General features: G+C 38.4%; 50 protein-coding genes (2 of these 50 running past the window's edge). 27 read left to right on the forward strand and 23 right to left on the reverse strand.

The window, feature by feature from the left end; genetic code table 11:
- The 3 genes from ACM40_RS15335 to ACM40_RS15345 form a co-directional block, all read left to right on the forward strand.
- Positions 1 to 294, forward strand: partial view of a hypothetical protein gene (locus tag ACM40_RS15335; protein ID WP_048503612.1) — the 3' portion only. It extends 150 nt beyond the left edge of the window; 294 of the gene's 444 nt are visible here — the last part of the coding sequence; its start codon lies off the left edge, out of view; the stop codon is at positions 292 to 294.
- Positions 295 to 304: 10 nt separating this feature from the next.
- Positions 305 to 1,324 (forward strand): UDP-glucose 4-epimerase GalE, encoded by a 1,020-nt coding sequence (galE, locus tag ACM40_RS15340; protein WP_048503613.1) that lies wholly within the window; start codon positions 305 to 307, stop codon positions 1,322 to 1,324.
- A gap of 103 nt (positions 1,325 to 1,427) precedes the next feature.
- On the forward strand, positions 1,428 to 1,880 hold the full coding sequence (locus tag ACM40_RS15345) for an adenylyltransferase/cytidyltransferase family protein (RefSeq protein WP_048503614.1): 453 nt from the start codon (positions 1,428 to 1,430) through the stop codon (positions 1,878 to 1,880).
- A 38-nt stretch (positions 1,881 to 1,918) separates the two neighbouring features.
- Here the strand turns inward: ACM40_RS15345 and ACM40_RS15350 are convergent, their stop codons facing one another.
- From ACM40_RS15350 to pnuC, 5 genes are all read right to left on the reverse strand, one after another.
- On the reverse strand, positions 1,919 to 4,474 hold the full coding sequence (locus ACM40_RS15350) for a TonB-dependent receptor domain-containing protein (RefSeq protein WP_048503615.1): 2,556 nt from the start codon (positions 4,472 to 4,474) through the stop codon (positions 1,919 to 1,921).
- Between the two features lie 168 nt (positions 4,475 to 4,642).
- Positions 4,643 to 5,668 carry an endolytic transglycosylase MltG gene (mltG, locus tag ACM40_RS15355; protein ID WP_048503616.1) on the reverse strand — a complete coding sequence of 342 codons (1,026 nt, stop codon included), beginning with the start codon at positions 5,666 to 5,668 and terminating at the stop codon, positions 4,643 to 4,645.
- A gap of 29 nt (positions 5,669 to 5,697) precedes the next feature.
- Positions 5,698 to 6,465 (reverse strand): diaminopimelate epimerase, encoded by a 768-nt coding sequence (gene dapF, locus ACM40_RS15360; protein WP_048503617.1) that lies wholly within the window; start codon positions 6,463 to 6,465, stop codon positions 5,698 to 5,700.
- A 90-nt stretch (positions 6,466 to 6,555) separates the two neighbouring features.
- On the reverse strand, positions 6,556 to 7,242 hold the full coding sequence (locus ACM40_RS15365) for a hypothetical protein (RefSeq protein ID WP_048503793.1): 687 nt from the start codon (positions 7,240 to 7,242) through the stop codon (positions 6,556 to 6,558).
- Positions 7,239 to 7,916, reverse strand: coding sequence for a nicotinamide riboside transporter PnuC (gene pnuC / locus ACM40_RS15370; RefSeq protein ID WP_048503618.1), 678 nt, complete (start codon positions 7,914 to 7,916; stop codon positions 7,239 to 7,241). The genes ACM40_RS15365 and pnuC overlap by 4 nt, the downstream gene beginning before the upstream one ends.
- A 166-nt stretch (positions 7,917 to 8,082) precedes the next feature.
- Here pnuC and ACM40_RS15375 point away from each other — a divergent pair, with 166 nt between their 5' ends.
- From ACM40_RS15375 to hemN, 3 genes are all read left to right on the forward strand, one after another.
- A complete protein-coding gene (locus ACM40_RS15375) occupies positions 8,083 to 9,624 on the forward strand; it encodes an APC family permease (RefSeq protein WP_048503619.1) in 1,542 nt (513 codons plus the stop codon).
- Between the two features lie 55 nt (positions 9,625 to 9,679).
- Positions 9,680 to 10,693, forward strand: a complete 1,014-nt coding sequence (locus tag ACM40_RS15380) for a WD40/YVTN/BNR-like repeat-containing protein (protein ID WP_048503620.1) — start codon at positions 9,680 to 9,682, stop codon at positions 10,691 to 10,693.
- 171 nt (positions 10,694 to 10,864) lie between these two features.
- The gene (gene hemN, locus ACM40_RS15385; protein ID WP_048503621.1) at positions 10,865 to 12,223 is read left to right on the forward strand and encodes an oxygen-independent coproporphyrinogen III oxidase; all 1,359 of its coding nucleotides are present in this window, start codon (positions 10,865 to 10,867) and stop codon (positions 12,221 to 12,223) included.
- A 71-nt stretch (positions 12,224 to 12,294) separates the two neighbouring features.
- Here hemN and ACM40_RS15390 read toward each other — a convergent pair whose 3' ends face one another.
- On the reverse strand, positions 12,295 to 13,668 hold the full coding sequence (locus tag ACM40_RS15390) for a PQQ-dependent sugar dehydrogenase (RefSeq protein ID WP_048503622.1): 1,374 nt from the start codon (positions 13,666 to 13,668) through the stop codon (positions 12,295 to 12,297).
- A 218-nt stretch (positions 13,669 to 13,886) separates the two neighbouring features.
- Between ACM40_RS15390 and ACM40_RS15395 the strand changes: the two genes are divergently transcribed.
- The 5 genes from ACM40_RS15395 to ACM40_RS15415 all read left to right on the forward strand — a co-directional run bounded on the left by ACM40_RS15395 (position 13,887) and on the right by ACM40_RS15415 (position 20,467).
- Complete coding sequence (locus ACM40_RS15395) at positions 13,887 to 16,796, forward strand: protein translocase subunit SecDF (protein ID WP_048503623.1); 2,910 nt, start codon at positions 13,887 to 13,889, stop codon at positions 16,794 to 16,796.
- A 278-nt stretch (positions 16,797 to 17,074) separates the two neighbouring features.
- The gene (locus ACM40_RS15400; RefSeq protein WP_048503624.1) at positions 17,075 to 18,307 is read left to right on the forward strand and encodes a TCR/Tet family MFS transporter; all 1,233 of its coding nucleotides are present in this window, start codon (positions 17,075 to 17,077) and stop codon (positions 18,305 to 18,307) included.
- Positions 18,308 to 18,354: 47 nt separating this feature from the next.
- On the forward strand, positions 18,355 to 19,254 hold the full coding sequence (locus ACM40_RS15405) for a helix-turn-helix domain-containing protein (RefSeq protein WP_048503625.1): 900 nt from the start codon (positions 18,355 to 18,357) through the stop codon (positions 19,252 to 19,254).
- 75 nt (positions 19,255 to 19,329) lie between these two features.
- Positions 19,330 to 19,986, forward strand: a complete 657-nt coding sequence (locus ACM40_RS15410) for a hypothetical protein (RefSeq protein WP_048503626.1) — start codon at positions 19,330 to 19,332, stop codon at positions 19,984 to 19,986.
- Positions 19,987 to 20,005: 19 nt separating this feature from the next.
- The gene (locus ACM40_RS15415) at positions 20,006 to 20,467 is read left to right on the forward strand and encodes a DoxX family protein (RefSeq protein WP_048503627.1); all 462 of its coding nucleotides are present in this window, start codon (positions 20,006 to 20,008) and stop codon (positions 20,465 to 20,467) included.
- Positions 20,468 to 20,573: 106 nt separating this feature from the next.
- Here ACM40_RS15415 and ACM40_RS15420 read toward each other — a convergent pair whose 3' ends face one another.
- Positions 20,574 to 21,518 carry a hypothetical protein gene (locus tag ACM40_RS15420; RefSeq protein WP_048503628.1) on the reverse strand — a complete coding sequence of 315 codons (945 nt, stop codon included), beginning with the start codon at positions 21,516 to 21,518 and terminating at the stop codon, positions 20,574 to 20,576.
- Positions 21,519 to 21,892: 374 nt separating this feature from the next.
- Here ACM40_RS15420 and ACM40_RS15425 point away from each other — a divergent pair, with 374 nt between their 5' ends.
- From ACM40_RS15425 to ACM40_RS15440, 4 genes are all read left to right on the forward strand, one after another.
- Positions 21,893 to 22,228 (forward strand): twin-arginine translocase TatA/TatE family subunit, encoded by a 336-nt coding sequence (locus ACM40_RS15425; protein WP_048503629.1) that lies wholly within the window; start codon positions 21,893 to 21,895, stop codon positions 22,226 to 22,228.
- A gap of 3 nt (positions 22,229 to 22,231) precedes the next feature.
- Complete coding sequence (locus tag ACM40_RS15430) at positions 22,232 to 22,798, forward strand: phosphatase PAP2 family protein (RefSeq protein ID WP_048503630.1); 567 nt, start codon at positions 22,232 to 22,234, stop codon at positions 22,796 to 22,798.
- On the forward strand, positions 22,795 to 23,607 hold the full coding sequence (locus tag ACM40_RS15435; RefSeq protein WP_048503631.1) for a tetratricopeptide repeat protein: 813 nt from the start codon (positions 22,795 to 22,797) through the stop codon (positions 23,605 to 23,607). The genes ACM40_RS15430 and ACM40_RS15435 overlap by 4 nt, the downstream gene beginning before the upstream one ends.
- A 137-nt stretch (positions 23,608 to 23,744) precedes the next feature.
- The gene (locus ACM40_RS15440; protein ID WP_048503632.1) at positions 23,745 to 24,203 is read left to right on the forward strand and encodes a tRNA (cytidine(34)-2'-O)-methyltransferase; all 459 of its coding nucleotides are present in this window, start codon (positions 23,745 to 23,747) and stop codon (positions 24,201 to 24,203) included.
- Between the two features lie 22 nt (positions 24,204 to 24,225).
- Here the strand turns inward: ACM40_RS15440 and ACM40_RS15445 are convergent, their stop codons facing one another.
- Positions 24,226 to 24,699 carry a 23S rRNA (pseudouridine(1915)-N(3))-methyltransferase RlmH gene (locus ACM40_RS15445; protein ID WP_048503633.1) on the reverse strand — a complete coding sequence of 158 codons (474 nt, stop codon included), beginning with the start codon at positions 24,697 to 24,699 and terminating at the stop codon, positions 24,226 to 24,228.
- Between the two features lie 344 nt (positions 24,700 to 25,043).
- Between ACM40_RS15445 and ACM40_RS15450 the strand changes: the two genes are divergently transcribed.
- Positions 25,044 to 26,051 (forward strand): YihY/virulence factor BrkB family protein, encoded by a 1,008-nt coding sequence (locus ACM40_RS15450; RefSeq protein ID WP_048503634.1) that lies wholly within the window; start codon positions 25,044 to 25,046, stop codon positions 26,049 to 26,051.
- Here the strand turns inward: ACM40_RS15450 and nhaA are convergent, their stop codons facing one another.
- The 12 genes from nhaA to ACM40_RS15510 all read right to left on the reverse strand — a co-directional run bounded on the left by nhaA (position 26,052) and on the right by ACM40_RS15510 (position 41,579).
- Positions 26,052 to 27,230 (reverse strand): Na+/H+ antiporter NhaA, encoded by a 1,179-nt coding sequence (nhaA, locus tag ACM40_RS15455; RefSeq protein ID WP_048503635.1) that lies wholly within the window; start codon positions 27,228 to 27,230, stop codon positions 26,052 to 26,054.
- Between the two features lies 1 nt (position 27,231).
- Entirely contained in the window at positions 27,232 to 29,442 is a 2,211-nt protein-coding gene (locus ACM40_RS15460; RefSeq protein WP_048503636.1) for a RelA/SpoT family protein, read from the reverse strand.
- A 111-nt stretch (positions 29,443 to 29,553) separates the two neighbouring features.
- Positions 29,554 to 29,919: a hypothetical protein gene (locus tag ACM40_RS15465; RefSeq protein ID WP_048503637.1), complete on the reverse strand. Its 366-nt coding sequence runs from the start codon at positions 29,917 to 29,919 to the stop codon at positions 29,554 to 29,556.
- Positions 29,920 to 30,170: 251 nt separating this feature from the next.
- A complete protein-coding gene (acs, locus tag ACM40_RS15470; protein ID WP_262483726.1) occupies positions 30,171 to 32,108 on the reverse strand; it encodes an acetate--CoA ligase in 1,938 nt (645 codons plus the stop codon).
- 29 nt (positions 32,109 to 32,137) lie between these two features.
- Positions 32,138 to 34,024, reverse strand: coding sequence for an AMP-binding protein (locus ACM40_RS15475; RefSeq protein ID WP_048503639.1), 1,887 nt, complete (start codon positions 34,022 to 34,024; stop codon positions 32,138 to 32,140).
- Positions 34,025 to 34,303: 279 nt separating this feature from the next.
- Positions 34,304 to 34,666 (reverse strand): response regulator transcription factor, encoded by a 363-nt coding sequence (locus ACM40_RS15480; protein ID WP_048503640.1) that lies wholly within the window; start codon positions 34,664 to 34,666, stop codon positions 34,304 to 34,306.
- A gap of 6 nt (positions 34,667 to 34,672) precedes the next feature.
- Complete coding sequence (locus ACM40_RS15485) at positions 34,673 to 37,378, reverse strand: ATP-binding protein (protein ID WP_048503641.1); 2,706 nt, start codon at positions 37,376 to 37,378, stop codon at positions 34,673 to 34,675.
- Positions 37,371 to 37,565 (reverse strand): hypothetical protein, encoded by a 195-nt coding sequence (locus ACM40_RS15490; RefSeq protein ID WP_048503642.1) that lies wholly within the window; start codon positions 37,563 to 37,565, stop codon positions 37,371 to 37,373. The genes ACM40_RS15485 and ACM40_RS15490 overlap by 8 nt, the downstream gene beginning before the upstream one ends.
- 68 nt (positions 37,566 to 37,633) lie before the next feature.
- Positions 37,634 to 37,861, reverse strand: coding sequence for a DUF6814 family protein (locus ACM40_RS15495; protein ID WP_048503643.1), 228 nt, complete (start codon positions 37,859 to 37,861; stop codon positions 37,634 to 37,636).
- A 43-nt stretch (positions 37,862 to 37,904) separates the two neighbouring features.
- On the reverse strand, positions 37,905 to 39,485 hold the full coding sequence (locus tag ACM40_RS15500) for an MFS transporter (RefSeq protein WP_048503644.1): 1,581 nt from the start codon (positions 39,483 to 39,485) through the stop codon (positions 37,905 to 37,907).
- Positions 39,486 to 39,535: 50 nt separating this feature from the next.
- A complete protein-coding gene (locus ACM40_RS15505) occupies positions 39,536 to 40,915 on the reverse strand; it encodes a hypothetical protein (RefSeq protein WP_048503645.1) in 1,380 nt (459 codons plus the stop codon).
- 247 nt (positions 40,916 to 41,162) lie between these two features.
- Positions 41,163 to 41,579 carry a terminase gpP N-terminus-related DNA-binding protein gene (locus tag ACM40_RS15510; protein ID WP_048503646.1) on the reverse strand — a complete coding sequence of 139 codons (417 nt, stop codon included), beginning with the start codon at positions 41,577 to 41,579 and terminating at the stop codon, positions 41,163 to 41,165.
- 160 nt (positions 41,580 to 41,739) lie between these two features.
- On the opposite strand from ACM40_RS15510, the gene ACM40_RS15515 reads away from it, so the two are divergent.
- The 8 genes from ACM40_RS15515 to argH all read left to right on the forward strand — a co-directional run bounded on the left by ACM40_RS15515 (position 41,740) and on the right by argH (position 50,515).
- On the forward strand, positions 41,740 to 42,342 hold the full coding sequence (locus ACM40_RS15515; RefSeq protein ID WP_083996875.1) for a GNAT family N-acetyltransferase: 603 nt from the start codon (positions 41,740 to 41,742) through the stop codon (positions 42,340 to 42,342).
- On the forward strand, positions 42,311 to 43,522 hold the full coding sequence (locus ACM40_RS15520) for an argininosuccinate synthase (RefSeq protein WP_048503647.1): 1,212 nt from the start codon (positions 42,311 to 42,313) through the stop codon (positions 43,520 to 43,522). Before ACM40_RS15515 ends, ACM40_RS15520 begins: the two co-directional genes overlap by 32 nt.
- Before the next feature lie 21 nt (positions 43,523 to 43,543).
- Positions 43,544 to 44,506, forward strand: coding sequence for an N-acetyl-gamma-glutamyl-phosphate reductase (argC, locus tag ACM40_RS15525; RefSeq protein ID WP_083996876.1), 963 nt, complete (start codon positions 43,544 to 43,546; stop codon positions 44,504 to 44,506).
- Positions 44,507 to 44,792: 286 nt separating this feature from the next.
- The gene (locus ACM40_RS15530; protein WP_048503795.1) at positions 44,793 to 45,932 is read left to right on the forward strand and encodes an aspartate aminotransferase family protein; all 1,140 of its coding nucleotides are present in this window, start codon (positions 44,793 to 44,795) and stop codon (positions 45,930 to 45,932) included.
- A 219-nt stretch (positions 45,933 to 46,151) separates the two neighbouring features.
- Positions 46,152 to 47,111, forward strand: a complete 960-nt coding sequence (locus ACM40_RS15535) for an N-acetylornithine carbamoyltransferase (protein ID WP_048503649.1) — start codon at positions 46,152 to 46,154, stop codon at positions 47,109 to 47,111.
- 5 nt (positions 47,112 to 47,116) lie between these two features.
- The gene (gene argB / locus ACM40_RS15540) at positions 47,117 to 47,911 is read left to right on the forward strand and encodes an acetylglutamate kinase (RefSeq protein WP_048503650.1); all 795 of its coding nucleotides are present in this window, start codon (positions 47,117 to 47,119) and stop codon (positions 47,909 to 47,911) included.
- Complete coding sequence (locus ACM40_RS15545; protein ID WP_048503651.1) at positions 47,883 to 48,965, forward strand: M20 family metallo-hydrolase; 1,083 nt, start codon at positions 47,883 to 47,885, stop codon at positions 48,963 to 48,965. The genes argB and ACM40_RS15545 overlap by 29 nt, the downstream gene beginning before the upstream one ends.
- Positions 48,966 to 49,210: 245 nt before the next feature.
- Positions 49,211 to 50,515, forward strand: coding sequence for an argininosuccinate lyase (gene argH, locus ACM40_RS15550; protein WP_048503652.1), 1,305 nt, complete (start codon positions 49,211 to 49,213; stop codon positions 50,513 to 50,515).
- Between the two features lie 158 nt (positions 50,516 to 50,673).
- Here the strand turns inward: argH and ACM40_RS15555 are convergent, their stop codons facing one another.
- Positions 50,674 to 51,135, reverse strand: coding sequence for an Lrp/AsnC family transcriptional regulator (locus ACM40_RS15555; protein ID WP_040996232.1), 462 nt, complete (start codon positions 51,133 to 51,135; stop codon positions 50,674 to 50,676).
- A gap of 243 nt (positions 51,136 to 51,378) precedes the next feature.
- On the opposite strand from ACM40_RS15555, the gene ACM40_RS15560 reads away from it, so the two are divergent.
- The 3 genes from ACM40_RS15560 (at position 51,379) to carB (ending at position 56,739) form a co-directional block, all read left to right on the forward strand.
- Positions 51,379 to 52,269, forward strand: a complete 891-nt coding sequence (locus ACM40_RS15560; RefSeq protein WP_048503653.1) for an aspartate carbamoyltransferase catalytic subunit — start codon at positions 51,379 to 51,381, stop codon at positions 52,267 to 52,269.
- A 137-nt stretch (positions 52,270 to 52,406) separates the two neighbouring features.
- Positions 52,407 to 53,480 carry a carbamoyl phosphate synthase small subunit gene (locus tag ACM40_RS15565; RefSeq protein ID WP_048503654.1) on the forward strand — a complete coding sequence of 358 codons (1,074 nt, stop codon included), beginning with the start codon at positions 52,407 to 52,409 and terminating at the stop codon, positions 53,478 to 53,480.
- Between the two features lie 76 nt (positions 53,481 to 53,556).
- On the forward strand, positions 53,557 to 56,739 hold the full coding sequence (gene carB, locus ACM40_RS15570; protein ID WP_048503655.1) for a carbamoyl-phosphate synthase large subunit: 3,183 nt from the start codon (positions 53,557 to 53,559) through the stop codon (positions 56,737 to 56,739).
- 108 nt (positions 56,740 to 56,847) lie between these two features.
- On the opposite strand, the gene ACM40_RS15575 is transcribed toward carB, so the two are convergent.
- A complete protein-coding gene (locus ACM40_RS15575; protein WP_048503656.1) occupies positions 56,848 to 57,261 on the reverse strand; it encodes a hypothetical protein in 414 nt (137 codons plus the stop codon).
- A protein-coding gene (locus tag ACM40_RS15580; RefSeq protein WP_048503657.1) for a DJ-1/PfpI family protein crosses the window boundary here: on the reverse strand, positions 57,258 to 57,671 show its 3' portion. 183 nt of this gene lie beyond the right edge of the window; the window shows 414 of its 597 coding nt (coding positions 184-597); its start codon lies off the right edge, out of view — the gene reads right to left on this strand; it ends in the stop codon at positions 57,258 to 57,260. The genes ACM40_RS15575 and ACM40_RS15580 overlap by 4 nt, the downstream gene beginning before the upstream one ends.

The following is a 57,671-nucleotide window of genomic DNA, read 5'->3' on the forward strand; positions in this document are numbered from 1 at the left end:
ATCCCTATTTATTTTTTAAATTTTATTGCATTTATATTATTGATTTTAACATTTGTACATGTTTTTAAGGAATCAAGAAAAATGTTTAAATATTTAAATAGTACATGTATTACGATTATAATTTTGGCTTCAGTGAGTTTTTATATTAATTATGATGGTAAATGGGGTGCATATATTTATTCTTTTTTATTTGGACTTACTTTATTTTTAATAGGACCGGTTTTACTTATAAATTATTTTAAACATATTCCGGCAAAAAGTGAAATAGAAAACATAGGAAAACACAACGATTAAAAAAAATAAAATGGCAATACTTGTTACAGGCGGACTTGGATATATTGGTTCTCATACAGTTGTAGAACTTTTGAATAATGACTTTGATGTTGTCATTGTAGATGATCTATCCAATTCTGAAAAATTTATTTTAAAAAATATTGAGGAGGTTGCAGGTAAGAAACCTGTTTTTTATCCTTTTGACCTGAAGAGAAAAGAGCTTCTTACCCAGGTTTTTGATGCCCATCAGATTGAAGGATGCATCAATTTTGCAGCTTCCAAAGCCGTTGGAGAAAGCCAGGTAAAGCCAATAGATTATTATGAAAATAATTTATTTACGCTGATCAATATTCTTCAGGAATTTAAGGAAAGAGGAATTTCAAATTTTATTTTCAGCTCTTCATGCACAGTGTACGGACAGGCAGAGAAAATGCCGATTGACGAGAATACACCACTGAAAATGCCTGAAAGTGTTTACGGTAAAACAAAACAGATGGGCGAAGAAATTTTGATTGATTTTGCAAAAGCCTACAACAGAAGAATTTCTCTTTTAAGATATTTTAATCCTATCGGAGCTCATCCGTCCGGGAAATTAGGCGAACTTCCATTGGGAGTTCCTAATAATTTAATTCCTTATGTTACCCAAACAGCTGCAGGAATTCGTGAGAAGCTGAATATCTGGGGCGATGATTATGATACGGAAGACGGAACGGCGGTTCGTGATTATATTTATGTCGTTGATTTGGCTAAAGCCCATGTAAGTGCACTTAAGCACTTGTTACATAGCAATGAAGAAACGGTGATTGATATATTTAACCTTGGAACAGGAAAGGGCTCATCCGTATTGGAAGTTGTAAAAGCTTTTGAAACGGCTAATGATGTGAAAGTTCCTTACCAAATTTGTGCGAGAAGAGAGGGAGATATTACCATTGCTTATGCTAATGCGGATAAGGCTGAAAAAGAGCTTCACTGGAAGTCTGAGACTTCATTGGAGGAATCTTTAAGAACAGTCTGGAAATGGCAGCAGTATCTTGGCTCAAGAGCTGTTTAAAAAAGAATTTAAAAAACTTATAATAACAAAATCTTTTCCTGCAATACGAGCTTTTTTATTGTTTTAAAATAGTTAATATGCCGGAATCTTAATTGACACTATTATGAAAACAGAAAAAATAGGTATTACATTTTCCTCATTCGATCTGCTGCATGCAGGACATATCAAAATGCTTGAAGAAGCTAAAACAGTATGTGATTATTTAATTGTCGGGCTTCAGGTTGATCCTTCACATGACCGTCCGAATAAAAATAAACCCAGCCAAAGTATTGTTGAGAGATACATTCAGTTAAAGGCAGTTAATGCTGTAGATGAGATCATCCCTTACTACACAGAAGAAGACCTTCTTGATATTTTGAAATCCTTTGTGATTGACGTAAGAATCATTGGGGACGATTATATGAACAGAGATTTTACAGGCAAACAGTACTGTGAGGAAAAAGGAATTGAGATCTTTTACAACAAAAGAGATCATAGATTTTCCACAAGTGACCTGAGAAGAAGAATCTATGAAGCTGAAAAAGAAAAATTAGAACGCGCTGAAGCTGCAAAATAAAAAAATCCCGAAAAATATTTTCGGGATTTTTTTGTGTATTACATTGGGGCTTGCTGGTCGTCGCCACTTGCGTTGGAGTTGATATCTTTTTTCTTTTTAGGCTGTTCTATCTTCTCACCCTGCTTGAATCTGTAAGTCAGGGAAACCGAGAACTGTCTTGGCTGCCATTGCATATAAGAATCTCTTATACTGTTTGCTGTATATGTTGTAGACCTCATTGCTCTGGTATTGAAAATATCCTGAATGTTAAATGCTAAAGTTCCGTCACCCTTCCAGATTGTTTTGGAAGCACCGAGACTGATGGCATACATATCTTTTCTATCCTGGTAAGCCGTTTTCTGGCCTCCTCTGTAGAACCCCTGCAGCTGGAAGCTGAATGTCTTATCCACTTTAATCGTTGAAGAAAGCCTTGCTCTAGTTGAAAAACCTTTCCCGTTAAAATCAGCAACCGCCTGGGTAGGATTTCCATCTTTATCAAAGGTATCATATAGAGTGCTGCCTTTTGTATTGTAACCAAACATATCTACATTCCCTAAGAATTTTAACCAGCTTGTTGCATCCCAGTTGAAGTTTAAATCTAAACCAAAGCGGTCATCTGTGCCCAGGTTAATTGGTTTTGTATGTGATTCTATACGCTTTGGATCAATAATAGCTCCATTTTCATCTGTAGCTAAAATATTATACACTAACATTTTTGTATCATCAGTCTGATGTCTGTAATACAGCGTAGGGTTGATCGTGAATTTCTTTTTTGAAATGCTGTATCCGAATTCAAAAGAGTCTACATATGATGGATTAAGATCAATATTTCCGTCAAAAATATTTTGGTTATCGTTATAACTCGGATTAGGAATCATAAAGAATGATCTTGGACGGTCTATTCTTCTTGTGTAGTTTAATAGCAACTGATTATCCTTAGCGAACTCATAACTTAAATAGACGCTTGGGAATAAGTTATTGTAATTTTTAGTAGTTGCAGGTACGTTTTTCTTGGGATCGAGGCTTAGGTAATTAATGTCTACATTCGACAATTCGTCCCTTACACCTACTTGGTAACCCAATTTTCCGATTTTACTTTTGAATTGTAAATAAAAGGCATTGAAAGTCTCCTTATAGGTCGCATCATAAGTGTACGGCTTTAGGAAATCCAATGGCTTTGTAGTGGTGCTCTCGCGAACATCATTACTATAATCATTGGTATTGATATCAATTCTGTATCCTGCTTCTAATTTTGAATATTCACCAATAGGCAATTCATAATCAGCTTTACCTATAACAGATCTGTTAATGGTATTCTGATTAATGATATCTTTCAAATTATCAATAGTATCATCAATATTGGTATCGTTGTATGAGCGGCTTCTCTGTAGACTTAAGGATAATGATAAATTCTGTCCTTTATCATCAAATTTATGATCTAATCCAAAATCACCCTGAAAGGCCAGGTTGTTGTTGGTTCCGAAGGTACTTCTGTTGGATGTATAAAAAGGATTATTAAGAGGAGTGTATCGATAATCAATATTCCCAAAATTTTCACTGTCAAAAGTTCTTACGGTTCCGGATGCGTTTACTGAGGTTTTTTCAGAAATGTCATAAACGATACCTGCAGAAGCGTTATAGTTGTTATTTTTACTTTTAGTTTCAGAGTCGGTATTTCTTTGTACCAAATCATCATCTAATTTAGCATTGTTAAAATAATCATCATTTCTACTGGTATTTTTTGATTCCCTGTAGCCTCCGCCACCATTTAGAAACCATGTAAAATTCCCTTTTCTCCAATTAAGATTCGCATTAAGGCTGGTTTGAGGAAGATACCCCAGAGCCCCTATAACACTACCGTTAAATCCGGTCTTCTTGCTTTTCTTTAAAATGATATTCAAAATACCTGCCGTACCACTTGCTTCGAATTTAGAAGAAGGATTGGTAATTACTTCAATTCTGTCGATCTGGTCTGCAGGAATACTCTGAAGGGCGTTGGCGCCATCATCTATTCCAAGCAGGGCAGAAGGTTTCCCGTTGATCAGGAACTTCACATTGGAGCTTCCTCTCATCGACACAGTACCGTCAGTATCTACAGAAACGGAAGGAACATTGGAAAGCACATCCTGAAGATTTCCTCCCTTGCTTACAATATCCTGGGAAGGATCATAAGTCCTTTTGTCAAGTTCCACTTTATAGGGTTTTGTTGCCGCTGCAGTGATCACCACACCTTGTATTTCCTGGGTTTTGCCATCAAGAGTTGTGGCTGCTTCAGGCTGTATGGATAAAGCACCAATATTTCCCGGGCCTGCAATGCTTTTATTGACCACACTTTTCTTGTAGTCGATTGCTTCTACTGTAATGTCGTAATTTCCTGGTGCCAGCTCCAGTTTGTACTGTCCTTTTTCATCGGTCAATACAGCGTCGCTTAAGGTCTTGTTTGCTTTATTGCTGAACGTCACAGAAGCATAAGGAACCGGTTGATTGTTCTTGTTGACGATCATTCCTGTAACGCCTGCTTTCTCCTGGGCAAACGCCATTGCTGCTGCCGAAAGAACAAAGGTAAGTGCTAGCGTTTTTTTTGTGAAAATGTTGACAATTTCCGTCTGATTCATAAGGTATTTTTTGTGTAAAATCGTAAAAGTATAAGTCTTAATATTGTGAAATCTTTAATTGGGTTTGATTTCAGATATTACGATTTATGTATTATTTATAGATGTATAAGTCGTATATAAGTGTTAAAAGTTAATTATCATATTGTTAATAAAAGTTAAATTTATCTTTTATTTTATATTTTTAGAATTCAGCCAGTCTTGGTAAGCTTTTGCATTAATAGCATGCTCTTCTGCACTTGCCGTAAATTTATGATAGCCAAATCTTGCAGGATCGGCACACATAAAAATATAATTATTGTTTTCTGCATTCAAAATCGCATCTACAGAATTTTTATCTACGATACAGATAGGGCCCGGAGGAATGCCTGCATTCGCATAGGTATTGTAGGGGGATGGTGTTGTCAAATGTTTGTACAATACTCTTTTAATAGGCTCCTTAAAATTAGTCTGCTTATTAATAGCATAAATCACTGTAGGATCCGACTGAAGTTTCATTCCTTTTCTGTAACGGTTCAGATATAACCCAGCAATTGTTTTCATTTCATCCTTCTTTCCGCCTGATTCTTTGTAGACAATAGATGCCAGAGCATAGATCTGATCTCTGGTAAGTCCGGATTGCTGCTCGCGGTTTTTTCTCTCGCTTGTCCAGAATTCATTGTACTGTTCATCAAACTTTTTAAAGAACTCTTTCGGGCTTACTGTCCAGAAAAAATTATAAGTGTCTATGAAAAAATACTTTTTTAAATCTTCCGCATTATTATAACCTTTTTCTACGGCCACTTTATTCAGGTCATTGACAAACTGTAGGGAATCCAGCTCCGTTTTTTTTGTAACCTTTCCTATCATTTGGTACATGTCCCCGAAATCGCCTATCCTGAAGGTGTTTTCAGACTGGTTTCCGGCTTTAATCATGTTCACAAGGTTGGTGTTTCCTGCCCCTGGTTGAAAATGATAGCGACCTGGCTTAAAAAACCTGTCCAGATTTTTATCCTTTGCTACTGCTTCAAAAGCTTCCTTATCTTTTACATATGGAGCCACGGAATCAAGAATCTGCTTGAAATCCGCTTTGTGCGGAATGAGAACATAGCCATCCTTTTCCACGTTGTTTCCATAATATTTATTATAAAATCTCAAACCAAAAAATCCTGCCGCCCCAACAATAATGAGAGCGATAATAAGAACAGTTTTTTTCATTATTAAAAAGTTGATTAAAAGTTTAGTTTTTAAATAAGATCTGTTTTACCTCTAAAAACTTGCTTTGCAGGACCTTCAAGCCAAATATTTTGAAAAGAATTTCCGTTTTTTTCAGCATGCACTTTAAGATTTCCCCCTAAAGTTTTAACTTTTACGGAAATTAGATTGTTTTTTTGTAAAAAAGTTAAAGCAGAAGCAGTAACTCCTGTTCCGCAGCTGTAAGTTTCGTCCTCAACGCCTCGTTCATAGGTTCTTACGAAAATTTCATCGTCCGTAATTTTTTCTACAAAATTCACATTAATGCCATTGTCCTTATAGTTTTCTGAATTTCTGATGCCGTGGCCTTCTGCAAAAACGTTGTAATTCACCAAATTTTCCACATATTTTACATAGTGAGGCGATCCCGTATTCATTACAGTATCTTCTCCGTCAACGGAAATAATATCCACATCAATCATTTTTAATTTGATGATCCCGTTATGGATTTCTGCTTCATGCTCACCGTCTATTGCAATGAATTTGCATCTGTCTTCAAAAATATCCAGAAAGAATGCAAATGCAACAAGGCATCTTCCGCCGTTTCCGCACATGGTGCTTTCGCCGCCGTCAGAATTATAGTATACCATTCTGAAATCGTAATCCTTATCATTTTCTAGAAGGATCAGTCCGTCCGCACCGATTCCGAAACGTCTGTCACATAATTTTTCAATAATATCTTTATTCTTGGGAAACTGCAGGTCCCGGTTGTCAATCATCACAAAATCATTTCCAGTCCCCTGATATTTATAAAATTCCATATTTTTAGTCTAAAATTAACGAGCAAAATTAATATATTTAAAATGAAAAACGAACAGTGTTAGCTGCCCGTTTTCTTATTTATAATCGTTTTATCTAAATCCGCCCCCGCTGGACTGCTGTCTTGTAGAACTGCTGCTTTGCTGAGAGCTTGAGCTTCCTCTGAACCCGCCGCCGGAAGATTCCGTTCTGTTGCTGTTCTGATTGTTCTGCTGTGTATTTCTGAAACCTCCGCTATTCTGATTGTTTTGGTTCCCTTGATTTCCTTGATTTCCTTGATTATTCTGGTAGCTTCCGCTATTTCTGAAGCCCCCGCTGTTCTGGTTACTTTGAGGTCTCTGATTGTTATTATAGTTTCCGCTGTTCGAATTTCTGAATCCGCCGTTGGTACTGCTGTTTCTCGTGCCGGTTCTGTTATTATTGAATCCGCCGTTATTATAATTACCTCCGTTGTTACCTGTATTACGGAATCCGTTACTTGGTCTTGAAGAGGTTGTGGTTCTTCTCTCTACATATACTTTTCTTCGGTCGTTTCCATTATTATAGTAGTAATAAGGAATACCGTTATCGTAATAATAATTAACGTCGTTTCTGTAATAATAGCCGTCATTTCCGTAGTAACCACCGCTTCCGTAATATCCGGAAGGAGCATAGTAATATCCGTTATTATAATACGGATCGCCGTAGCCATTGTTTGCATACCCGTCAGAATACGCCAAACATGATGTTAAACTACTGATAGCTAAAATACTGAAAGCTATTTTAAATAAATTTTTCATGACTTTATTGTACTTTTTTCTTTTAAACTTTTTTTCCAATTGACATATCCTGAGATAGCCATTATAGTAAATACCAAATATTGAACCGAAGTGATACCAAGTTCCTTAAAAATCATCATAGGGATACAAATAAAGTCTCCGATAATCCAGAAAATCCAGTTATCAATGCGCTGTTTCGCCATAAACCACATTCCAACTAAAAATATAGAAGTAGTGACTACATCAAGCCAGTTGGCCCAATCAAGATGATATAATCCTAAGTTTGTACCTTTCATAGAAAACTGATTATCAATGTAGGGTTTATAGTAATATATAAGGGTAACCAATGCAAGACTTAAAATAAACAGACCGCCTGCAAATATCCTTTCCCTGGTCGTAGCCCAGCTTACTTCTACATGAATATGATCTTCAGAATTTTTTGACCATAAGATCCAGCCGTAAATACTCATTGCTGTGTAATATACATTAATCATACAGTCGCCAAGCAGTCCGAAATTAAAAAGAATATAAACATAGATCAGGGTAGAAATGATGCCGGTAGGGTAAACCCAGATATTTTTTTTAATTGAAAAATAGACGCTCAAAATTCCGAAAAATGCACCGCTGGCTTCCAGTAGAATTTGTATGCTACTATAGTTTTCATACGGCTTTACGAAAAGATCATATAAATTCATGCGATCAAAAATACGCAAAAATTAGCAGTTTTGAAAATAAATTAAATAATGTGTAAATCAGCTTTTTAAATGTATTTGTTTAAAATAAATCATGAAAGTTTATTAATAAACGTTAAGGTTTGTAAAATTTTTATATTTTCGTAAATCTTTAATTAAATAAATAAACATGTCTAAAATTTGGGTTAAGAAGCCAATGAGCGCTTATGAAGCTGATATCAAAAAAAGTCAGCTGAAACGCGTTCTGGGAAAATGGAGCCTTACTGCTATCGGAATCGGGGCCATCATTGGAGGAGGAATATTTGTACTTACAGGAACGGGTGCTTATTATAATGCAGGGCCAGCTTTGGCGCTTTCATTCGTAATTGCGGGAATTGCCTGTGTATTTGCAGCACTTTGCTATGCAGAATTTGCTTCCATACTTCCAGTGGAAGGTTCAGCATATGCCTACGCTTATGGAACGGTAGGGGAGATCTTTGCCTGGATCATAGGCTGGGGGCTGATACTGGAGTACGCTATGGGCTCTATGACCGTCGCCGTATCCTGGTCGGGATATTTTGGAAAACTTCTCAAAATGTTCGGGATGCATCTTCCTGCCTATCTTACCACAGATCCACAAACTTATATTGCGGCAGGAAATTCAGGCTTTTCAATGAATTTACCTGCGTTTTTAATTGTTTTCTTCGTTATTTCTATTCTTGTGCGGGGAACCAAAGGAGCTGCCAAAGCCAATAACTTTATTGTACTCCTTAAAGTTTCTGCTATTATTTTTGTAATTATTGCAGGAGCCTTTATTATTTTCGGTTCTGCTGATCCTTTTAAAAACTGGGTTCCTTTCATTCCTGAGGCTACCACGATTACAGAAAACGGAGTCTCCCATTCTGCATATGGTATCGCCGGGGTAGTGGCCGGAGCATCGGCTATCTTCTTTGCTTATGTAGGTTTCGATGCCGTTTCCACACAGGCTGGAGAAGCTATTAATCCTAAAAAAGATGTGCCATTTGCCATCATCGCTTCGCTGATCATCTGTACGCTTTTATACATCCTTGTATCTCTGGTATTAACAGGAATGATGCATTATACAGACTTTAATCCGCTTGGTAAATATCCGGATGCCATTAAAGCTCCTGTAGCGTATGCATTCGATATTGCCGGATACGCATGGGCCGGATATATTATCACTATCGCTGCTACTGTTGGATTAATCTCAGTATTGATGGTAATGATTATGGGACAGTCAAGAATCTTCTTAGGGATGTCTAAAGACGGATTAATCCCTGCTACTTTTTCAAAAGTAAACCCTGAAACAGGAGTACCTACGAAAAACCTTGTTATTTTAGGAATCGTAATTGCTACTATTGCATCCCTTACGCCAATCAATGACCTTGCGCATATGACCAGTTTCGGGACTTTATTTGCATTCACAATGGTATGTGTAGCAGTTTGGGTATTAAGAGTAAAAGAGCCTAATTTACAGAGAAACTTTAAAGTGCCCGCACTTCCTTTAATTGCTTGTTTAGGTATTGCAATTAATGTTTACCTGATCTTTAACCTGAGCAAAGAAGCACAGATGTATTCTTTTGCATGGCTGATCATCGGGTTCTTTGTTTACTTCCTGTATAGTAAGAAACACTCAAAACTTCAGAAGGGTGAGTTTGGCGAAACTTTTAAAGCGGAACAGGAGCCTTTGGAAAAACCTGATTTAGATTAAAAAATATAAACCATAAATCCGCAGATATTCTGCGGATTTTTTATTTTTGTTTACTATGAAAAAAACTTTTTCCATCCTGTTTTTGTGTCTGGGAATATTGGCATTTTCCCAGCAGGTCGAAAGCTTTACCACTGTTTTGAATGATAAAATAAGTATAAGGGCTCTCGAATTGTATGATAATAAAGTCTGGTATAGCGGAACAGATTCAAAATTCGGTTTTGTAGACCTTAAAAATCAGAAAAATCGAAAACAAATAAATCTTTCTGATAAAAAATTACAATTCAGAACACTGTCGCAGGATAACAGTGCTTTTTATGCCATTAATATTGAAAGTCCTGCTAATTTTTTTAAAATCAATAAAAAAGACCTGAAATCGGAAATTGTTTTTACAGATACTGCGAAAACTGCTTTTTATGATGCGCTTCACTTTGTGAATGATAAACTGGCTTTCACTTTCAGCGATACAGACAAAGATAATTTATTGAAGTTGGCTGTCTACTGTAACGGAAAATGGGGAATGTTCAAAAATAATGTAAAACTGAACAGCGGCGAGGCTGCGTTTGCTGCCAGTAATACTAATATTGCTTCGTCCAAAAATTTCTTATGGATTGCTACAGGTGGGAAAGCATCAAGAATCTTAAGAATGGATCTGAAAAAAGAAAATCTTGAAGTTTTTGAAACTCCTTTCATCCAGGGAGAGTCTTCACAGGGAATGTATTCAATAGATTTTTATGATGATAAATTTGGGATTGCAGTAGGCGGAGACTATACCAAGCAGGACGAAAACATTAATAATATTGCAACAACCTATGATGCCGGGAAAACATGGCAGATACAGGCCTCCGGGAAAAATGCAGGCTATACGACCTGTGTAAAGATCAGGCCGGGATCAAAAGGGAAAGAAATCATTGCAGTAGGAGATAAGCATATCAGTTATTCCTCTGATTTTGGGAAAACATGGAAGAAAATTTCGGATGAGAAAGGTTTTTTCGTCTGCAGTTGGGTAAATGGAAACACAGTAGTTTTTGCAGGAAATGGCAAAATCTCTGTGATGAAATTAAAATTTTAAATTTTAGGTATAGAATTTATCATTCTTAGGGAAATTCCAGTAGCAGTCGTATTTAGACTCATTATAAAATACGGGCTAATATATTTCATAGTTTAAAATTCATTCGTAATGGTTAATTTTGCAGGATGAAACTGGTTTAGGCTCAGTTTCGATAATATTTTAAATTTTGAAATGAATTCTTTAATAGATAAGTATAATATTCCCGGACCGCGTTACACATCTTATCCTACCGTTCCATATTGGGATGAAAGCACTTTTTCACCAGAAAAGTGGAAAGAGACCGTGATCAGGTCGTTCCATGAAAGCAATGCAGAGGAGGGAATTTCTATTTATATTCACCTACCTTTTTGTGAGGCATTATGTACGTTCTGTGCTTGCCACAAACGTATAACCAAACAGCATAGCGTTGAAATTCCGTATCTGGAAAGCGTTTTAAAGGAGTGGAAACTCTATCTAGGACTTTTTGAAGAGAAGCCGAAGCTGAAAGAGCTTCACCTTGGTGGAGGTACACCTACCTTTTTTTCGCCGAAAAATCTCAAGACCTTATTGGAAGGTATTTTTGAAACGGTGGAAATTGCAGAACATCCTGAGTTCTCTTTTGAAGGACATCCGAATAATACAACCAGAGATCACCTTCAGACCTTGTACAATCTTGGATTCAGAAGAGTAAGTTTTGGCGTTCAGGATTATGATCCTAAGGTTCAGAAGGCAATCAACAGGATACAGCCTTTTGAAAATGTAAAAAATGTGACGGAATGGGCTAAGGAAATCGGTTACAGAGGGATCAGCCATGATCTTGTATTCGGACTTCCGCACCAGACCTGGGAGGCGATGGAATATACCATCAGAAAAACAATGGAGCTGAAACCTGACAGGCTTGCCTTCTATTCTTATGCCCACGTTCCATGGGTAAAAGGAGTAGGACAGAGAGGTTTTGATGAAAATGACCTGCCAAGCGGTGAAGAAAAACGCCGTTTATACGAAGACGGGAAAAAGCTGCTGGAAGACTTAGGATATATTGAGGTAGGAATGGATCATTTTTCCCTGGAACACGATGATCTGTACCAATCTTTAATCCATAAAAAGCTTCATAGGAACTTTATGGGTTACACTTCAAGTAAAACCCAATTAATGGTAGGCCTTGGCATGTCCGCTATTTCAGATTCCTGGTATGCTTTCGCCCAGAATGTAAAAACGGTGGAAGAATATCAGAAAATGGTGGAGGAAGGTAAAATTCCTGTAGTAAAAGGACATATCCTTAATGAGGAAGATCTTACTGTGAGAAGACATATTCTGAACCTGATGTGTCAGCTTGAAACGACCTTTACCGATAAAAATTCCTTCCCTGGGCTTGAAAACGCATTTGAAATGCTGGAAGAAATGGAAAAGGACGAATTGGTGGAAATCTACGATAACCAGATCAAAATTACTGAAAAAGGACGGGCATTTACGAGAAACGTTGCAATGGTTTTTGACCTCAGAATGATGAGGAACAAGCCGGAAACAAGAATTTTCTCTATGACGATATAAAATAAAAAAGCGGTTCAGCATCTGAACTGCTTTTTTATTTAATGTGTTGAAAAGAATCAAATTAGGTCATATTATTTAATAATAAGTTTTTGGCTGTAAGATTTCACGTCTCCTGATTTGATGATAAGATAATAGGCCCCGGGAGGGATTCCTGTAATATCAACGCTGCCGTCATATTCAATTTTTGCTTTTTCAAGCACGATTTTTCCTTCTGTGCTGATGAGATCAGCAGTATTATTCATGTCCGGAAGTCCTTCAATGAAAACTTTCTCAGAAGCCGGGTTGGGGTGGACGTTTATAGAAATCAGGTCTGAAGTTTCATCTGTTGCCAGAGATCCGGTTGTAATTTTAAATACTTTTCCACTGTTTACAGCTGCCACAAACAGCTCCTTTTGAGAATTCTGCCCGAAAGTGGAAAAATTATTGCCTGAACTTGCCGGTCCCCACACGATGGAATTGTCCGGGTTCATAAAACCGATCTGGGTAGAGCAATAATCTGCGAAGAAATATTTTCCCTGCAGTGCTGGGTACTGGCTGCCTCTGTAAACATAGCCCCCGGTAATTGAACATTTCCCACCGGAATGATCATAAACGGCTACCGGAAAAGTCATGGAGGCCATATTGCCGCATCCTGCCGTGTTGTAAGCATTATTCCCTTCGTAACAACGCCAGCCGTAATTGATTCCCGATTGTGTAATGGGCATTTTGTTGATTTCCTCAATCGCTCCCTGTCCCACATCAGCAATCATCACATTTCCTGTGGTCGTGTCAAATGAAAATTTCCATGCATTTCTAAGTCCATATGACCAGATTTCGTCGGCTCCGGTTACCAGATTTCCTGCAAAAGGATTTCCAGGTGGAATATTATACGGTCCTGTGGAATTTACATCGATTCTTAACATTTTTCCCAGAAGTGAATTGATGTTTTGAGCATTGTTGTTGGGGTCGCCGCCGCTTCCGCCATCTCCTGTAACGATCCAGAGGTATCCGTCGGGAGCAAAATGAATGCTTCCACCATTGTGATTGTCAAACGGTTTGGGAATATTCAGAATGATCTTCTCAGAAGCAGGATCTGCAATATCCGGATTGGTAGCATTTACAGAATATCTTGCTACGGTAATATTTCCGTTCGAGGCATTATTGTAATACACGAAGAAATATCCGTTCGTGGCATATTGAGGGTGAAATGCAAGCCCCAAAAGCCCTCTTTCTCCTCCATAAAGAACTTTGGAGCTGATATTTAGAAAATCAGCTGCGTTGATTGTTCCGCTGGGCTGAATAATCTTGATGATTCCGTTCTGCTGCACGACGAAGAGACGGGCATCATTGGCGTTCGTAATTTCAACCGGACTGGTGAGCCCGGACGCAAATTCTACTAAATTAATGCTTTGAGCATTAACAATTAAAGAAGAAAAAACGCAGAGGGTAAAAAATAGTTTTTTCATAATATTTTGATATTTAGTGTATTGATAAATGAATGAAAATTTTATACCAATTGAAATTTGAAAATTTCATTACAATAAGGAAGAAAAATTATTAAATCTTAAATAGAAGTTAAAACTCGGATATATCTGAAAATAAACCATTTCTGCTGTTAAAAAATTCATAAAATAATAATAAAATCATTATATTTGCCGACTTAATTTAACGTAGTTATAACAAAATGCAAGGAAAAGGACTTATTACAATTGTTGCTATTGTACTAGGGTTAATTTGCTTAAATGAGCTATTACCAACTTGGTACGCCAGCAAAATTGAAAGGCAGGCGACTGCTGTTGCAGGAGACAATCCGGAAAAGTATCAGAAAGAAATTGCAAGACTTTCTAAGGATACTTTGAACCTGGGATTCACAAAACTTTATTACACGAAAGCCAAAGACAAGGAAATGAAACTTGGTCTTGACTTGAAAGGAGGGATCAACGTTCTTTTGGAAATCAACCAGAGAGACCTGGTGAATGATTTAACCAATTATTCTACGAACCCTGTTCTAATTGAGGCTTTAAACAAGACTGATGAAGTTCAGAAGAATTCCACAAAATCTTATATTGATAATTTCTTCGACCAGTTTGAAGCGATCAACAAGGCAAAAGGGACTAACCTTAAGCTGGCAGATCCTGAACTTTTCGGGAATACCAATTTATCAGAAATCAAGTACAATACTTCTGATGATCAGGTAAAAAGCATTATCAAAAGAAGAATTGATCTTTCTGTAGGAACAGCTTTCGAGGTAATCAGAACCAGAATCGATAAGATGGGTGCTGTGCAGCCTAACGTTCAGAGAGTACCTGGCACGGCAAGAATTTCTGTTGAAATGCCTGGTATGAAAGACATCGACAAGGTGAAGAAAATGCTTCAGACTTCTGCGAAACTTCAGTTCTGGGAAGTACAGCAAGTTCCTGAAATGGCGCCATATTTCCAGACATTGACTACAATGGTGGCTATAAAAGGAGATTCTATGGGAGTTGCGAAGAATATCAACTTTATGAACCTTTTACACCTTGACAAATTAAGATCAAATGGTGTTGCCAGCGTGAAGCTTTCTGATACAGCTGCTGTAAACAAAATTTTAAATAGTAAAGTAGGTCAGTCATTACGTCCTGCCAACATTAAATATACCCAGTTTATGTGGGGGTACAAGCCTGAGGCTACAGATGCTGAAAGTTTAGTATTGTATGCAATCAGAGGTAACATCAACCAAAAAGCTCCGGTAGACGGTGCTGTTGAAACTGCGAGCATTGGCTATGATGAGCTGAGCAGAGTAGTGGTAGACATGCAGATGGATTCCAAAGGAGCTAAAGAATGGAAAACACTAACTGAGAAAAACGTAGGTAAACCGGTTGCTGTAACATTGGACGGCAGAGTTTACACTGCACCAAACGTTGTTAATGCTATTCCTAACGGTAGAACTCAGATTTCAGGTAACTTCTCTCAGGAAGAAGCTAAAGAACTGGTTGACGTTTTAGGAGCGGGTAAATTACCTGCAGGAGCAAAAGTAGTTCAGGCTACGGTTGTAGGACCTTCATTAGGACAGGAGTCTATCAATGCCGGTGTTATTTCATTTGCTATCGCATTCCTGATTATTATTGTTTATATCATTTTCTATTACGGTGGTGCAGGGGTGTACGCTGTAATTGCAATGATTATTAACTTATTCTATATTTTCGGAATTATGGATTCCGGAGACTTTACACTTACCCTTCCTGGTATTGCAGGTATCGTTCTTACGATGGCAATGGCAGTAGATACGAACGTAATTATCTACGAAAGAACCAAAGAGGAATTGTTTGCCGGAAAGAGTATTATGGAAGCCTATAAAGACGGTTTCAAACATGCATTAAGCGCGATTGTTGATGGTCACTTAACGACATTATTAACGGCTGGTGTACTTTTCCTATTCGGAACTGGACCTATTAAAGGTTTTGCTTTGACGTTAGGAATTGGTATCTTAATGACATTCTTTACTTCCGTATTGCTTTCAAGAGTAATGATTTTCTCAAGACTGCACAAAGGAAAACACCTTTCTGTTTGGACACCTCCAACGAAAAATCTTTTCAGAAATACCTGGATCGATTTTATCGGGAAAAGAAAATATGCTTATATCATTTCTGCTGTTTTAACGGTTGTTAGTATTGCATCTATTGCTATCCACGGATTCAAATACGGAATTGACTTTACAGGAGGTAGAAACTATGTAGTGAGATTTGATAAAGCTGTTAACGCTGAAGATATTGAGCAGAACTTAGTAAAAGTATTCAAAACTGAAGATGGTAAAAACTCTTCTGTAGAAGCTAAAACTTTCGGAAACGACAGACAGTTGAAGATCTCTACAGATTACCTTATCGAAGATGAATCTTTAAAAGCTGACCAGACGATAGAGCAAAAACTATACGAAGGGTTGAAAACACATTTACCTGCCAATACCACATTAAGCGATTTCAAATCTGCAGATAAAGACCATGCGGGAATTATTTCTTCTGAAAAAGTAGGACCTACGGTAGCAGATGACATCAAAACTCATGGTGTACTTGCAGTAGTAGCTGCTTTGGCCGGTATCTTTATCTATATCCTATTAAGATTTAGAAAATGGCAATTCTCATTAGGTGCTGTTGTGGCTCTATTCCATGATGCGGTAATTATTTTGGGAGCTTATTCATTGCTTCATAAATTTATGCCGTTCAATATGGAGATCAATCAGGATTTCGTTGCGGCAATCCTTACCGTATTAGGATATTCAATTAATGATACCGTTATTATCTTCGATAGAATCAGAGAGTATCTGAGAGAGAAGAAATCTTTAACATTAGCCGGATTATTTGATGACTCTATTTCCAGTACGCTGGGTAGAACATTCAACACTTCATTCACAACCATCCTTGTAATTTTAGCCATCTTCATTTTTGGAGGTGATAACCTGAGAGGATTTATGTTTGCTATGTTAATCGGTATCGGATTCGGTACTTATTCATCCATCTTTATTGCATCGGCTATCGCTTATGACTTCCTTAAGAAAGGAAAAGAAGAAGGGGTGCATGGTAAAACAACAACCAGCAAAGAAGTGCTTGCTTCAAAGTAATAAACTACAATAAATAAGTAAAGACCGTTTCGAAAGAAGCGGTCTTTTTTTGTACGGGTGAGGGTTCCGGGTTTCGGGTTTCTGGGTTTCGGGATGAGAACCGATTCTGGTTGCAGTTTTTTATAGTTTAAAGTTCTAAATTCAAATTTAATATCTGACTTCATGATTTAACCTATATTCACAAGTATCCGGAAAACCCCGAAACCCGGAACCCGAAACTTTTCAAAATTCACAATTTAGAATCATTATATTTCGGATTTGATTAATTTTGCACCATTATGGAAAACTCAAAGAAAAAAGCGGCCATCGGCTTCATATTTATTACCTTACTGATTGATATTACAGGCTGGGGAATTATTATTCCTGTGGTTCCCAAATTAATTGAGGAACTGATTCATGCTGATATCAGTGAAGCGGCAAAATATGGCGGATGGCTGGGTTTTGCCTATGCATTTACTCAGTTTATCTTTTCTCCTGTAGTAGGAAACCTGAGTGACAAATACGGAAGAAGGCCCATTATCCTGATCTCGCTTTTTGGTTTTGCTGTGGACTATATTTTCCTGGCGCTTGCCCCTACCATCTGGTGGCTTTTCCTGGGAAGAATTATTGCAGGGATCACTGGAGCCAGTGTAACAACAGCCAGTGCTTATATTGCAGATATTTCTACGGATGAAGACAGAGCCAAAAACTTTGGTCTTATTGGGGCAGCTTTTGGTCTTGGATTCATTATTGGACCTGTATTGGGAGGTGTTTTAGGACATTATGGAGCAAGAGTGCCTTTCTATGCGGCTGCAGGATTATGTATCCTGAATTTCCTTTACGGTTATTTCATTCTTCCTGAAAGTTTGGATAAAGATAAAAGAAGAGAATTCGACTGGAAGCGTGCCAATCCTGTTGGCTCATTTAAGTTTTTAGGTAAGCATCCCGAGATTTCCGGGCTTATTGTTGCCCTTATCCTGATTTATATTGCCGGTCATGCCGTTCAAAGTAACTGGAGCTTTTTTACGATGTATAAGTTCAACTGGACAGAAAGAATGGTGGGAATTTCATTAGGAGTAGTGGGCCTATTGGTCGGTTTGGTTCAGGGGGTTCTCATACGTTGGACAACTCCGAAACTGGGTGAACAGAAAAGTATTTATTACGGGCTTGCCCTTTATGCGATAGGAATGCTTCTTTTTGCTTTTGCCACACAGGGGTGGATGATGTTCGCATTTTTGGTTCCTTACTGTTTGGGTGGGATCTGCGGGCCTGCACTTCAGTCGGTGATCACGAAAAGTGTTCCTTCCAACGAACAGGGAGAGCTTCAGGGAGCATTAACCAGTTTAATGAGTGCTACTTCCATCATCGGGCCGCCGCTGATGACCAATCTGTTCTACTTTTTTACCCATGATGAAGCTCCATTTGAATTTTCAGGAGCCCCGTTCTTCCTGGCATTTATTTTAATGGCAGTAAGTGTAGTAATGACTTATTATGCTTTTCAGAAAAAGAATAAAAAAGCTGAACTAAAGTGATGTTAAATTGGGAATGTTTAAAGATGAATTAATTTTGAATAAGTCTTATGAGCCGTATCCCTCAATATAAACCCAACGACTTTAAACCGATCCTTGACATAGACTGGACTGAGAAAAGTGCAGCTAAAAAAGAAGTGAACGATTTTTTTATAGAACCGCTTCATGTTCTTAAAAATGCCAAGACACCGTCTCAGCCACACCGGAAAACGGTTAATGATTTTATATTCATCAGAAAAGGGAGTATAGAAAAAATGGTATGCTCCAGCCTGTATGAGGTAGAAGAAGGAATGATCATGCTGCTGCCCCCGCATAAGATCCGGACATTTATCCATCACACTCCAGATGTAGAAGGGTTTTACTGCCATTTTTCCAATGAGTTCATCGCAGAAGGTCCCGGTCTGAAATATTTGCAGGATATCCTGAACCATGCTGATATTATTTACAATCCGACCTTGGTTTTTGATGATGAGCATCGTGAGAGAGTTTTCCTGATTCTTCAGCAGATGGAAACTCTTTATCATGAAAATCAAAGTTTGGATCTTATCAGACTTTATCTTTTTACGCTATTGGGAGAGATCCGGCATTTTATAGAAAAGCTTCCACGCCCGAACCTTTCTTTAAATGAAACGCTAGTATTCCGTTTCCGGAAGCTGATCACCAGCCAGATACAAAGTCTGCATTCAGTAAAGGAATATGCTGATCTACTTAATGTTTCGCCTAATCATCTGAATAAATCCGTTAAAAATGCTACAGGCAAAACAGCCTCGGAAATTATCAACGAATCTTTATTAATGGAAGCCAAAGCCCTTCTTTCATTATCTCACCTTTCTGTATCGGAGATTGCTTTTGCATTGGGGGTAGATGATGTTTCCTATTTTTCCCGCTTTTTCAAAAAACATAGTGGAATAAGCCCTTCGGATTATAGAAAAAAGATTGATTTGTCCTAATAATAGATTTATCTGTTCTAACCCTATTCTTTTGTATTCCGGAATTTTGTGGATATAATTGATGATGGTTAAAACATGAAAAAAATACTATTTCTGACAGTTGGTCTATTTCCTTTGCTGTTCAGTTCCCAGAATAATATTCAGACCTCAAATCCTCCTGTTGTATTTGAAGCCTTAGTAGGAAATAAAGGTTTAGCTTCCCAAATGACGATTAATAAAAACTTTGAAGGAAGTAAGAAATTAGGTTTCTTTAGTGTGGCCAATATCTCCTCGAAATGGTCGGAAGATCATTCTAAAGATGCTATGATTCAGGCCAATATTACTTTTGAGGTTATTAAAAATCTGCGTCTTGTCGGGGGTTCTCACTATACTCCCAATACTGGTCTGCGACCTACTGCCGGGTTTATCTACTCTAAAAATTTTAATGATTTCTTATTGGTTGTTAATCCAAGATTTATCGGGTTTTCCAAAAGCAGTATTGCCGAAGGTTTTATCATGATGGAATATAAACCTAAGATTAGTGAGAACTGGAAGGGGTATTCAAGAATTCAGGGACTGTATTCCGAAACGATAAAAGATGGGGAACATGCTCGCAGTTACCTGATGCTGAGACTCGGGTTGAGTCATAGGTTCATCACTTTTGGTGTGGGAGCCAACTTTGACAGCTATGGACCGTTTAAAGACAGCAAGCAGAATTACGGAGTATTTGCAGCTGCCAGATTATTCAACTGAAAACATAATTTAAATCTTTATGAAATATCTATTTTTTAAAACCAATGAAACATGGACCGGAACTTTCCTCAGATGGACCTTAAGTCTTGTCTTTATTCCACATGGACTTCAGAAAACATTCGGATTGTTCGGAGGAATGGGATTTTCCAAAACAATGGAAGTTTTTACCCACGATCTGCATCTGCCTTCTGTAGTTGCCTTTACCGTAGTAATGGTCGAATTTTTGGGATCACTTCTGTTGCTTCTGGGTTTAGGAACAAAATTTTGGGCTTTATCATTTATCGGGTTATTGGCCGGAATTATGCTGACCACCCATATTGAGAACGGTTTTTTTATGAACTGGTTCGGAACCCAGAAAGGGGAGGGCTGCCAGTTTGATATTCTGGCTATTGGAATTGCTTTGGCTTTACTGGTTGAAGGAGCTGGAAAACTATCAATCGATGGACAGATTTTTAGCAGAAGAAATAATTTAACAAATTAACCAAAAGTTGAGGCTATAGATGAAATGGATATCTAAGATGCTAAAAAAAGGGAAGCCCTTAAAGCTTCCCATCTTCTATTGAAAAATATAATGAATGTTTAAATTTTTACGGATACAGTGATTTTGTTCCGTTGCTTACCACATTGCTCCCCAATCCGGAGAATGATACAGAGAAATTGCTTGAATTAAAGCTTAAAGAACCTACAGGAGTACACAATCCAAGCGCATATCTGCACTGGCCGTAAGCTCCGGTTCTTTTTGTCACTTTACTTTCGCTTTTTGCTTTACCAAGGCTGATATTTCCCCAGTCACTTACATCCACATTGGAAACTGTAGAACCAGAATAGTAAATAGTGATCTGGTAGCCGATTTCACCTCTTTTAGAACCCCAAAGCCAGTTGGCGGTCCACCATTGTTTGTACCATTTTGAAGCTACCTTAGCCTGAGAATCGATAGGAGAAGTTTCAGAATTTCCCCTTGTGTCCATCATGACAAGGCCCGCAAATACGTTATCCCAGATAATTCCTGTCTCATTGTAAAAGCATAGCGAGGTGAACTGCTCTCCCTTGTAATTCCAGGAAATTTCAAGGACTTCAGATCCTGTTTTGATTTGCTCTGAAGCAGCTTCTTTCAACCCTTTCTGAGCTTCGGATAATTGGTCACCTGAGAATAATGTCCCGATTTTTCCTACTTTTACTGTTTCAGGGGCAAGGATATTTCCTTCTGCTGTAAACTGGTCTCTGTCTGAAATAAGATCCTGGGAAATTTCAATGCCTCTCTGCGTAGAAAGTTTTCCCAGAACGGTAATTCCAGTGATCTGAAGATCGTTTTTCAAATACTGTTCAAGGTTTTTCTTTGAATCGTTAATCTGAGTCTGAACATTATCCGGAACAGCCTTTAATCCCGGAGTAATTTCCTTTTTCAGATCAGAAGCGGAAACTTTGGCGGCAGGAGACTCCTGTGGCATTTCGCTGCTTTCATCCTGGCAGGCAGTAAGCGTTAATACCGATATAACGGTAAAAAGCTTAAAGGTGGTTACAAGTTTTTTCATAATAAAAATATTTAATGGTTTTGTCTAATAAATATAGTAAAATTTATTATAAATCTCTATTTATTGAATTAAATATTTGTTAATTGAAAGTTGTGAAAATTTAATAAATCAATAAATAATTTGAAGTATAAAATATATTATGGATGTCAACTGTGAATTTTGCTTTGCAAGTGAATAGTGAATTTCTTAAAGGTAAACATCAGAAAAAATTTAAGATCAATAGAGCGATTCTAGTTTGGCTTTCCATCCATAAAACTCACAAACCCTCAACTCCATAACCAGAATTCCGGAACATCCATTATCCAAAATCTTAAAATTTGTTTAAAATTTTAGTTTACAGTAAATAAATGTATAATCTTTCGTAATTTTACCGAATGGAATTAAGCATTGGAGAAATGGCACTGATCGCGGTAGCGATTGTTGTATTATTCGGTCCGGATAAACTCCCTCAGATAGCGCGTGACTTAGGTGCAGGCGTTAGAAAAATGCGTGGAGCAGTGGAAGACATTAAAACCGAGATCATGAAGGAAACAGATAACCCGGTTTCTGAGATCAAGCGCGAAATTGAGAAGGTGAAAGATGCGGCAAAAGACTTCAATCCCATGAAAGATATTGAAAAAGATATCGTAAAGGAGCCTTTAGCTTCCAATGAACCTCCCAAACTTAAGCCTGCCGATGATGAAACCTACGAAGGGCCTGTAAGCAGATAATTCATGGAGGAGATCATTCAGGAAGATAAAAAGGTTTTTCTATACCTTAACAATTTGGGCGATTCCTCTTTCGACCAATTTTGGATGCTGATTTCCAGTACCTGGATCTGGGTACCGCTTTATGTCATATTCCTTTACTTTTTATATAAAAATTACAAATTAAAGTCTTTAATTTTCATCCTTATATTTATTGGACTTGGAGCTACGGTTTCCGATCAGCTGGCCAGTGTTTTCAAATACGGAGTAGCAAGGCTGAGGCCCTGTCATGATCCGAGTATAGAACATTATATGAGGATTGTGAAGTGTGGAGGACAGTACGGGTTTTATTCTGCCCATGCTTCCAATACTTTCTTTCTGGCCGCCTATTTAAGTATTTTATTAAAAAAGAAGCTCAATTGGTTTCCATATGCTATATTTGTATGGGCTGTGGTAGTTTCTTACAGCCGGATATATTTAGGAGTGCATTTCCCGATAGATATTTTGGTGGGGGCGTTTGTTGGATCTTTATTGGGAGTAATATTTGGAATACTCGCCAAAAAAGTCATCAACAAACAAAATATACCTTCATGAAAAAATCTTTATTATTGTCAGCATTCATATGCTCCTCATTTACACTTTACGCACAGGACAAAACTAAAGCAGAAGAATGCTTTAAAAAAGCCGACTACAAATGTGCGGAAGAACAGTATACCAAACTTTTAGAAAAAGAACAGATTCAGAAGTACCAATCTGAATATTACAATAATCTTGGTACAGCCCAAAGAAGGCTTGGAAAAACAGCGTTAGCTTTGAAATCATACGAATCTGCTATCAAAGCCAATCCTTTATCGGCTCCTGTATATGCCAATCTTGCTTCTCTGAACAGCCAGAAAGGAAATAAAGTTAAGGCACTGGAGTATATCGCTACCGGTCTTAAAATAGATGCTAAAAATCCGGAATTTTATCTTACCCGTTCGAAAATTTATGACAGCCAGGGAAAAAAAGACCTTGCGCTGAGTGACCTCAAACAAATTCTGAGCTTTGCACCGGATAATATCTATGCCAAAACAGGATTAGCCAATCTGAAGAAAAATAACGGCGATCTGGAAGGTGCTCTGAAAGATTACAACCAGCTTATCTCAGAAAAACCTGAATCACTTCTTTATAACGGAAGGGCGGATGTTTACCTTAAAATGAAAAAGCCCAAGGAAGCTCTTACAGACGTCAATAAAGCCATTTCCATAGATCCGAAATTTTCTAATTCTTATGTGACTAAGGCGTTGGTTTTATTTGATACGGCAAAGCCCAAAGAAGCTTGTGAAAACCTGGATAAGGCCGTGAGCTTAGGCTATGAAAAAGCTATTCTGGCCGATTATTATGCCAAGTGCGTGAAAAAATAATTTTTTAATTATAAGTTCCGGGCCCGGCATGAAATGCCGGGCCCGGAACTGTTTTATCAGACAGGAAGAGCCCAATAAATTCTTAAGATAAAGTTGTTTCTGAATGATTTTTTGAATTTTAAATTGAAGATATAAACATGTTAAACATTGTTCTTATAGAACCCGAAATACCTAATAATACAGGAAATATCGGAAGGTTATGCGTAGGTACGGAAAGCAGATTGCATCTCGTTCATCCGTTTGGATTTGTGATTAATGACAAGAACCTGAAAAGATCGGGATTGGATTACTGGGTACATCTTGACGTTACAGAATACGCCAATGTTGAAGAATGGATGGAGAATATTCCCGATCCGTCACGTGTTTTCCTGATGAGTTCGCATGCTGAAAAATCGTATCTTGAAAATGATTTTCAGGATGGTGACTGGCTGGTTTTCGGCAAAGAAAGTGTCGGGTTGAGTAAAGAAGTTCTGGAGCAGTTTGAAAATCACCTGACCATTCCGATGTCAAAATTAATCCGGAGCTTTAATATTGCCAATTCCGTTGCATTTGTAATAGGTGAGGCAAAAAGACAGATTGGTTTGCAGATTAAGTAAGAATAAAGTTTAACAGATAGATTTAATCATTATGGTAGGGCTTTCCCTGTAAAATCTGGTCGGCACGGTATAGCTGTTCCACAATGAATAAGCGGATCATCTGATGGGTAAATGTCATTTTTGAAAGTGACATTTTTTCATTGGCCCGGTTGTAAATGTCTTCAGAAAAACCATACGCTCCTCCGATAAGGATGTGGACTTTTTTTACTGAAGAATTCATCCAGTTATCGATTTTCTGGGCAAATTCGCGGCTGGTAAACTGTTTTCCTTTTTCATCCAGTATTACAACCAGGTCATTTTTGTCGATATAATTGAGAAACAGCTTGGATTCTTCCTTTTTCAAGAGATCAGGAGAAAGGTTTTTGGCATTTTTTACATCAGGAATTTCGGTGATTTCAAAATTCCAGTGCTTGGGAAGGCGGGTAAGGTAATAGCTGATTAAAGAGGTGATCTCCTTATCATCTGTTTTACCGATACAAAGTAAGCTGATTCTCATGTATAGAGGATTTCAAAAGGCAAAGATACCATTTTATGCCGGAAAACAGCTGAGACCGGTAAAGCCGGGCCGAAAATGTTAAAAATAGAAAAACCAATGATTTTCAGTATTTTCAATGTTTTGGGGATTTATTTTTTAAATTCTTTTCCTGTATATCATTTATATTTATCTGCAGAAAAAGATCCATAGAACCATTAGAAAATTGCTATTTATTCATTCCTGCAGTATTGAAATAAGGAAAAGGAAAATGTTTATATTTGTATAAAGACTTATTAAAACAGCTGAAGTTTCTTCTTATTAGAAGATATGCAGGAGGGTTTATTAAGTAAAAATACACCAAATAGATGAATATAAAAGTTCCCAGATTTATACTGAAGATTCAAGAATTTTTTGACAGCATACATATTCCCGTTCTGGGAATATCGCTCTGGCAGATGTTCCAGATCTATATTTCCGGGATCTTTAAGGGAAATATCGGTAGAAAGGCAGCTGCCATTTCCTGGAGTTTTACCATCAGTTTGTTTCCTTTTCTGCTGTTCCTTCTTTCTGTTTTACCATACATGCCGCATTATGATAAACTTCAGTTTTATATTTTCGAAGTTCTGATGCATAATGTTTTTCCCTCCAATATGGAAGGTGATGTAAGAGGATATATTGAAACCAATATCATCCCGAATATGAAAGGAATCAGTAATCTGACCATCGTTTTGGCATTGGTTTTTGCCACCAACGGAACCTTTTCACTGATCAACGGGTTTAATGAAAATTCAGATGAAAAGCTGACTGATGTAAAAGAATTTATCCTTTCGTTTTTTATAACAATAGGCTTTATTACCATTGTCTTTCTGGCTCTTTTCGGAGTGTATTATGTGGAGGTTGTAATGAAACTCTTTACACCGGCATATGATATTTCCTGGCTGGTGAATAACCTTTCCAAAATCATTGGGTTTGTCTCTTTTCCGCTGTTTTATTTTATTCTTCTGACGCTTTTTTACTGGCTGGGAACAGTCAAGATTGCCAGATTCAGGCAGGCGGTACCCGGAGCTATTTTAACGACAGTCCTGTTTGTTCTGACTACCTATATTTTTGCGATCTATGTAAAAGATATTGCAAGATATAACGTTCTTTATGGATCTATCGGAAGTATGATCTTATTAATGGTCTGGGTTAATGTGAATGTTTATCTTCTGCTGTTTGGAAACGAACTCAACATGGCACTCAGAAAACTCAGAATCGAAAAGCTGCTGTCTGATGAAATCAAGAAAGAAGCGGTTCATTATCATGCACCGGTCACAGAACCTAATCTGGAAAGTGACGAAGAGCACAAAAGAAAGCTTGATGAAAAGAAATAATTAGTTTTCTACTTCGTTTATATCTTTTTTAGAACTCATGCTTAATATCACAAATCCTAATACTGCAGCTAAAAAAGAAGCAATCAGAATGGCAAACTTTGCTTCATCCTGAATAGGAATACTCTCTTTAAAGGAAAGAAGCGCAATGAAAATAGACATTGTGAAACCTATTCCTGCTAATAAACCAACACCTACCATCTGAAGCCATGTACTGTTTTGAGGAAGTGTGCTGAGTTTTAAACGGATAGCGATAAAAGAAAACAGGTTGATCCCTATCAGTTTTCCTAATACCAATCCAAAGATAATTCCCAGGCCTAATGTACTTGTCACACCCATTACCATCTCACTGGTAAAAGCAATATTAGTGTTCGTTAAAGCAAATATCGGCATAATCAGAAAGCTTACAGGAAAATGAAGCTTGTGCTCCAGTTTTTCAAGAGGGGAGGTCTCTACATCAGACACATTCGTAGGAATGGAAAATGCCAGCAGAACTCCGGCTATTGTTGCATGAATTCCCGAATGGTGCAGGAAATACCATAAAAACAGTCCCGGAATAATATAGAAAATAAGACGGGTAACCTTCAGGAAGTTCAACAGAAACAGCAGCGCAGCAGTTCCAAATGAAAGCAGGAGATACGTCCAGTGAATCTGTTCGGTATAAAAAACAGCAATTACCAGAATTGCTCCCAGGTCATCCACAATTGCCAGTGCAGCCAGGAATATTTTAATAGAATTCGGGATTTTTTTCCCCAGCATTGAAATAATGGCGAGTGAAAAAGCAATATCTGTGGCCATAGGAATTCCCCAGCCGTTGCCATATTCTGTACCGCTATTAAAAAGAGTGTAAATGACGGCCGGAACGACCATTCCGCCTACGGCAGCAAATATAGGAAGGGAAGCGTTTTTGAAGGAAGACAATTCTCCTTCTACCATTTCCCTTTTGATCTCTAGCCCAACCAACAGGAAGAAAACGGCCATAAGACCGTCATTGATCCAGATGCTGACAGGATACGTAAGATGAAAAAGGTGAGTTCCGACTTCCTTGTCTAAGAAGTGCTGGAAACCTTCACCGGCAGAAGAATTAGCGATTAATAATGAGATCAGTACACAAAAAATAAGTATAATTCCTGATGCCTGATTGCTGCTGAAAAATTTTTTAAAATAGAGAGATAAATTCATATTATGATTGTAAACGTCTCACTCTTGAGACTCCGTCGATATCTTTAAGCTTTTTAAATGTTTCTTCCAGCTGGCCTTTATTCTTTACTTCAAGGTTGATATTGCCCATAAAGACGCCGTCATTGGATTCTATGGACATGCTTTTCATATCCATTCCCATGCTTCCACTGATCACGGTGGTGATATCATTGATCATTCCCATTCTGTCTAGACCTTCAATCTCGATCTTAACTCTGTTCTTAAAGCTTTCTGCATTGACCCATTTGGCTGGGATCACACGATAGTCATATTGTGCTCTCAGGTTAATGGCGTTCGGGCAGTTATCGCTGTGGACTTTGATCCCGTCTGAAATGGTAATAAATCCGAAAATTTTATCACCTGGAATTACGGTGCAGCATTTGGCGTAGCTGTAATTCAGTTTTTCTTCGTCTTTCCCGAAAACAATCATATCAAGATTCTGCTCTTTCGGTTCCTCAAACTGAACGTTTTTCGACGGTGATTTTCTGAATCTTGAAAGTAAATTATTAAATACGTTCTTACTTTCAATATATTTTCTCAGGCTGCTTACATCCAGCTCATTGCTCTGGAATTTAAGGAAAAGTTCCTGTGAAGATTTAAGGTTAAAAAATTTCTGGAGTTTGTTGATTTCCTCATCGTTAAAGCTGATTTTCGCATGACGAAGTTTTCGCTGAAGGATCTCCTTCCCATCTTCCACAAGTTGATTTTTCTGTGAATTCAGGTAGCTTTTGATTTTGGATTTGGCTTTGGAGGTCACTACGAATTCCAGCCAGTCAGATTTAGGCTTCTGGTTTTGGGAAGACAAAATATCGATCTGGTCACCATTCTGAAGAACATAGGAGATAGGAACCAGCTTTCCGTTGATCTTTGCCCCGAGACATTTCATTCCAAGATCTGAGTGAACGGCAAAAGCAAAATCCAGAGCGGTGGCATTCGTCGGAAGAATCTTGATTTCCCCTTTTGGAGTAAATACAAATACTTCCTTGGAATATAAATTCAGTTTTATATTATCTAAAAGTTCTGATGTAGAAAGGTTTTGCTGCTGTTCCAGCACTTCACGGATCTCCGTTACCCATCTTTCGAAATTACGGTCGTCTGAGCTCTGTTTGTATCCTTCTTTGTATTTGTAGTGGGCTGCAACCCCTTTTTCTGCAATTTCGTCCATTCTTTCGGAACGGATCTGTACCTCAATCCATTTTCTATCCGGTCCCAGAACAGTTAAATGGAGACTTTCGTATCCTGTAGAACGCGGCTGTGTGATCCAGTCCCTCATTCTTGAAGGATTGCTGTGATACACGTCAGTTACAATGGAATAGATCTTCCAGGCCAGGAATTTTTCGTTTTTTGCATCCGATTTGTAAATGATCCTGATGGCATAATTATCGAAAACCTCTTCAAACGAAACTCCCTGTTTCAGCATTTTCCTGTAAATGGAAGAAATAGCCTTTGCACGGCCTTTAATTGTAAAGTTCAGGCCTTCTTCTTTCAGCCTTTCGGAAACTTCGGTTTTAAATTCCTCAATATATCTTTCACGGCTTTCTTTGGCAAGCTCCAGCTTTTCGGTAATTTCATTATAAACTTCCGGATTATTGTATTTTAATGAAAGATCTTCAAGCTCTGATTTGATGTTATAGAGCCCCAGACGGTGTGCCATAGGAGCATAAATATACACTGTTTCCGAAGCAATTTTTTTCTGCTTATCCGGAGCCATGCTTTCCAGCGTACGCATATTGTGAAGACGGTCGGCAATTTTGATCAGAATAACCCTGAAATCTTCGGACAGCGTCAGCAAAAGCTTCCTGTAATTTTCAGACTGTACGGAAATATTCTGGTGATTCATGATGGAGATTTTGGTAAGCCCGTTCACAATGCCGGCAATCTTTTCTCCAAAAATCTTTTTCAGATCTTCATAGGTATAGTCTGAATCCTCTATTACATCATGTAAAAGGGCACAGGCAATAGAAGTTGCTCCCAAACCGATCTCTGTAGCCACAATTTTGGCAACGGCAATGGGATGATAAATATATGGTTCGCCGGATTTTCTCCTTTGATCTTTATGGGCATCCAATGCAATATCGAATGCCTTCCGGATGAGCTTGTTGTTTTCCTCGTCCAGAGTTCTGTATGTGTTCGAAATCAGATCCTTATACCGGGCAAGGATCTCTTTGTTTTCCTGTTCTAAATCGTAACTCATTTGTGCTAATGCCTATATTTAGACGAAAATACGAAATTTTTTAAACTTTTCAAACATAAAAATCCGCAGAAGGCTCTGCGGATTTCCGGTTATTAGGTTTTGTGTTTTCTATCAGAATTTTACTTCTGAATCCATGCCACTGCTTGATGCTTTTATTTTCACATCAGGACTGTTATGGATTTCAGCTCTGTTTCTGGCATCGATAAATCTTTTGATATTATCATAATTAGCCTCTTCAATACCCATATTCTCCAATAAGTAGGTTTTCAGTACTGAATTCTGGTTGAAAATATTTCGGACGCCATCAGTTTGGTTATTATCTTTTACCACAACACTCGCCAGGTATTGAGAGGTGTCAGAGCCGCTATGAAGATATACTATGTAATCTGAATTTTCAAATCCTGAATTTTCCAGATCAGCTTCTAGTTTTTTGTAATCGCTGTGATGTGCAAATAATCCAGCTAATATATTTGACATAAGCAATAGTTTTAAAATTGTACTTAAAGGTAATAAATATTTTTCAATATTGTTATTGAAAATTTAATAAATTTTATATTTTAATATATTGTCTATAATATAATGTTAAAATGTTTGAAAACATCTATTGAACACGTGTTTAATTTTATTAATGAGAAAATGTAGGTGTATAAATTCTTAATGGTTAAAGGTTTTCTAAAAATTAAAAAACGGGCTAAAGCCCGTTCCTCAATGTATTATATGATATTATTTTATATCCTTTCATTCTTGATTTCCTCTACAATTTCAGGATTCAGCAATGTAGAAATATCTCCGAAGCTGCTGAAATCTCCTTCCGCAATTTTTCTCAGAATCCTGCGCATAATTTTTCCTGACCGTGTTTTCGGAAGGCCGGAAACAAACTGTATCTTATCGAGTTTGGCAATGGGCCCAATCTGATCTGAGATAAGCTGGTTGATCTCCTTTTTAAGGTTCTCCTTGTCACGGCCTTCTCCGGTTTCTTTTAAGATGACAAAACCATATAACGCATTTCCTTTAATATCATGAGGATAGCCCACAATTGCTGATTCTGCAACCGCAGGGTGTTCGTTGATGCTATCTTCAATCGGAGCCGTTCCCAGGTTATGTCCGGAAACAATAATTACATCATCTACACGGCCTGTAATTCGGTAATATCCGACTTCATCCCTCAAGGCACCGTCCCCTGTGAAATATTTTCCAGGAAAGGCAGTGAAGTAAGTCTCTTTATACCGCTGGTGATCGCCCCAGATGGTTCTGGCGATTCCCGGCCACGGAAAACGGATGCAAAGGTTTCCTGTCACCTGATTTCCTGTAATTTCATTCCGCTTATCATCCATCAGCACAGGCTGTATTCCCGGCAAAGGAAGGGTGGCATAAGTAGGCTTGGTAGGGGTAACGAATGGAAGAGGAGAGATCATGATTCCTCCTGTTTCCGTCTGCCACCAGGTATCTACAATAGGACATTTTTTATTTCCCACATGATCGTTGAACCAATGCCATGCTTCATCATTAATAGGTTCACCTACAGAGCCGATCACCTTCAATGAGCTCAGGTCATGTTTATCAACCCATTCTGTGCTTTCTTTAGCTAATGAACGAATAGCGGTAGGAGCGGTATAGAACTGGGTGATTTTATGTTTCTCAATAACTTCCCAAAACCTATCCGGCTCAGGGTAAGTAGGAACCCCTTCGAAGATTACTGTAGTAGCACCGTTAAGAAGCGGTCCGTACAAAATATAGGAATGTCCGGTAATCCATCCGATATCTGCCGTACACCAGTAAATATCATTTTCTTTGTAATTGAATACATTTTTAAAAGTATAGGCGGTGTAGACCATATATCCGGCGCAGGTATGAAGCATTCCTTTCGGTTTTCCGGTAGAACCTGATGTATACAGGATAAAAAGGGGGTCTTCGGCATCCATGATTACAGTAACGAAATCTGCAGAGGCTTTTTCGTACAGATCAGCCATCCAGTGATCCCTACCTTCCTTCATCTTAATTTCATTGTTTGTTCTTTTCACAACAAGGACTGATTCTACGCTTGGTGTTTTTTCCAGGGCTTCATCTACAATGCTTTTCAGGTCGAGAACTTTGTTTCCTCTGTAGCTTCCGTCTGATGTGATGATCATTTTGGCATTACAGTCATTAACTCTTGAAGCCACAGCAGATGCGGAAAATCCTGCGAAAATGACGGAATGTACGGCACCTAATTTGGCACAGGCCAGCATAGTGACAGCCAGTTCGGGGATCATGGGAAGGTAAATACAAACCCTGTCACCTTTTTCAATCCCCATTTCGCGAAGAACATTGGCCGTTTTATTGACGCGGTTGTACAGTTCATTGTAGGAGATGTGCTGTGCTTCTTCTTTGGGATCGTTTGGCTCCCAGATAATGGCTGTTTTTTCACCTCTTACGGCAAGATGTCTGTCGATGCAGTTTTTAGTGATATTTAATTTGGCGTTTTTAAACCATGTGATTTTGGCTTCATTCATATCATACTTAACCACCTTGCTCCATCTCTGGTACCACACGAAATTTTGGTCGGCTATCTTATCCCAGAATTTTTTAGGATTTTTGATGGACTTTTTATACTCTTCAAAATAATGTGGCAAATCTTCAATTAAGTAATTTCTCATATCCCTTCGTTTTTGAAATTTGAATTTTATTAATATTAAATATATGTTTAATTTATGGCTTAAGCCCTATAATCATTGATTTTTTCCTGAAGTTCTTCAATAATTTTTTCATCATCAATTGTCGACGGAACCTGGAAATCTTTTCCGTCAAGAAGTGTTCGTATTAATTTTCTCAATGTTTTTCCCGAGCGTGTTTTCGGTAAGCGTTTGACGACCATGGCGTTCTTTAAAAAAGCCACAGCACCAATCTTTTCTCGAACCATTCTGATGATGTCTTTTTCAACTTCTTGTTCAGTGATTTCTGAGCCATTTTTTAAAACAACGGTGGCAAAAGGAACTTGTCCCTTCAATTCATCATCAATTCCCACAACAGCACATTCTGCCACATCGGGATGGGAAGACACAATTTCTTCCATTTCTGATGTGGAAAGTCTGTGTCCGGCTACATTAATCACGTCGTCCACTCTTCCTGTAATGAAAATGTAACCGTCTTCATCCTGAATAGCACCATCTCCCGAGAAATAATATCCGTTGTATTGCGAAAGATAACTGCTTTGAAAACGTTCGTAATCGTTCCAGATTCCCAACAGAGCACCTGGCGGAAGCGGAAGTTTGATGATCAGATATCCTTCCTGGTGGGCATCGAGTTCATATCCGTTCTCATCAAAAATTTTAATATCGTATCCCGGGATCGGTTTTCCGGCAGCAGCTCTTTTGATTTTATATTGATCATCAAAGGTCATTAATCCTAACATGGGCCATCCTGATTCCGTCTGCCACCAATGATCGATAGCGGGAACCCCAATGTGTTCTGCAAACCAGTCCAAGGTAGCTACATCACATCGTTCGCCGGCCAGAAACTGCTTTTTGAAATGGGACAGGTCGTATTTTTTCACCAGCTCTCCGTTAGGATCTTCTTTTTTGATGGCCCTGATAGCTGTAGGAGCTGTAAACATGACTGAAACTTTATATTCTGAAATAATTCGCCAGAATGTACCTGCATCAGGTGTCATAATGGGTTTTCCTTCAAAAATGATGGTTGTATTCCGGTTGATAAGCGGTCCGTAAACGCTGAAACTGTGGCCTACCGCCCAGCCGAAATCGGAAGCCGCCCAATAGGTTTCTCCGGGCTCAACGCCGTAAATGTATTTCATAGAGAATTTCAGGGCTGTTGCGTAGCCTCCGGTATCCCGTACAATTCCTTTAGGTTTTCCCGTAGTTCCTGATGTATAAAGAAGATACAAAGGATGGGTAGATTCCACTGAAACACAGTCTGCTGGTTCAGATTTTTGAACCAGTTCTTCATAATCAATAAGCCCTTCAAACATTTCATGCTGGTTGTCTACCAGTTTTCTGTTATAAACAATAATGTTCTCGACTTTGTCCTGTGCCAGTTCAATGGCTTTTTCAACAAGCGGCAAATAGGGGATTCTTCTGGCTATTTCTACCCCTGCTGTAGCTGTAATCAAGGCTTTGGGTTTGCAGTCATCAATTCTTACAACAAGTTCATGAGGAGCAAAGCCTCCGAAAACAACATTATGAATTACTCCAATCCTTGCACATGCCAGCATTGCAAAAAGAGTCTGCGGAATCATCGGCATATAAATAACGGCTGTATCACCTTTTTTTAGTCCGAGTGAACCAAGTCCTCCTGCCAGCTTTGAAATTTCTTCTTTTGCCTGATTAAAAGTGTACGTCTTTTTCTGACCGGTAACAGGAGAATCGTAAATAATGGCAGTCTGATCTCCAAAGCCGTCTTCAATATGTTTGTCAATACACAGGTAGCAGATATTGAGCTTCCCGTCTGAATACCATAGCGGATAATCATTTTGATCTGTAGAAAGGATCTGTTGTGGAAACTCAAACCATTGGATTACTTTGGCCTGTTCTTTCCAGAAGTTTTCTTTGTTTTCTATGCTTTGTTTAAAAAGTATATTGGTGTCCATATTAATTTTTGTGTTTTTGTCATTGTGAGGAGCGAAGCGACGAAGGAATCCTAAAACTTAATGCTCTTAAAAACTTGATGAAAATCTTAATAATTTATAAATTGAAACATTAAGATGTATTCAGAAGTTAAGATGATTAAGGGATTGCTTCGCTTCGCCCGCAATAACGGTGTATATTTTTTTCTAATATCCAGTGTTCATAGTCTTAAATCCGATGCGTGATGTCTGATGTCTGAAATCTTGCATCTTGAATCTTGGCTCTTGAATCTTTCTTCCCATCTACTCAAACATCTCCTCAATCTGCTGCTGCAGTTTCTTTATGGAATAGGGTTTGGTGACATATGCATCAGCACCCATTTCCAGACCTTTTTCAATGTCTTTCGGGTTGTTTTTGGCACTCAGGAAAATGACTTTGGTGTCTTTCAGCCGGGTATCTTCTTTGATGGCTTCCAGGGTGCTGTATCCGTCCAGGTTAGGCATCATGATGTCCAGAAGGATTACATCGGGGGTCATGGTTTTGAGGAATTCCAGGACTTCCGTTCCGTCTCTTGCAATATAAACGTCGTAGCCGTTTTTTTTAAAGCTGTATTCCAGCGACATTAATATTTTGTGTTCGTCATCGGCAATAATAATCTTTCTCATAGATGGTTATTGGTTTTGTTCAACTTCATTTCTGATCTCTTTTGTTATGTTATAAGGAATGCTTATTGTAAAAGTTACGCCCAGACCGCTGTTTTCCGCTTTTATTCTTCCGCTGTGGGCCTGTACGATTTTTTTGGAAATAGCCAGCCCGAGTCCACTTCCTGTAGGTTTTAAAATATTCTGGTTTTTCGATTGATAAAATTTATCAAAAATCATATCAAGATCCTCTTCCGGGATGTGTCTTCCTGTATTGAAAACGCTGATCACGAGGTGATCTTCTTTTTCGGACAGCTTGGTTTGTATGGTTCCCTGGTCATCCGTAAACTTCAAAGCATTACCGAGAATATTCTGGAAGAGCTGTATCATTCTGGCTTCATCATATTCCAGTGCGGTCTGATTCAAGAGATTGACTTCACTTAAATGGATGTTTTTCTGCTGTATCAGATGGAGTAGTGGATTTACGGCTTTTTTGTAGGTTTCAAGAATATTGTTTTCTTTGATGTGTAAAGCAATTTCGCCATGCTCCAGCTTGTCAAGGTAAAGAATATCATTGATGATTTCGCTCAGCCTGTCGGATTCTGTGATAATATTATTTAAAAACTCCTGTTTGATATCAAACGGAATGTCATCATCATCTGCTAAAATTTCTCCTGCCGAACGGATAGCAGTGATCGGAGTTCTTAATTCATGAGCTACAGAATCCAGAAAATCGTCTTTCTGACGGTCTTTAATGATTAAATTTTGATTGGCGGTTCTCAGGTCATCAGATAGCTTTTGCAGTTCTTCAGATTGTTCTGTGAGTTTCTTGTTGAGCGTAATGTTTTCTTTAGATTCCTCTAAAATATTTAAAACTTCCTTCAAAGAGATTTTGTCTTCCTTCGTTACTCCTTCGATGAGAATTTTTGCTGATGCTGTTCCGATTCTACCTGCTAAAAGGTTTTCCGAAAATTTAATAAACCTTGAATCTGCTGTCTCAGTTTTAGAATCAATGTTATATTTTAGATTGAAGATTCTTAAAGCCTGTTCCGTTTTGCTTTTACCTAAAAATCTCTCCAAAATATTCCTGATATCCGAAACATAAGCCGTTCCACGCCAGATAAATGCATTTTCATGATTTTGAATATACTTATCGATATCCACATATAATTCAGCAAAATTTCTTTCCCGGTAATTGCCTTTAACGCTTACAGAAATGATGGTAAACAGGGCTGTGTTTGTGAAAACAGACCAGAAAAATATCTGGGAAATCCTGCTTAAATAAGGAATGTTAAAAAATGTAAACGCATCATACATTTCACGGATAATCCCTTTGAATTCCTGGTTGTACGAGAAATAATACTGTGGAATAATCAGTCCGAAATAGCAGATCGCCAATCCTGCAAGAAGTCCAGCTACCGCTCCTTTATAGCTTCCTCTTCTCCAGAATATCGCTCCGAAAAAAGAAGGAGCCAATTGAGCAATTACAACAAAAGAAATCAGGCCTACAGAATCGAGTGGTGTTTTCAGAATAAAATATTTATAGAAAACAAAAGCCATGATAATCAAAGCAAAAATGCTGAATTTCCTGATATTCGTAATGTTTCTTGTATTCTGAACCTCGTTGTCAGATTTGAATTTTCCCAGCAAACCGTAAGGAATGATGAGATTGTTGGAAAGCATGATGGATAATGTAATGGCTGAAATAATGATCATAGAAATACATGAACTCAGGCCGCCGAGGAATACAAAAACCGTAATTAAAGTATTGTCAAAATGTTGTGGAATCAGAATAGAGTAGAACTCCGGGTTTACATTTTGTCCATCAAAAATGAGTCTTCCTCCCCAGGCAATGGGGAAAATAAATACCGTGAATATTAATAAGTACAGAGGAAAAAACCAGATTGCTGTTTTAATGTGTTTTTCCTGTCTGTTCTCGATAATAGCGGTGTGAAACTGTCTTGGAAGAATGCAGATGGCCGTAGCGGAAATCATGCATAAGACCATCCAGTTCATGGCACCTTCAATCCCGTTGAATGTATTTTTTTCTTTAAAATCCTCAAATTTACTTGCCTTTTCATAGATGTCTGAGAATCCGTCAAATACAAAGTAAATAACAAATATACCCAGAATGATGATAAAGAAGAGCTTTAAAAAGCTCTCCAGGGCAATGGCGGAAATAATTCCGAGGCGTTTTTCTGAGGCATCCACATATCGGGTCCCATAATAGGAAGAAAATAAGGCTATTAGAACAACCACAAAAGTTGCATTGTCAGTCAGGATATTGTTGGACATTGAAGTTTCGGTCACCAAATGGAAGGTTTCGGAAATAGCTTTGATCTGAAGTCCGATATAGGGAATGATGGCCAGCAGGCATACGATCGTAATAATCGCACTGAAGCTTCTGCTGTTCCCATATCGTAAAGAAATAAAATCGGCCAGGCTGCTGATTTTGTTAACTCTGGAAATTCTTACAATCCTTGTATTGATGTAGATCCATGCAGGAATAATCATAACAGGACCAATGTAAATGGGCAGATAATTCAGGCCGCTTGTTGCCGCTACACCAATGCTTCCATAGTAAGTCCAGGCCGTGCAGTATACCGCCAGGGACAATGCATAGATGTAAGGATTGTTGATCCATCGTTTGCTCTTCCTTTTTTCTGCCAGGTGGGCAACCAGGAATAAAAGGGCCAGATAGAGCAAAACAATTCCAAATAAAGCGACACTACTCATCATACTTTTTTACAATAACAAAAGAAATAATGATGGAGATCATCCAGACCGCGAACAGGTAGATTAAGACCATCGGATAACCAAAAACCTCTTTCTCACTGTTGAAAAGCAGTGAAATAGGAATGCTGAAAGCCATCATCAGCCCGATGCTCAGGATAACCAGTTTTTGTTCGTGTCTTTTCTTCATAAATGATGATTGATAAGATAATTGATGAGTCATTTGTCGCTCATCAATTACCATTAATCGTTTATAAATTAAATTTTGTCGTCCGAATATTCCCCCGTGAGCGAGTAGTATCCGAAAATGGCCATTCCGCCCGAGATAATAGGCATCAGCACAAATAATATGATGATCCCGAATACCAGATCTTCCTGCTTTCCGGAAGTGATCTTCGGAATTCCTAAAACCGTGATTCCGAAATATCCTACCATCAGGGCAACAGCAATCCAGAGTATACCTAATATTTTTTTTAGTCCGTTCATTTTAGTAGTTTTAAAATTAATAAAAAATTAAGTGATTCGGTGCTTAATCGTGGATATTATTGTTCTTATTTTTAAGATAAAACAATCCGATGATTAAGCAGACCGCGGCAACTCCAATCGGGTACCAGAGTCCTTCAAGATACCATGTTGGATGTCCGGCATCTTTTCCCACTGTTACCAGATAAGTGGCAACCGCCGGAAGAAGCCCTCCAAATACCCCGTTTCCAATATGATAAGGCAGGGACATTGAGGTGTAACGGATCCTTACAGGGAACATTTCCACAAGGAAAGCCGCGATAGGTCCGTAAACCATGGTTACAAATATCACCTGAATGAATACTAAGAAGACCAGATACCATTTCGTGTTATCAGCTAGTTTTACAGTCTGTGAAACTTTAGGTTCTTCCGCTTTTCCGTCTTTCATCACAGGCCCTGCAGGCGACCAGTGGGTAATACTGTCTTTTTTAATCAAAGTTCCGTCCGTATAAAGTGTTTCTTTATGGAAAGTTACTAAGCTGTCTGTAGCAATATCTGTATGGATTTTTGCTGTTCTTTTCTCAGTGATTCCGTTGGCGGCAATCGTTTTACTTTCAAGGTTGACACTTTTGAACATGCTGTCGTAAATAGGTCTGTAAGCTAAAATAGCAACGAGCATTCCCGTCATCATAACCGCTTTTCGGCCGATTTTATCCGAAAGCCATCCGAAAAATACAAAGAAAGGTGTTCCTAAGAATAGGGCAGTGGCCATTAATGAATCCACCTGTGCAGATTCTACATTCATTACCTTTTGGAGGAAACTCATGGCATAGAATTGTCCTGTATACCAGATGACTCCTTGTCCCATTGCAGCTCCAAACAGGGCAAGAAGAACGAATTTGAAGTTGTATTTATTTCCGAAACTCTCTTTTAACGGATTCTTTGAAGTTTTACCTTCACTTTTAGCCTTTGCGAAAAGCGGGGATTCTTTCATGTTTTTTCTGATGATATAAGAAACTCCAACCATAAGGATTGAAATCCAGAACGGAACCCTCCAGCCCCAGTTATCAAATTCCTCTGCAGAAAGAGTAGATTTGGTTACCAGAATTACAATTAATGAAATAAAAAGGCCTGCCGTTGCGGTGGTTTGAATCCATGAAGTCCAGTATCCCCGTCTGTGAGGCTGTGCGTATTCCGCAACGTAGGTGGCTGCCCCTCCATATTCACCTCCAAGTGCCAGCCCTTGTAATAATCTCAGAACCAAAACTAAAACCGGAGCTAAAAAGCCAATGGTTTTATAACTGGGAATACAGCCGATCAGGAAAGTAGAGAACCCCATGATCAGTAACGTAACAAGGAATGTATATTTTCTTCCGATAATATCGCCGAGTCTTCCGAAGAATAATGCTCCGAACGGTCTTACCACAAATCCGGCTGCAAAAGTGGCCAGCGTAGATAAAAATGCGGCAGTAGGATTATCTGCAGGAAAGAATTTTGTAGCTAAAACGATGGCTAAGCTTCCGAAAATATAGAAGTCATACCATTCTATCAGAGTACCGAGTGATGAGGCGGTGATCACACTCCATATGGTGCGGTTCTTCTGCCGGTCGGTCATATTCTCGTAGTTTTCGTGGTGATTTTCGCTCATGTTGATTGGTTTTGATGTTAATGGATTAAGATATTAATTTCATCCTGGTTTTAAAGATAAATATGAAACTGTACTATGAATTCTCCTTTTGAAGAAGGTTTTTCCGTAGGACTGGTGTATACCGGCCTTGTGGAATACTGTGTGGTAATCTTTGCGTGATGCCCGTCTATGAACCAGTTAGCACCTACATCAAGCTGTGAAGAAGGCTTATCGAATGCTTCAAAGTCTTTATATGTGTACGCTGCAAAAGGCTGTATCCTGATTTTGGGCTTTTCTGTCTCGTTGGGAAGAAGGAAACCTGCCTGTGCATAAACGATATTACCTGTTCCGATTACCGGTTGTAGATTTCCGGGACCTGCAATCGCTTTATTTCCTGTAAAATTGGGATCGGATGCTGCAATATTCATGGTTCCCAGATTTCTTACATAATTAGGCCCGAAATTATAGTTGTAATATCCGGCGTAAGCAGAAACAGCCATCTTGTGTTTTGCATTTCCCAAAGGAATGTCTGCAAAAGCATCTACTGCTACAAGGGTGATGTCGTGTTTTTCAATGTTAGAGTTCACGGAAGTTCGTGTTCCGTCTGCCTGATGGTAAAAACCAGCCCCGACATTGAAGACTTTTTTTGTTCCCAGATACGAACCCACTTTGAAAGGAAGCGTGTTTGATTCCTCATCAAGAAACTGGTATTCAACATAACCGGCTTTTGAAAAACTCGGATTTCCATTATTGTCTACGGCTACGGCTCTTGCAGGATCTGTCACGTTAACAGGAACAAGATCTGTTGCAAAAGGCTTGTTTAAACTGAAGCGGTATTCAAGTTTGCCGTACTTTCCTTTAGCAAACATTCCGAGCTGTCTTGCGAACTGGTCGGAGTTGTCAATTAAAGGCCAAGTGAAAATAGGGGAGTCTACCGTAAGGAAATTCAATGTTGAAGCCATTGTCATACGGGAAAGTCCCATATAATAATGAAGACCTGCCCCTAAAGATAAACTGAATTTTCCTGCTTCTCCAGGTAAAATCACTGCGTACTCATTCCAAGCATCATGGAAAAACAATTGTGGTTTTTTGCCGTTTCCGTAACCTCCTGTGCCTGTGGTTCCTGTAGCACCACCATTAATGAATGTCTGATTATTGATTCCGAAATGTACCAGAATCATATATCTTTTAGAAATCTGGGCATAAGCCAAAGCACGTAACCTTCTGTTTCCCAGGCTCCAGGAATTGTCGGTGGGTTCGTTGGCTACCATGCTTCCCGGGTTCATCTGGGTATTTCTGAGCCAGAACTGGTCCCATAGAATGAACCTGATGAATTTATCTCCATCCGGATTCAGGTTTAATTTCAATCCGCCTCCGTAATCAGGAGATCCCTGTGAATATAAAGAACTGCTTATTAAGGCTAATCCAATAAATGAAAGTAATTTCTTCATAAATTATCAATTTTTGGCGTTGTTTTTTATGAAAGCCAAATTGTAATTAATAATTTATTTACAAAAATTTAATATATATTAGTGGTAATAGTATAGTTATTTTATGGGTTGCTGGTTAGAGGTTCCAGATTCTGGTTTCAATTTGTAGGCTTTTAGGGCTTAAAATGAAATGGTGATAGGTTGTTAGTTGTTGTCTTAGGTAATTTACCATTCACTTGCGAAGCAAATTCACCATTGACCTTTTCCTCTATTTCTTAAATCTCTCCCATTTAATCAGCATATATTTATCGGCAAACTGGGTAATGATGAGTCCTGAATTTTTAATATTATCTTCCTTGGACATGTATTCAATAAGTTCATTCTGTTTCAGGATTTTGTAAACAGGATGGAACTCCGAATGGGGTGGTCTTGTAATATTGTATTTCTTGATCCATGAGCTTATGGTTACATGTGAAACCCCGATAATCCTTTCTATTTCACGAAAACTTAAGCCTTCAAGATAAAGTTGAAGAGCCTTCGTTACATAGTAATCATCAATCTGTTTTCCTATTTTCTTAACGGTAAAATAATAGTTGCAGTCCTTGCAGAGAAAGCGTTGTTTTTCATTGATAATGCCGCTTTTTACGATTTTATTTCCGCTACATTTTGGACACTTGTTTTCCATAGCTATATGTTTTTAGCAAATATATAATAATTTAGCAAAATTATATTTATTCGTAAAGATAAAATTACCTGTGTATTTAATTTAAACAAAAAAAATATCTTTTTAATTTGGTTTTTAAAGTTATTATGCTTTAAATTTGCCAAAAAATTCAGATAAATAAATGGAAATAGAAATTTCCTCAGACAAACATTTGATGTATGTGAGTGAAATACAGCAGGAAATGTATGATTCTGCACAGCGTAGAGGAACGGGAATCGCAAAACGTTCCATCGAATATTTAACGAAAAAAATTTCAGAAGGTAATGCTGTGGTTGCCACTGAAAATGGTAAATGGGTAGGTTTCTGCTATATAGAAACCTGGTCGCATGGTCAGTTTGTGGCCAACTCGGGACTGATTGTATCGCCGGATTACAGGAACAGAGGTGTAGCTACCCTGATCAAAAATAAAGTTTTCCAGCTATCCAGGGAGAAATATCCGAATGCAAAAGTGTTTGGTTTAACGACAGGACTTGCCGTGATGAAGATCAACAGTGATCTTGGGTATAAGCCGGTGATTTACTCTGAACTTACTCAGGATGAGGAATTTTGGAATGGCTGCAGGAACTGTGTGAATTATGAAATTTTAATGAAAAAGGAGCGTAAAAACTGTCTGTGTACAGCTATGCTTTTCGTTCCTGAAAATAATGATAAAGTGAACGGGACTGAAATTCAGCAGTCCGAAATTGATTACAATGGAGAAAAAGAAAGTCGTCTTAGCGTTTAGCGGAGGTTTGGATACCTCTTACTGTGCCAAATATCTTAGTGAAACACTTGGATATGAAGTGTATGCAGTTACTGTAAATACCGGAGGTTTTTCTAAAGAAGAAGAAAAAGAACTGGAGAAAAAAGCCTTCAATCTTGGGGTAAAAGAATACAGGTGCGTTGATGCTCAGGAAGATTATTATAACTCTTGCGTAAAATATCTGATCTTCGGAAATGTGCTGAAAAATAATACCTATCCACTGTCCGTAAGTGCCGAACGTACTGTTCAGGCACAGGAAATTGCAAAATATGCCATCGAAACCGGTGCTGATGCCATTGCCCACGGAAGTACCGGAGCAGGTAACGACCAGGTGCGTTTCGATTTGATTTTCCAGGTAATGTGCCCGGAAAAAGAAATCATCACGCCAATCCGTGATATGAGCCTTTCCCGTGAAGAAGAAATAGAGTTTTTGAAAAGTCATGGCTACGAAATGGAATTCCATAAAGCCCAGTATTCCGTAAATAAAGGACTTTGGGGAACTTCAGTAGGAGGAAAAGAAACATTGACCTCAAGAAATTATCTTCCCGAGGAAGCTTTTCCGTCACAAATTAAGGAAACCCAGTCTTCAGAACTGGAAATTGAGTTTAAAAACGGTGAAATTATAGGGGTAAACGGAGAGTATTTCAAACATCCCGTTTATGCTATCCAGAAGATCGAAGAACTGGCTTCTGCTTACGGAATCGGCCGTGACATCCATGTAGGAGATACTATTGTCGGAATTAAAGGAAGAGTAGGATTTGAAGCAGCGGCGGCATTGGTGATTATCAAGGCTCATCATTTACTGGAGAAACATACCCTTTCAAAATATCAGCAGATGATGAAGTCCCAGCTGTCCGATTGGTACGGAAACTGGCTTCACGAAGCGCTTTTCTTAGATCCCGTGATGAGAAATATCGAATCTTTTTTAACGGATTCTCAGGCAGTGGTAAGTGGAAAAGTATTCGTAACCCTTCATCCGTATAGGTTTGTTTTAAACGGAATTGAATCCAAGCATGACCTGATGTCCGATAAATTCGGAAGCTATGGTGAAGCAAACAGGGCCTGGACAGGAGAAGATGTAAAAGGATATACAAAAATTGTAAGCAATTCTTTAAATATATACCATCACATCAATTCAAAAGGATCAAAACCAGTCAGTTAATAAAGTCATATCATTTTACATATGAAAAAAGTAGGAATTGTAGGCGCTAACGGCTACACAGGAAGCGAATTGGTCCGTGTGCTGGCTTTTCATCCCAATGTGACATTGAGTTTTTTATATAGCCGTTCCAATTCGGGGACAAAAATTTCAGACTTGTACCCGGATTTAACGGCGGTTTGCGAACAGATTTTAACGGATAAGACTGAAGAGGTAGATATCCTTTTCCTTTGTCTTCCTCATAAAGAAAGCCAAAACTGGCTTACTCAAAATCCTGTGAAGGATGAAACTTTAGTGATTGATCTTGGAAATGATTTCCGTCTGGATGGAAATTTTGGAAACAGAAATTTTATCTATGGACTTCCTGAAATCAATAAAAAAAATCTTCTGGGAGCAAAAAGTATTGCCAATCCCGGATGTTTTGCAACAGCCATTCAGCTGGCACTGCTTCCATTAGCGGAAAAACGTTTGCTGGATGAAGTTTACACGACAGGAATTACAGGTTCAACAGGGGCGGGACAGTCTTTACAACCAACGACCCATTTTACCTGGAGAAACGACAATATTTCAGCTTATAAAACCCTGACGCATCAGCATGTGGATGAAATTTTGCAACAGCTGGTTTCATTCAACCATAAAGATGTTAGTTTGAATTTTGTTCCATGGAGAGGAGATTTTGCAAGAGGGATTTTTACAAGTTCGACGATAAAAACGGATTTAATTTTTTCAGATATCTGTCAGTTGTATCAGGATTTTTATGAAAATGAACCTTTTGTAAAGGTAAGCGAAAATGCAATTGATTTAAAACAGGTTGTCAATACCAATCGCTGTGTGATTCATATAGAAAAGAGTGGAAATGTAGCAGTCATTCACTCAGCGATTGACAATTTGTTGAAAGGAGCCTCCGGACAGGCAGTGCAGAATATGAATATAGCGATGGGCTGGGAAGAAAACCAGGGACTGAACCTGAAACCGATAGCATTTTAAAAGTGAATGATTAATAAAGTGAATTGTCAATAAGTCAATAGTGAATTTTATAATCTGAATTATTTTGACATAGGAAAATGGAGCGTTAAGAAAATTAGTTCTGTGAACGTTAAGAAAATTCTAGTGTTTGAAGCGCGAGAGAATTATTGAATCGAAGAAGTAACACTGAAATCGTGCAAGTTTTAGAATTTTTAGAGAACAGAAATAGTTTTTAGCGGAAGTTTCCAGTCTTGAACTTTTGTTTCTTTTGTTTCAAGACAAAAGAAAAATAAAAAAACAAAAAAAAATGAATTTATTCAACGTATATCCATTATTCAATATAAATCCTGTAAAAGCTCAGGGATCTTTTCTCTGGGACGATAAAGGCGAAAAATATCTCGATTTTTATGGTGGTCATGCCGTGATTTCCATCGGACACAATCATCCGTATTATCAAAATAAATTAAAAAATCAGCTAGAAAAAATTTCTTTCTATTCCAATTCTGTTCAAAACGAATTACAAACTGAACTGGCTGAAAAATTAGGCAAAATTTCAGGATATGAAGATTATAATCTTTTTCTGTGTAATTCCGGAGCTGAAGCGAATGAAAATGCATTGAAGCTGGCATCTTTCCACAACGGAAAAAGCAAAGTACTGTATTTCTCAGGATCATTTCACGGGAGAACCTCTGCGGCTGTTTCTGTGACGGACAATCCAAAAATTGTTGCCCCGGTAAATTTCTCTGAAAGATTTATTAAATCTGAATGGAATGATATCCAGCAACTTGAAGAGATTTTTGAAAAACAAGGAACTGAAATTTCATCCGTAATTATCGAAGGAATCCAGGGAGTAGGCGGAATTATGATTCCGACAGCAGAATTCTTATCTAAAATTAAAGAACTGTGTGAAAAATATGACACTGCTTTAATTCTGGATGAAGTGCAGTCGGGGTATGGAAGAAGCGGATATTTCTTTGCCCATCAGGAATTCGGAATAGAACCGGACATGATTACAACTGCAAAAGGAATGGGAAATGGCTTCCCGATCGGAGGTGTTCTGATTCATCCGAAATTTGAGGCAAGCAATGGCTTACTGGGAACCACTTTCGGAGGAAATCATTTAGCCTGTGCTGCAGCGATTGCAGTTCTGGATGTGATGAAGGAGGAAAATCTTACTGAAAATGCTCAGAAAATGGGTGATTATATTGAAAATGAAATTAAAGGACTCCCACACATTAAATCCATCCGAAGGAAAGGGTTAATGATTGGAATAGAACTGGATCAGGACTGTTCGGAAGCGAGGAAAAGTCTATTGTACGATCATCACATTTTTACCGGAAACTCTAACGATAAAAGTATTTTAAGGATCCTTCCGGCTCTTAATATCGGCAAAGAAGAAACAGATCTTTTTGTCAGTGCTTTAAAAGTAGTTTTAGATAATATTTAAACCGCAAAAGATATGACACTTTAGTAATTATAAGAAATTACTAAATACTTAAGAAGAACACTAGAGTTTCTGAAAATCTTTGATTTTCATCTTATTATGAACTTATTGTTTTCAAAATATTAAACTTTTAAAACTTAAGTGTTCTAAAGTGTTTAAATAAAAAACTTTTGTGCCTTTTGTGGTTAAGATTATCACAATTTAATTAGAAAAAATCATCAAATGAAAAAATTCACCACTGTAAGCGATGTAGAAAACTTACAGGAAATTATAAAAAAAGCTTTACAGATTAAAGAAAACCCTCATTCCGAACCGGAAAAAGGGAAGGGAAAAACAATAGGTCTTGTGTTTTTAAATTCAAGTTTAAGAACACGTTTAAGCAGCCAGATCGCAGCACAGAACCTAGGATTGAATGTCCTTACTTTAAATGCTGCTCAGGAAGCATGGAATCTGGAATTTGCAGACGGGGCGGTAATGAACGGCGATACTGTTGAACACATCAAAGATGCCATTGAAGTATTGAATCAATATTGTGATATTATTGCAGTACGTTGTTTTGCAGGAATGAAATCTAAAGAAGACGATGTGAACGAAAGTATTCTGAGCCAGTTTGAACAGCATGCAAAAGTACCTGTGATTTCTCTGGAATCAGCGACACGTCACCCTTTACAGAGTCTTGCAGACTGTATTACCATTACAGAAAACTGGCAGGAAAAACGTAAACCGAAAGTAGTTCTTACATGGGCTCCGCATATCAAACCGATTGCCCAGGCTGTTGGGAACTCTTTCGCAGAATGGATGCAGGAAATGGATGTAGATTTTGTAATCACCAATCCTGAAGGTTATGATCTGGATAAAAAGTTCACAAAAGATATTCCGGTGATTCATGACCAGGATGAAGCGTTGAAAGATGCAGATTTTATTTATGTGAAAAACTGGTCTTCCTTTGATGATTATGCAGCGATGCCGGAAGTGAAAGAAAACTGGATGTTGACTGCTCAGAAACTGGAAAGTACCAACAACGCAAAGGTAATGCACTGTCTTCCTGTCCGCCGTAACGTAGAATTAAGTGATGAAGTAATGGACGGACAAAACTCCATCATCTATCAGCAGGCAAAGAACCGTATTTTCTCTGCTCAGGCTGTATTCAGTGAAATTCTGGACGGAATTAATTTAAAATAAAGGGTATGGAGAAGCTTTTTGTTGTTAAAATAGGAGGGGCTTTAATTGATGATGAGGAATTATTAAACGGGTTCCTGATACAGTTTTCTGAAATCAAAGAAAAAAAGATCCTTGTGCATGGAGGCGGAAAGCTGGCGACAACTTTGGCTGATAAGCTGGGAATAGAGCAAAAACTGGTAAACGGAAGAAGGATTACGGATAAAGATACGCTGGATATCGTATCCATGGTGTATGCAGGAAGTATCAATAAAAATATAGTGGCTAAACTACAGGTGAGAAACTGTAATGCTATCGGATTTTCCGGTGCTGACGGGAATATCATTCAGGCTAAAAAAAGAATTCACCCTGAAATAGATTTTGGATTTGTAGGTGATATTGATAAGCAAAGTATTAATGAAAAATTACTTTCACAGCTGATAGACCTTGACCTTATCCCTGTTTTTTCAGCCATTACGCATGACAAGAAAGGGAACCTTTTAAACACCAATGCAGATACCATTGCTTCAGTGATTGCACAATCCCTGTCAGACGCTTATGATGTAGAACTTCTGTTTTGCTTTGATAAAGAAGGTGTCCTGGAGAATGTTGAAGACCCGGGATCGGTTATAAAAAGTGTGTCCGAAGAAGAATTTTCTCTTTTAAAAGAAGCAGGAAAACTCCACAAAGGCATTCTTCCCAAGCTTGAAAATGCTATCGGTGCTGTAAAGAATAATGTAAACAAGGTATTCTTAATCAAAGAAACCCAATTGAAAAACCATATAGAAAACCATCATGCAGGAACTGAAATCCGTTTACAATAATGAAGAGCTGCTGAGTAATGCAGTTGAATTGCTTAAAAAACTGATTGCAATTCCTTCATTCAGCAAAGATGAATATAACACCTCCGTGGAAATTGAGAATTTTTTCAAAAAGCATCATATTCCTACGAAGCGTTTTAAAAATAACATCTGGGCAGTTAATAAAAATTTTGATGTATTTAAGCCGTCAATTTTACTAAATACCCATCATGATACTGTAAAACCGAATAAGGCGTACACATTGGATCCCTTTCTTCCGGTTGAGCAGGACGGAAAACTGTACGGATTGGGGAGTAATGATGCAGGAGCTTCCCTGGTTTCTATGGCTCAGGTTTTTTTACATTTTTATGAAAAAGAGAATTTAAAGTACAATTTAATTATTGCCCTGACGGCTGAAGAGGAAATCTCAGGACTTGACGGGATTGAAGCTTTATTTCCGCAGCTTCCGAATATAGAGCTTGCCATTGTGGGAGAGCCTACACAAATGAATCTGGCCATTGCAGAAAAAGGGCTTTTGGTAATTGATGGCGAAATGAAAGGAACTCCTTCCCATGCCGCCCATCCGAATGATGATAATTCCATTGTAAAATGCATGGAAGATCTGCAGAATATTCTGGCTTTTAAATTTCCGAAAGTTTCAGATTATCTGGGGGAGGTGAAGATAACCCTTTCAGGTATTCATGCCGGAGTTCAGCATAATGTGGTTCCGGAAGCATGTACATTCACTTTAGATGTAAGGGTTACGGATGAATACTCTAATAAAGAAGTGTTTGAAATCATTCAGAAGCAGATGAAATCTGCATTGACGGCGAGGTCTTTAAGATTGAATTCCTCGAAAATAGAAATGGAGCATCCGTTCGTACAGGCAGGCTTAGAAATCGGGAGGACAACGTACGGTTCACCAACATCGTCCGATCAGGCCATTATTTCCTGCACATCAGTAAAGATCGGTCCCGGCGACAGCAGGCGCTCTCACACTGCAGATGAATACATTTATATAAAAGAGATCGAAGAAGGAATTGAGATTTATATCAAGATCTTAGAAAAAGTTTTATAAAGACCTCAGGTATCAGAATCCGGACACCAGATTTAAAAAATCTGATATCTGACATCTGAAATCTATTAATCTAAAATAATGTTTTAACCATGCTCAGCAGATGATGAAGTTTGAATATTTTTAATAAAGATTTATGCAAAAATTCAATTAAAAATGAAAGGCTTTAATGTGGAGATGTTTTTTTATAGTTAATAATAAGGACTGCTGGGCGGGTTAAGACAAATCAATATTGTAAAGAAAACATTATGAAAAAAATATGGCAGAAGGATGACCTTGCCACCAATATATTAGTAAGCCAGTTTACTGTCGGGAAAGATCTCGACTTTGATGAGCGTTTGGCAAAATATGACGTTAAAGGTTCTATGGCCCATTGCAAAATGCTGGCAGAAACCGGCATTATCTCCGCTGAAGAGTCCGGACAGATGATCTCTGTTTTGGAAGAAATTTTAAATGATATCGAAAACGGCAGCTTTGAGATTGATAAAGAAGCAGAAGATATTCACTCCCAGGTTGAAGCTATTTTAATTGAAAAATTAGGTGATACAGGAAAGAAAATTCATACCGCAAGATCCCGTAACGATCAGGTTCTGCTGGATATCAAGCTTTATTTACTGGATGAAATTCGTGAAATTACAGCTTTAACCGATGAATTTTTTCAGATCCTGATTAAACTGGCAGATCAGCATAAAAATATATTGCTTCCCGGCTATACCCACTTTCAGATTGCCATGCCATCTTCCTTTGGATTATGGTTTGGAGCTTATGCCGAAGCATTGCTGGATGACGTAGAACTGTTGTTTTCGGTGAAGAACATCATCAATAAAAATCCGCTTGGTTCAGCGGCAGGATATGGTTCATCTTTCCCGATTGATCGTGAAAGTACGACTTATAACCTGGGTTTTCAGTCGATGAACTATAATTCTGTCTATGCTCAGATGACCCGTGGAAAATCTGAAAAAATGTTATCCATGGCTATGGCCACTTTAGCAGGAACTCTTGGAAAATTCTCGTATGATGTGTGTTTATATCTAAGCCAGAATTTTGATTTTATAAGCTTTCCAAAGGAATTTACCACAGGAAGCAGCATTATGCCCCATAAAAAGAATCCGGATATCTTCGAATTGGTTCGTGCACGATGCAACAGAATCCAGTCTTTACCCAATGAACTGATCCTGCTGACGAACAACCTGCCTTCAGGCTACCACAGAGACGTGCAACTCACAAAAGAGATTCTTTTCCCTGCGATCGATTCGTTGAAAGAATGTCTTGAGATTTTAAATTACACCCTTCCGAATATCCAGGTAAAAGACGGAATTCTGGAAGATGAAAAATACAAATACCTGTTCAGCGTAGAGAAAATCAATGAAGAAGTGAAAAAAGGAAGCTCATTCCGCGATGCTTACGTAAAAGTAGGACAGGAGATTGAAAATAATGAATTTGAATTTGAGCCCGGTAACCTTAGCCACACCCATCAGGGAAGCATAGGAAACCTTTGTCTCGATAAAATAGAATATCAGTTCAACAAGCTGAAAAACAAATTATTGGGTTGATAGTTTTTAATCACTGGATTGATTAAAAATTTTATCGGATGCTTCGGCCTCACTCCGTATGGCAACTGCAAAATGACGTTGAGTACAGGAAATGTCATGCTGAGCGAAGTCGAAGCATCTTTTTAACGGATAAATGCTGGATTTTGATTTTAATAGAATTACTCCAGATCAATTTTAAATTTAGTAGATTTTTTCACCTCATGAAGCACAATTGAACTGTGATACTGGCCGATATTAGGGATATTTGAGATCACATTGACTGCGAAATCATTATAAGAGTTAATATCCTTTGCTATGATCTTCAGCATATAGTCGTACTCACCTGAAAGACTGATGATTTCCTGTACTTCATCATATTTCATAATGTTTTTCTCAAAGGTTTCCAGTACTTTCTGGGATTGCTCCTTAAGACGGACATTACAATAGACGACAATATTCAGACCCAGTTTTTCACGGTTTAAAAGGCCAACATATTTCTCAATAATGCCCTGCTTCTCCAGCTGTTTGATACGTTCATAAGTAGGAGTAAACGTAAGACCAATCTTTTCTGAAATTTCTTTCACCGATAAAGTAGAGTCTTCCTGAATAATACTGAGAATCATTTTGTCCTTTAAATCCATAGAATAGGTTTGAGTTTTAACAAAAATATCAATTATAAATGAAAATAAGGAAAGAATAAGAAGGTTTTAATTTATTTAAAACTTTAGTTTTGTAGGTTCACGAAATTTTTGTATCTTTGCACCTAATGAATAAAAGAGTATTTATATCATTAGATTTACCGGGCGAAAGCGCCCTTTACGATATTTATTATTATTAAGCGAAGATGTTGTCTTCGCTTTTTTTATGCTCAAAAATTAAGAATTATGTTTACGATTACAGAACTAAGCACCGAGAGAATCAACAGTATACTGACCGAAGCAATGGCTTTTGCCAACGGTAAAACTGCAAAAATTGAAGGAGAAGTTTTCTGCTCAAATCTTTTCTTTGAAGACAGTACAAGAACAAAGACAAGCTTTGATATCGCAGAAAGAAAGCTGGGATTGCAGGTAGTACCGTTTGATGCTTCACACAGCTCTGTAAACAAAGGCGAAAGTCTTTATGACACTGTAAAGACCATTGAAAGCCTTGGGATAAACCTCGTGGTGATCAGAGATAAGAAGGACAGATATTTTGAAGAACTGAATAATATCACTATTCCGGTGATCAACGGAGGAGACGGAACAGGAAACCATCCTTCCCAGTGTATGCTCGATCTGCTGACGATCTATCAGGAATTCGGAAAATTTGAAGGACTGAAAATAGGAATCGTAGGCGATGTAAAACACAGTCGTGTCGCCAATTCAAATGCAGAAGCATTAAGAAGATTAGGCGCTAAAGTATATTTCTCCGGACCGGAAGACTGGTTTGATGAAGGAGCCCTGATTAACGGAACCTACTTACCGGTTGACCAGTTAATAGCTGAGGTGGATGTTTTAATGCTCCTGAGAATCCAGCACGAAAGACATGATGCGAAAATGAGCTATTCTGCTTCGGAATACCACAGAAAATACGGTCTTACGAAAGAAAGAGAAAAAGCAATGAAAAACGGAGCCATCATCATGCATCCCGCTCCGATCAACAGGGGAGTTGAGATTGATACGGACCTTGTAGAATGTGAACGTTCAAGAGTATTCAAGCAAATGCAGAACGGCGTTTTTGCAAGAATGGCCATTCTGAAAGAAACTTTAGAAAAAGAAGGCTATACCTTTAAATAAGGTTTGGGATTCCGGTTTCGGGTTCCGGATCTTGAACCGACAAAAATTCCCCTCCTCTGGAGAGATGGCAAAAATTCAAAGAATTTTTGACGGGGTGGTTAAAAAATAAAAAGTAAAAGAAAATCTAAATAAATAAAATGAAGAAAAAATTAATACTGGAGTCCGGTGAAGTATTTCATGGAGAAGGTTTCGGAGCAGAGGCGGAAACTGCCGGGGAAGTAGTTTTCAATACCGGAATGACAGGGTATCAGGAGTTGATCTCAGACCCGTCATACTGCGGTCAGATTGTTTGCATGACCTATCCGCTTATCGGGAATTATGGTATTAACCGTGATGATTATGAAAGTATCGAGCCGGCTATTAAAGGACTTATCGTAAAAGAACTTTGCGACCTTCCTTCCAATTTCCGTACTCAGATGACTTTAGATGAATTATTTAAAAAGAAAAACCTTTCCGGAATTTCCGGAATTGACACCAGAAGACTGACCAGAATCCTGCGTAATTATGGAGTGGTAAAAGGAAAGATCGTCAATGCAGATGCTGACGAAAATGCAGTAACCGCAGAACTGAAATCTACAAATTTCCCTACCAACCAGGTAGAAACAGTTTCTACAAAAACTCCTTACGCCAACCCGGGAAGAGGCTTTAAAGTAGTATTGGTAGATTTCGGGTCCAAATTAGGAATTATCAGAGAGTTGTCTCAAAGAAACTGCGATATCACCGTAGTTTCCCAGGATGTAACTGCAGAAGAAATTTTACTGATGGATCCTGATGGAGTAATGCTTTCAAACGGCCCTGGTGATCCTGAAGACAATCAGCACGCTCTTGAAATGATCCGAGGAATTTTGGGCAAAGTTCCTATTTTCGGAATCTGCTTGGGACATCAGTTGATCGGTTTGGCTTGCGGAGCAAAAACGTTCAAGTTAAAATTCGGTCACAGAGGAGGGAACCACCCGGTACTGGATTTAGAGAAAAACAAAGTGGCAATTACTTCCCAAAACCATGGGTATGCAGTAGATCAGGAAAGTTTGAAAGGGACAGATTTAATTGAAACGCACATCGCATTGAACGACAGAACAAACGAAGGATTGAAACATAAAATCCACCCTTGCTTCTCAGTTCAGTATCACCCGGAAGCAAGCCCAGGTCCTGAAGATGCAAATTATTTATTTGATGAATTCATTGATTTAATGGAAAACTTCAAAAAGTAAGTATAACATTCAAGTCTAATTCAAAAAAGTAAAACACGCGCTAGAAATCTGAAATCTGGCATCTAAAAAAAGAAAAATGGCAAAACGTACAGATATAAAAACAATTTTAGTAATCGGTTCAGGACCCATCATCATTGGGCAGGCAGCTGAATTCGATTATGCAGGAACACAAGCTTGCCTCTCTTTGAGAGAAGAAGGTTACAAAGTGATTTTGATCAACTCAAATCCGGCAACCATTATGACGGATGTGGAAATCGCAGATAAAGTATACATCGAGCCGATTTCACTTCAGTTTGTAAGCCACATCATCAGAAAAGAGCGTCCGGATGCACTTTTACCGACGCTTGGTGGCCAGACCGGTCTGAATATGGCGGTGGAACTGGAGAAATCAGGAATTCTTGAAGAATGCAAAGTAGAAGTATTGGGGACCAAACTTTCTGCGATCAACAGAGCGGAAGACAGAGACCTTTTCCGTGAGCTGATGAGAGAGCTGAATGAGCCCGTTCCGGAATCCGATATTGTAACTACAGTGGAAGGAGCAATTCGTTTTGCTGATGAGATCGGTTATCCTGTGATTGTTCGTCCTGCCTTTACGATGGGAGGAACAGGAGGAGGGATTGCCTCTACGGAAGCTGAATTGAAAGAAATTGCTGAGTTAGGATTGAAATATAGTCCTGTTACACAGTGTCTTATCGAAAAATCAATTGCAGGTTTCAAAGAAATTGAATACGAAGTAATGCGTGATGCAAACGACAATGCGATTGTGGTTTGTAACATGGAAAATATAGATCCTGTAGGAGTTCACACAGGAGATTCAATTGTGGTAGCACCTTCTCAGACGCTTTCAGACAGAGAGTATCAGTTACTGAGAAATGCTTCTTTAAAAATCATCAGAGCTCTGGGAATCGAAGGAGGTTGTAACGTACAGCTGGCTTTAGACCCACATTCCTTCGACTACTACATCATCGAGGTGAATCCTAGGGTTTCCCGTTCATCAGCTTTAGCATCAAAAGCAACCGGATATCCGATTGCTAAAATTGCGGCAAAAATTGCGGTAGGTTTAACGCTTGACGAAATCATGAACCCGGTGACAGGAAAAACATATGCTTGTTTTGAACCTGCCCTTGACTATGTGGTAACAAAATTCCCGAGATTCCCATTCGATAAATTCGAAACGGCGGACAGAAGATTATCTACCCAGATGAAAGCAACGGGGGAAGTAATGGCCATCGGAAGAAACTTTGAAGAATCTTTACAGAAAGCCATCCGTTCCCTTGAAACAGGAATCAGACATTTAGGATTAAAAACAAAACAGGCTGAAGCACTTACCGCTGAAGAAATTGAAAGAAGAATTAAAGTTTGCGATGATGAAAGACTTTTTATCATCGGAGATGCTTTGAGAAGAGGTTACGACTGGGAGCAGATCGTAGAATGGAGCAAAATTGATAAATTCTTCATCTGGAAACTTAAAAAATTAGTTGATTTCGAAAAAGTAATCGCGGCCAATAAATTTGACAAAGAAACCTTAATCCAGGCTAAGAAATTAGGTTTCGCTGATATGAACATCGCCCATCTTTGGGAAGTAAAGCAGCGTGAAGTTTTCGATTTCAGAAAAGAAAACGGGGTTATGCCGGTTTATAAAATGGTAGACACCTGCGCCGCTGAATTCGAAAGTGAAACTCCATACTTCTACGGAACTTACGAAGAAGAAAACGAAAGTGTTGTTTCCAATAAAGAAAAAATTATCGTTCTAGGCTCAGGACCTATCAGAATCGGGCAGGGAGTGGAATTTGACTATGCTACGGTGCACTCGGTTTGGGCAATCAAAGAGATGGGGTACGAAGCAATCATCATCAACAACAACCCGGAAACAGTTTCTACAGACTTCTCCATATCAGATAAATTATACTTCGAACCATTAACGGAAGAAGATGTAATGAATATTATCGAGCTTGAAAAACCAAAAGGAGTAGTGGTACAGTTCGGAGGACAGACGGCAATTAACCTTGCAGATAAACTGGCTTCTCACGGCGTACAGATCCTTGGAACTTCACTGGAAGACCTTGACAGAGCTGAAAACAGGGATAAATTCGAAAAGGCACTTCAGGAAATGGGAATTCCTCAGCCTTTAGGAAAAACATCAACTTCTAAAGAAGAAGCGATAAAAATTGCTAACGAGATCGGTTACCCGGTACTGGTACGTCCAAGCTACGTATTGGGAGGGCGCGCCATGGAAATTGTATACGGTGAGGCAGAACTTGCTTACTACATGGAAAATGCAGTGGAGGCAAGCCCTAAACACCCTGTCCTGGTGGATAAATACATGGTAGGAAAAGAAATAGAGATCGATGCAATCTGCGATGGCGAAACCGTGGTGATTCCTGGAATCATGGAGCATATCGAAAGAGCAGGAGTACACTCAGGAGACTCTATTGCGGTATATCCTACACAGAATGTTTCACAGAAAGAGATCGATACCCTGGTAGACTATACACAAAGACTGGCTAAAGGACTGAATGTAATAGGTTTAATGAATATCCAGTATGTTCTTTTCGAAGGAAATGTTTATGTGATCGAAGTGAATCCACGTTCATCAAGAACAGTTCCGTTCCTGTCTAAAATTACTGAAGTTCCAATGGCGAACCTGGCAACGAAAGCAATTCTAGGTCAGAAACTGAAAGATTTAGGATACAAAAACGGATTGGTTCCGAGTAAAGAAGGAGTCTTCGTAAAAGTTCCTGTATTCTCTTTCTCAAAACTGACGAAGGTAGATATCTCCTTAGGTCCTGAAATGAAGTCTACCGGAGAAGTAATGGGGAAAGATACAACACTGGAAAAAGCCCTTTACAAAGGATTGATCGCAGCAGGAAGAAAAGTTCCTATGCACGGTTCAATTTTGTTCACCGTTGCAGATAAGCACAAGCAGGAAGCGGCAGACCTGGCAGCAAGATTCCACGAAGTTGGTTTCAGAATCTGGGCTACGGAAGGAACTGCTAAATTCTTTGAAGAAAAAGGGATTCCTTGTAAAATAGGATACAAGATTGGAGAAGATGATGTGAACCTTATTGACCTGATCCAGAAAGGAAAAGTACAGTATGTGGTGAATACCATGACAAAAGGTAAGCAGGTGGAAAGAGACGGATTCCAGATCAGAAGAATGAGTGTGGAGAACGGCGTTCCTTGTTTAACATCCATGGACACGGTAGAAGCCATCCTGAAAGTTATAGAAAGCATGAGCTTCAAAATGGAGACCATGTAATTCTGGCACTAGTTGATATTATAAACCCCTGCAAGAAACTTGCAGGGGTTTATAATATCAACTCACGGATGTCCGGATTGCCTATTCATGAGCTTTTAATTTTATGTTCTAACCGAATCCGGGATGTTCTGCTTTTCCCGAAAGATCCTCATTATTGATCCTTTTCCACAGCGCACGGCTTCTTTGTAAAAGCAATCTCAGATCTTTTTTAGTAGCATTGATGAAAATCGAATCATTCACAGGAATATAAGAATCACCCTTTATTTTTATATCCGGAAAACTATTCTTGAGTAGCATTTTTTTCGCTTTTTCCTCCATATTTTTATCCAGGTTCAAAATATTGCCAAAACATGATTCTAACTGATCAAAGTACCAGTTGGTATCAATAATGATGTGGGCATATAATTGGGCTAAAGACCAGCAGTCAGGGGTTTCTTGTTTTCTGAATACGGTTTCATCATAATTTTCCAGACCTTCAATAAAGGTATTCAAAGTGTACTCAAATAGTTTATCTCTTATCATTCAGATACATTTTGAATGAAGTTGTATTCCATATAAGCTGCGGTTTCTTTTGCCGTATTGCTGCTATAAAGAAGCGTTACAATATGAAAAGACAGGTCTATTCCTGCGCTGATGCCTCCGGAAGTAAAAATTTTGCCTTCCTGGACAAACCTTTTTTCTTTTTGCGGTAAACCCGAAGGCACAATTTCTTCCATATGCTCGTAAACATCCTGGTGGGTACAATATTTTTTGTTGTCCAGCAGGCCCAAAGTCCCAAGTATCCGGGATCCTGAGCAAATGCTTACTGTATACAGCGTGTTGTGATGAATCTGTTCAACCCAGGTTAACGTCTCTTGATCAACCATTGCCTTTCTGGAACCTACACCACCGGAAATAATAAGGATATCAACAGGCGGGCAATCCTGAAAATT

The organism is Chryseobacterium sp. BLS98, from assembly GCF_001045445.1.
Classification (GTDB): Bacteria; Bacteroidota; Bacteroidia; order Flavobacteriales; family Weeksellaceae; genus Chryseobacterium.

Bases quoted from the DNA above. Each gene is read 5' to 3' on its own strand.
- galE (WP_048503613.1), top strand. From the start codon at position 305: ATGGCAATACTTGTTACAGGCGGACTTGGATATATTGGTTCTCATACA.
- ACM40_RS15345 (WP_048503614.1), top strand. From the start codon at position 1,428: ATGAAAACAGAAAAAATAGGTATTACATTTTCCTCATTCGATCTGCTG.
- ACM40_RS15350 (WP_048503615.1), bottom strand. From the start codon at position 4,474: ATGAATCAGACGGAAATTGTCAACATTTTCACAAAAAAAACGCTAGCA.
- mltG (WP_048503616.1), bottom strand. From the start codon at position 5,668: ATGAAAAAAACTGTTCTTATTATCGCTCTCATTATTGTTGGGGCGGCA.
- dapF (WP_048503617.1), bottom strand. From the start codon at position 6,465: ATGGAATTTTATAAATATCAGGGGACTGGAAATGATTTTGTGATGATT.
- ACM40_RS15365 (WP_048503793.1), bottom strand. From the start codon at position 7,242: ATGAAAAATTTATTTAAAATAGCTTTCAGTATTTTAGCTATCAGTAGT.
- pnuC (WP_048503618.1), bottom strand. From the start codon at position 7,916: ATGAATTTATATGATCTTTTCGTAAAGCCGTATGAAAACTATAGTAGC.
- ACM40_RS15375 (WP_048503619.1), top strand. From the start codon at position 8,083: ATGTCTAAAATTTGGGTTAAGAAGCCAATGAGCGCTTATGAAGCTGAT.
- ACM40_RS15380 (WP_048503620.1), top strand. From the start codon at position 9,680: ATGAAAAAAACTTTTTCCATCCTGTTTTTGTGTCTGGGAATATTGGCA.
- hemN (WP_048503621.1), top strand. From the start codon at position 10,865: ATGAATTCTTTAATAGATAAGTATAATATTCCCGGACCGCGTTACACA.
- ACM40_RS15390 (WP_048503622.1), bottom strand. From the start codon at position 13,668: ATGAAAAAACTATTTTTTACCCTCTGCGTTTTTTCTTCTTTAATTGTT.
- ACM40_RS15395 (WP_048503623.1), top strand. From the start codon at position 13,887: ATGCAAGGAAAAGGACTTATTACAATTGTTGCTATTGTACTAGGGTTA.
- ACM40_RS15400 (WP_048503624.1), top strand. From the start codon at position 17,075: ATGGAAAACTCAAAGAAAAAAGCGGCCATCGGCTTCATATTTATTACC.
- ACM40_RS15405 (WP_048503625.1), top strand. From the start codon at position 18,355: ATGAGCCGTATCCCTCAATATAAACCCAACGACTTTAAACCGATCCTT.
- ACM40_RS15410 (WP_048503626.1), top strand. From the start codon at position 19,330: ATGAAAAAAATACTATTTCTGACAGTTGGTCTATTTCCTTTGCTGTTC.
- ACM40_RS15415 (WP_048503627.1), top strand. From the start codon at position 20,006: ATGAAATATCTATTTTTTAAAACCAATGAAACATGGACCGGAACTTTC.
- ACM40_RS15420 (WP_048503628.1), bottom strand. From the start codon at position 21,518: ATGAAAAAACTTGTAACCACCTTTAAGCTTTTTACCGTTATATCGGTA.
- ACM40_RS15425 (WP_048503629.1), top strand. From the start codon at position 21,893: ATGGAATTAAGCATTGGAGAAATGGCACTGATCGCGGTAGCGATTGTT.
- ACM40_RS15430 (WP_048503630.1), top strand. From the start codon at position 22,232: ATGGAGGAGATCATTCAGGAAGATAAAAAGGTTTTTCTATACCTTAAC.
- ACM40_RS15435 (WP_048503631.1), top strand. From the start codon at position 22,795: ATGAAAAAATCTTTATTATTGTCAGCATTCATATGCTCCTCATTTACA.
- ACM40_RS15440 (WP_048503632.1), top strand. From the start codon at position 23,745: ATGTTAAACATTGTTCTTATAGAACCCGAAATACCTAATAATACAGGA.
- ACM40_RS15445 (WP_048503633.1), bottom strand. From the start codon at position 24,699: ATGAGAATCAGCTTACTTTGTATCGGTAAAACAGATGATAAGGAGATC.
- ACM40_RS15450 (WP_048503634.1), top strand. From the start codon at position 25,044: ATGAATATAAAAGTTCCCAGATTTATACTGAAGATTCAAGAATTTTTT.
- nhaA (WP_048503635.1), bottom strand. From the start codon at position 27,230: ATGAATTTATCTCTCTATTTTAAAAAATTTTTCAGCAGCAATCAGGCA.
- ACM40_RS15460 (WP_048503636.1), bottom strand. From the start codon at position 29,442: ATGAGTTACGATTTAGAACAGGAAAACAAAGAGATCCTTGCCCGGTAT.
- ACM40_RS15465 (WP_048503637.1), bottom strand. From the start codon at position 29,919: ATGTCAAATATATTAGCTGGATTATTTGCACATCACAGCGATTACAAA.
- ACM40_RS15475 (WP_048503639.1), bottom strand. From the start codon at position 34,024: ATGGACACCAATATACTTTTTAAACAAAGCATAGAAAACAAAGAAAAC.
- ACM40_RS15480 (WP_048503640.1), bottom strand. From the start codon at position 34,666: ATGAGAAAGATTATTATTGCCGATGACGAACACAAAATATTAATGTCG.
- ACM40_RS15485 (WP_048503641.1), bottom strand. From the start codon at position 37,378: ATGAGTAGTGTCGCTTTATTTGGAATTGTTTTGCTCTATCTGGCCCTT.
- ACM40_RS15490 (WP_048503642.1), bottom strand. From the start codon at position 37,565: ATGAAGAAAAGACACGAACAAAAACTGGTTATCCTGAGCATCGGGCTG.
- ACM40_RS15495 (WP_048503643.1), bottom strand. From the start codon at position 37,861: ATGAACGGACTAAAAAAAATATTAGGTATACTCTGGATTGCTGTTGCC.
- ACM40_RS15500 (WP_048503644.1), bottom strand. From the start codon at position 39,485: ATGAGCGAAAATCACCACGAAAACTACGAGAATATGACCGACCGGCAG.
- ACM40_RS15505 (WP_048503645.1), bottom strand. From the start codon at position 40,915: ATGAAGAAATTACTTTCATTTATTGGATTAGCCTTAATAAGCAGTTCT.
- ACM40_RS15510 (WP_048503646.1), bottom strand. From the start codon at position 41,579: ATGGAAAACAAGTGTCCAAAATGTAGCGGAAATAAAATCGTAAAAAGC.
- ACM40_RS15515 (WP_083996875.1), top strand. From the start codon at position 41,740: ATGGAAATAGAAATTTCCTCAGACAAACATTTGATGTATGTGAGTGAA.
- ACM40_RS15520 (WP_048503647.1), top strand. From the start codon at position 42,311: ATGGAGAAAAAGAAAGTCGTCTTAGCGTTTAGCGGAGGTTTGGATACC.
- argC (WP_083996876.1), top strand. From the start codon at position 43,544: ATGAAAAAAGTAGGAATTGTAGGCGCTAACGGCTACACAGGAAGCGAA.
- ACM40_RS15530 (WP_048503795.1), top strand. From the start codon at position 44,793: ATGAATTTATTCAACGTATATCCATTATTCAATATAAATCCTGTAAAA.
- ACM40_RS15535 (WP_048503649.1), top strand. From the start codon at position 46,152: ATGAAAAAATTCACCACTGTAAGCGATGTAGAAAACTTACAGGAAATT.
- argB (WP_048503650.1), top strand. From the start codon at position 47,117: ATGGAGAAGCTTTTTGTTGTTAAAATAGGAGGGGCTTTAATTGATGAT.
- ACM40_RS15545 (WP_048503651.1), top strand. From the start codon at position 47,883: ATGCAGGAACTGAAATCCGTTTACAATAATGAAGAGCTGCTGAGTAAT.
- argH (WP_048503652.1), top strand. From the start codon at position 49,211: ATGAAAAAAATATGGCAGAAGGATGACCTTGCCACCAATATATTAGTA.
- ACM40_RS15555 (WP_040996232.1), bottom strand. From the start codon at position 51,135: ATGGATTTAAAGGACAAAATGATTCTCAGTATTATTCAGGAAGACTCT.
- ACM40_RS15560 (WP_048503653.1), top strand. From the start codon at position 51,379: ATGTTTACGATTACAGAACTAAGCACCGAGAGAATCAACAGTATACTG.
- ACM40_RS15565 (WP_048503654.1), top strand. From the start codon at position 52,407: ATGAAGAAAAAATTAATACTGGAGTCCGGTGAAGTATTTCATGGAGAA.
- carB (WP_048503655.1), top strand. From the start codon at position 53,557: ATGGCAAAACGTACAGATATAAAAACAATTTTAGTAATCGGTTCAGGA.
- ACM40_RS15575 (WP_048503656.1), bottom strand. From the start codon at position 57,261: ATGATAAGAGATAAACTATTTGAGTACACTTTGAATACCTTTATTGAA.